At 59.6% G+C, this 57,671-nt stretch carries 52 protein-coding genes and 1 riboswitch (1 of these 53 cut by a window edge); of the genes, 14 read left to right on the top strand and 38 right to left on the bottom strand.

Translation table 11 applies throughout. The annotated features are described in order from the left end of the window. On the bottom strand, window positions 1–1,091 hold the 5' portion of the coding sequence (gene polA, locus N4A58_RS11370) for a DNA polymerase I (protein WP_293709699.1). The gene continues 1,717 nt to the left of window position 1, outside the view; the window shows 1,091 of its 2,808 coding nt (coding positions 1–1,091); its start codon is at window positions 1,089–1,091; its stop codon lies beyond the left edge, outside the window. 236 nt (window positions 1,092–1,327) lie between these two features. Next, window positions 1,328–1,927 (bottom strand): 2-hydroxychromene-2-carboxylate isomerase, encoded by a 600-nt coding sequence (locus N4A58_RS11375; protein WP_293709701.1) that lies wholly within the window; start codon window positions 1,925–1,927, stop codon window positions 1,328–1,330. 102 nt (window positions 1,928–2,029) lie between these two features. On the opposite strand from N4A58_RS11375, the gene N4A58_RS11380 reads away from it, so the two are divergent. Beyond that, complete coding sequence (locus N4A58_RS11380; RefSeq protein WP_293709703.1) at window positions 2,030–3,052, top strand: ribose-phosphate pyrophosphokinase; 1,023 nt, start codon at window positions 2,030–2,032, stop codon at window positions 3,050–3,052. On the opposite strand, the gene N4A58_RS11385 is transcribed toward N4A58_RS11380, so the two are convergent. From N4A58_RS11385 to N4A58_RS11415, 7 genes are all read right to left on the bottom strand, one after another. Next, the gene (locus N4A58_RS11385; RefSeq protein WP_293709705.1) at window positions 3,049–3,399 is read right to left on the bottom strand and encodes an H-type lectin domain-containing protein; all 351 of its coding nucleotides are present in this window, start codon (window positions 3,397–3,399) and stop codon (window positions 3,049–3,051) included. The genes N4A58_RS11380 and N4A58_RS11385 overlap by 4 nt on opposite strands. Before the next feature lie 115 nt (window positions 3,400–3,514). Further along, complete coding sequence (atpC, locus tag N4A58_RS11390) at window positions 3,515–3,913, bottom strand: ATP synthase F1 subunit epsilon (RefSeq protein ID WP_072704830.1); 399 nt, start codon at window positions 3,911–3,913, stop codon at window positions 3,515–3,517. Between the two features lie 22 nt (window positions 3,914–3,935). Continuing rightward, the gene (gene atpD / locus N4A58_RS11395) at window positions 3,936–5,357 is read right to left on the bottom strand and encodes a F0F1 ATP synthase subunit beta (RefSeq protein ID WP_072704827.1); all 1,422 of its coding nucleotides are present in this window, start codon (window positions 5,355–5,357) and stop codon (window positions 3,936–3,938) included. Between the two features lie 21 nt (window positions 5,358–5,378). After that, window positions 5,379–6,251, bottom strand: coding sequence for a F0F1 ATP synthase subunit gamma (locus N4A58_RS11400; RefSeq protein ID WP_092464800.1), 873 nt, complete (start codon window positions 6,249–6,251; stop codon window positions 5,379–5,381). A gap of 18 nt (window positions 6,252–6,269) precedes the next feature. Beyond that, the gene (gene atpA, locus N4A58_RS11405; protein WP_293709712.1) at window positions 6,270–7,808 is read right to left on the bottom strand and encodes a F0F1 ATP synthase subunit alpha; all 1,539 of its coding nucleotides are present in this window, start codon (window positions 7,806–7,808) and stop codon (window positions 6,270–6,272) included. Further along, the gene (locus N4A58_RS11410; RefSeq protein WP_177218625.1) at window positions 7,809–8,369 is read right to left on the bottom strand and encodes a F0F1 ATP synthase subunit delta; all 561 of its coding nucleotides are present in this window, start codon (window positions 8,367–8,369) and stop codon (window positions 7,809–7,811) included. Between the two features lie 256 nt (window positions 8,370–8,625). Next, complete coding sequence (locus N4A58_RS11415; RefSeq protein ID WP_293709715.1) at window positions 8,626–9,369, bottom strand: methyltransferase domain-containing protein; 744 nt, start codon at window positions 9,367–9,369, stop codon at window positions 8,626–8,628. Window positions 9,370–9,432: 63 nt separating this feature from the next. Here N4A58_RS11415 and gloB point away from each other — a divergent pair, with 63 nt between their 5' ends. The 3 genes from gloB (at window position 9,433) to N4A58_RS11430 (ending at window position 13,652) form a co-directional block, all read left to right on the top strand. Further along, window positions 9,433–10,203: a hydroxyacylglutathione hydrolase gene (gloB, locus tag N4A58_RS11420; protein WP_293709717.1), complete on the top strand. Its 771-nt coding sequence runs from the start codon at window positions 9,433–9,435 to the stop codon at window positions 10,201–10,203. 155 nt (window positions 10,204–10,358) lie between these two features. Continuing rightward, on the top strand, window positions 10,359–12,695 hold the full coding sequence (gene clpA / locus N4A58_RS11425) for an ATP-dependent Clp protease ATP-binding subunit ClpA (protein WP_293709719.1): 2,337 nt from the start codon (window positions 10,359–10,361) through the stop codon (window positions 12,693–12,695). Further along, complete coding sequence (locus N4A58_RS11430; protein WP_293709721.1) at window positions 12,696–13,652, top strand: M23 family metallopeptidase; 957 nt, start codon at window positions 12,696–12,698, stop codon at window positions 13,650–13,652. Between the two features lie 30 nt (window positions 13,653–13,682). Here N4A58_RS11430 and N4A58_RS11435 read toward each other — a convergent pair whose 3' ends face one another. The 3 genes from N4A58_RS11435 to N4A58_RS11445 all read right to left on the bottom strand — a co-directional run bounded on the left by N4A58_RS11435 (window position 13,683) and on the right by N4A58_RS11445 (window position 17,458). Beyond that, window positions 13,683–15,638 (bottom strand): peptidoglycan -binding protein, encoded by a 1,956-nt coding sequence (locus N4A58_RS11435; RefSeq protein WP_293709722.1) that lies wholly within the window; start codon window positions 15,636–15,638, stop codon window positions 13,683–13,685. A 3-nt stretch (window positions 15,639–15,641) separates the two neighbouring features. Next, entirely contained in the window at window positions 15,642–16,856 is a 1,215-nt protein-coding gene (locus N4A58_RS11440; protein WP_293709723.1) for a biopolymer transporter ExbB, read from the bottom strand. A 71-nt stretch (window positions 16,857–16,927) separates the two neighbouring features. Continuing rightward, on the bottom strand, window positions 16,928–17,458 hold the full coding sequence (locus tag N4A58_RS11445; protein ID WP_293709724.1) for a gamma-glutamylcyclotransferase: 531 nt from the start codon (window positions 17,456–17,458) through the stop codon (window positions 16,928–16,930). Between the two features lie 62 nt (window positions 17,459–17,520). Here N4A58_RS11445 and N4A58_RS11450 point away from each other — a divergent pair, with 62 nt between their 5' ends. Further along, entirely contained in the window at window positions 17,521–18,507 is a 987-nt protein-coding gene (locus tag N4A58_RS11450; RefSeq protein WP_293709726.1) for a DUF2125 domain-containing protein, read from the top strand. Between the two features lie 3 nt (window positions 18,508–18,510). On the opposite strand, the gene N4A58_RS11455 is transcribed toward N4A58_RS11450, so the two are convergent. From N4A58_RS11455 to thiC, 14 genes are all read right to left on the bottom strand, one after another. Beyond that, on the bottom strand, window positions 18,511–19,425 hold the full coding sequence (locus tag N4A58_RS11455) for an extensin family protein (protein WP_293709728.1): 915 nt from the start codon (window positions 19,423–19,425) through the stop codon (window positions 18,511–18,513). Continuing rightward, entirely contained in the window at window positions 19,422–20,342 is a 921-nt protein-coding gene (locus N4A58_RS11460) for a prephenate/arogenate dehydrogenase family protein (protein ID WP_293709730.1), read from the bottom strand. Before N4A58_RS11460 ends, N4A58_RS11455 begins: the two co-directional genes overlap by 4 nt. Beyond that, window positions 20,339–21,424: a histidinol-phosphate transaminase gene (hisC, locus tag N4A58_RS11465; RefSeq protein WP_293709732.1), complete on the bottom strand. Its 1,086-nt coding sequence runs from the start codon at window positions 21,422–21,424 to the stop codon at window positions 20,339–20,341. The genes N4A58_RS11460 and hisC overlap by 4 nt, the downstream gene beginning before the upstream one ends. Window positions 21,425–21,584: 160 nt before the next feature. Continuing rightward, on the bottom strand, window positions 21,585–22,205 hold the full coding sequence (rpsD, locus tag N4A58_RS11470; protein WP_293709734.1) for a 30S ribosomal protein S4: 621 nt from the start codon (window positions 22,203–22,205) through the stop codon (window positions 21,585–21,587). Between the two features lie 144 nt (window positions 22,206–22,349). Continuing rightward, entirely contained in the window at window positions 22,350–23,405 is a 1,056-nt protein-coding gene (locus N4A58_RS11475; RefSeq protein WP_293709736.1) for a Hint domain-containing protein, read from the bottom strand. A 74-nt stretch (window positions 23,406–23,479) separates the two neighbouring features. Beyond that, window positions 23,480–24,397: a lipid A-modifier LpxR family protein gene (locus tag N4A58_RS11480; RefSeq protein ID WP_293709738.1), complete on the bottom strand. Its 918-nt coding sequence runs from the start codon at window positions 24,395–24,397 to the stop codon at window positions 23,480–23,482. A 185-nt stretch (window positions 24,398–24,582) separates the two neighbouring features. Next, window positions 24,583–27,633, bottom strand: coding sequence for an efflux RND transporter permease subunit (locus N4A58_RS11485; RefSeq protein WP_293709740.1), 3,051 nt, complete (start codon window positions 27,631–27,633; stop codon window positions 24,583–24,585). Window positions 27,634–27,636: 3 nt separating this feature from the next. Continuing rightward, window positions 27,637–28,674, bottom strand: coding sequence for an efflux RND transporter periplasmic adaptor subunit (locus N4A58_RS11490; RefSeq protein WP_293709742.1), 1,038 nt, complete (start codon window positions 28,672–28,674; stop codon window positions 27,637–27,639). 193 nt (window positions 28,675–28,867) lie between these two features. Further along, window positions 28,868–29,587 (bottom strand): hydroxymethylpyrimidine/phosphomethylpyrimidine kinase, encoded by a 720-nt coding sequence (locus N4A58_RS11495; RefSeq protein ID WP_293709744.1) that lies wholly within the window; start codon window positions 29,585–29,587, stop codon window positions 28,868–28,870. Between the two features lie 3 nt (window positions 29,588–29,590). Continuing rightward, complete coding sequence (locus tag N4A58_RS11500) at window positions 29,591–30,187, bottom strand: thiamine phosphate synthase (RefSeq protein ID WP_293709806.1); 597 nt, start codon at window positions 30,185–30,187, stop codon at window positions 29,591–29,593. Further along, window positions 30,187–30,945: a thiazole synthase gene (locus tag N4A58_RS11505; RefSeq protein WP_293709746.1), complete on the bottom strand. Its 759-nt coding sequence runs from the start codon at window positions 30,943–30,945 to the stop codon at window positions 30,187–30,189. The genes N4A58_RS11500 and N4A58_RS11505 overlap by 1 nt, the downstream gene beginning before the upstream one ends. A gap of 3 nt (window positions 30,946–30,948) precedes the next feature. Beyond that, window positions 30,949–31,146 carry a sulfur carrier protein ThiS gene (gene thiS / locus N4A58_RS11510; protein ID WP_293709748.1) on the bottom strand — a complete coding sequence of 66 codons (198 nt, stop codon included), beginning with the start codon at window positions 31,144–31,146 and terminating at the stop codon, window positions 30,949–30,951. Further along, window positions 31,136–32,062, bottom strand: a complete 927-nt coding sequence (locus tag N4A58_RS11515) for an FAD-dependent oxidoreductase (RefSeq protein WP_293709750.1) — start codon at window positions 32,060–32,062, stop codon at window positions 31,136–31,138. Before N4A58_RS11515 ends, thiS begins: the two co-directional genes overlap by 11 nt. Beyond that, the gene (gene thiC / locus N4A58_RS11520; RefSeq protein ID WP_293709751.1) at window positions 32,062–33,861 is read right to left on the bottom strand and encodes a phosphomethylpyrimidine synthase ThiC; all 1,800 of its coding nucleotides are present in this window, start codon (window positions 33,859–33,861) and stop codon (window positions 32,062–32,064) included. The genes N4A58_RS11515 and thiC overlap by 1 nt, the downstream gene beginning before the upstream one ends. A 141-nt stretch (window positions 33,862–34,002) precedes the next feature. Continuing rightward, a riboswitch (TPP riboswitch) is annotated at window positions 34,003–34,127 on the bottom strand. 150 nt (window positions 34,128–34,277) lie between these two features. Here thiC and pqqA point away from each other — a divergent pair. From pqqA to pqqE, 5 genes are read left to right on the top strand one after another with little or no spacing between them, the layout of a single operon-like run. Further along, window positions 34,278–34,376, top strand: coding sequence for a pyrroloquinoline quinone precursor peptide PqqA (gene pqqA, locus N4A58_RS11525; protein ID WP_176854878.1), 99 nt, complete (start codon window positions 34,278–34,280; stop codon window positions 34,374–34,376). Between the two features lie 24 nt (window positions 34,377–34,400). After that, window positions 34,401–35,297 (top strand): pyrroloquinoline quinone biosynthesis protein PqqB, encoded by an 897-nt coding sequence (gene pqqB / locus N4A58_RS11530; RefSeq protein WP_293709752.1) that lies wholly within the window; start codon window positions 34,401–34,403, stop codon window positions 35,295–35,297. Continuing rightward, complete coding sequence (gene pqqC, locus N4A58_RS11535) at window positions 35,294–36,046, top strand: pyrroloquinoline-quinone synthase PqqC (protein ID WP_293709754.1); 753 nt, start codon at window positions 35,294–35,296, stop codon at window positions 36,044–36,046. The genes pqqB and pqqC overlap by 4 nt, the downstream gene beginning before the upstream one ends. Next, on the top strand, window positions 36,043–36,321 hold the full coding sequence (gene pqqD, locus N4A58_RS11540; RefSeq protein ID WP_293709756.1) for a pyrroloquinoline quinone biosynthesis peptide chaperone PqqD: 279 nt from the start codon (window positions 36,043–36,045) through the stop codon (window positions 36,319–36,321). The genes pqqC and pqqD overlap by 4 nt, the downstream gene beginning before the upstream one ends. Further along, complete coding sequence (gene pqqE / locus N4A58_RS11545) at window positions 36,318–37,403, top strand: pyrroloquinoline quinone biosynthesis protein PqqE (RefSeq protein WP_293709758.1); 1,086 nt, start codon at window positions 36,318–36,320, stop codon at window positions 37,401–37,403. The genes pqqD and pqqE overlap by 4 nt, the downstream gene beginning before the upstream one ends. A gap of 35 nt (window positions 37,404–37,438) precedes the next feature. On the opposite strand, the gene N4A58_RS11550 is transcribed toward pqqE, so the two are convergent. The 10 genes from N4A58_RS11550 to N4A58_RS11595 all read right to left on the bottom strand — a co-directional run bounded on the left by N4A58_RS11550 (window position 37,439) and on the right by N4A58_RS11595 (window position 50,343). Beyond that, window positions 37,439–38,731 (bottom strand): hypothetical protein, encoded by a 1,293-nt coding sequence (locus N4A58_RS11550; RefSeq protein WP_293709760.1) that lies wholly within the window; start codon window positions 38,729–38,731, stop codon window positions 37,439–37,441. Between the two features lie 20 nt (window positions 38,732–38,751). Continuing rightward, window positions 38,752–41,124 carry a substrate-binding domain-containing protein gene (locus tag N4A58_RS11555; RefSeq protein ID WP_293709762.1) on the bottom strand — a complete coding sequence of 791 codons (2,373 nt, stop codon included), beginning with the start codon at window positions 41,122–41,124 and terminating at the stop codon, window positions 38,752–38,754. Between the two features lie 460 nt (window positions 41,125–41,584). Next, window positions 41,585–42,826, bottom strand: coding sequence for a methyl-accepting chemotaxis protein (locus tag N4A58_RS11560; RefSeq protein ID WP_293709764.1), 1,242 nt, complete (start codon window positions 42,824–42,826; stop codon window positions 41,585–41,587). Then, the gene (locus N4A58_RS11565) at window positions 42,823–43,134 is read right to left on the bottom strand and encodes a hypothetical protein (RefSeq protein ID WP_293709766.1); all 312 of its coding nucleotides are present in this window, start codon (window positions 43,132–43,134) and stop codon (window positions 42,823–42,825) included. The genes N4A58_RS11560 and N4A58_RS11565 overlap by 4 nt, the downstream gene beginning before the upstream one ends. Before the next feature lie 192 nt (window positions 43,135–43,326). Then, a complete protein-coding gene (locus N4A58_RS11570; protein ID WP_293709768.1) occupies window positions 43,327–45,213 on the bottom strand; it encodes a sugar phosphate isomerase/epimerase and 4-hydroxyphenylpyruvate domain-containing protein in 1,887 nt (628 codons plus the stop codon). Continuing rightward, a complete protein-coding gene (locus N4A58_RS11575; protein ID WP_293709770.1) occupies window positions 45,213–46,064 on the bottom strand; it encodes a shikimate dehydrogenase in 852 nt (283 codons plus the stop codon). The genes N4A58_RS11570 and N4A58_RS11575 overlap by 1 nt, the downstream gene beginning before the upstream one ends. After that, window positions 46,064–47,581, bottom strand: coding sequence for a tripartite tricarboxylate transporter permease (locus N4A58_RS11580; RefSeq protein ID WP_293709772.1), 1,518 nt, complete (start codon window positions 47,579–47,581; stop codon window positions 46,064–46,066). Before N4A58_RS11580 ends, N4A58_RS11575 begins: the two co-directional genes overlap by 1 nt. Further along, a complete protein-coding gene (locus tag N4A58_RS11585; protein WP_293709774.1) occupies window positions 47,578–48,156 on the bottom strand; it encodes a tripartite tricarboxylate transporter TctB family protein in 579 nt (192 codons plus the stop codon). Before N4A58_RS11585 ends, N4A58_RS11580 begins: the two co-directional genes overlap by 4 nt. Before the next feature lie 126 nt (window positions 48,157–48,282). Continuing rightward, window positions 48,283–49,287 carry a tripartite tricarboxylate transporter substrate binding protein gene (locus tag N4A58_RS11590; protein ID WP_293709776.1) on the bottom strand — a complete coding sequence of 335 codons (1,005 nt, stop codon included), beginning with the start codon at window positions 49,285–49,287 and terminating at the stop codon, window positions 48,283–48,285. Between the two features lie 147 nt (window positions 49,288–49,434). Further along, complete coding sequence (locus tag N4A58_RS11595; protein ID WP_293709778.1) at window positions 49,435–50,343, bottom strand: LysR family transcriptional regulator; 909 nt, start codon at window positions 50,341–50,343, stop codon at window positions 49,435–49,437. Window positions 50,344–50,462: 119 nt separating this feature from the next. Here N4A58_RS11595 and N4A58_RS11600 point away from each other — a divergent pair, with 119 nt between their 5' ends. The 3 genes from N4A58_RS11600 (at window position 50,463) to pobA (ending at window position 54,241) form a co-directional block, all read left to right on the top strand. Beyond that, window positions 50,463–52,157, top strand: coding sequence for an FAD-dependent oxidoreductase (locus tag N4A58_RS11600; RefSeq protein ID WP_293709780.1), 1,695 nt, complete (start codon window positions 50,463–50,465; stop codon window positions 52,155–52,157). Further along, window positions 52,154–52,966 (top strand): sugar phosphate isomerase/epimerase, encoded by an 813-nt coding sequence (locus N4A58_RS11605; protein ID WP_293709782.1) that lies wholly within the window; start codon window positions 52,154–52,156, stop codon window positions 52,964–52,966. The genes N4A58_RS11600 and N4A58_RS11605 overlap by 4 nt, the downstream gene beginning before the upstream one ends. A gap of 105 nt (window positions 52,967–53,071) precedes the next feature. Continuing rightward, the gene (pobA, locus tag N4A58_RS11610; RefSeq protein WP_293709784.1) at window positions 53,072–54,241 is read left to right on the top strand and encodes a 4-hydroxybenzoate 3-monooxygenase; all 1,170 of its coding nucleotides are present in this window, start codon (window positions 53,072–53,074) and stop codon (window positions 54,239–54,241) included. Here pobA and N4A58_RS11615 read toward each other — a convergent pair. Then, window positions 54,235–55,494 (bottom strand): AGE family epimerase/isomerase, encoded by a 1,260-nt coding sequence (locus tag N4A58_RS11615; protein WP_293709786.1) that lies wholly within the window; start codon window positions 55,492–55,494, stop codon window positions 54,235–54,237. The genes pobA and N4A58_RS11615 overlap by 7 nt on opposite strands. A 284-nt stretch (window positions 55,495–55,778) precedes the next feature. Between N4A58_RS11615 and N4A58_RS11620 the strand changes: the two genes are divergently transcribed. Beyond that, window positions 55,779–56,732, top strand: coding sequence for an asparaginase (locus tag N4A58_RS11620; protein ID WP_293709788.1), 954 nt, complete (start codon window positions 55,779–55,781; stop codon window positions 56,730–56,732). Here the strand turns inward: N4A58_RS11620 and N4A58_RS11625 are convergent. Next, the gene (locus N4A58_RS11625) at window positions 56,729–57,541 is read right to left on the bottom strand and encodes a helix-turn-helix transcriptional regulator (RefSeq protein ID WP_293709790.1); all 813 of its coding nucleotides are present in this window, start codon (window positions 57,539–57,541) and stop codon (window positions 56,729–56,731) included. The genes N4A58_RS11620 and N4A58_RS11625 overlap by 4 nt on opposite strands. Window positions 57,542–57,671 lie beyond the last annotated feature (130 nt).

A 57,671-nucleotide genomic window follows, 5' to 3' on the forward strand; every position in this document is an offset into this window, starting at 1 on the left:
ACCATTTCGTCCAGAGCCGTCGTTTCCGTATCAATCGCCACATAGCCCTGCTGGCGGATGGCGGCGATCCACTCTTCCAACTGCGCGGGATCGGTCAGGCAGGTGTAATTCTCGGGCTCGAAAGGAAAATCCTCGACCGGAGCGGAGTCCGCTGCGGCAGGAGCGGTCGGCGCTTTGTCCTCGATCACTGGTGCTTCAGCGTCCAGCGCGTCGGCGATGCGCTTGGTCAGGGTGCGGAATTCCATCTTGGCAAGGAAGCCGAGCAGTACCTCTGGATCGGGGTCGCGGATTTCCAGATCATCCAGCGTGAATTCCAGAGGGGTTTTGCAGTCCAGCTCTACAAGCTTCTTGGACAGCTCGATCTGCTCACGCTTTTCAATCAGAGTCTGGCGGCGTTTGGGCTGCTTGATCTCTTCGGCACGGTCGAGCAAGTCCTCGAGGCTTCCATATTCGTTGATCAAGAGCGCTGCGGTCTTGATCCCGATCCCCGGCGCGCCGGGCACGTTGTCCACGCTGTCACCGGCCAGAGCCTGTACGTCCACGACGCGTTCTGGTCCCACACCGAATTTCTCTTCGACGCCTTCGCGGTCGATCAGCTTGTTCTTCATGGCGTCAAACATCACGACGCCATCGCCCACCAGCTGCATCAAATCCTTGTCCGAGGATACGATGGTCACACGTCCGCCTGCATCCCGCGCCTGATGGCAGAGAGTCGCGATAATGTCGTCGGCCTCGTAGCCCTCCATCTCCTCGCAGGCGATGTTGAACGCACGGGTCGCCTCGCGGGTCAGCGGGATCTGCGGACGCAGGTCCTCGGGCATCGCCTCGCGGTTAGCTTTGTACTGATCGTACATGTCATTACGGAATGTGTGGCTGCCCTTGTCGAAAATCACGGCGATGTGGGTGGGTGCGTCTGCCCCGGCCGTGCCCTCAACGTAGCGCTGGAGCATGTTGCAGAAGCCGCTTACCGCACCGATCGGCAGCCCGTCCGACTTGCGGGTCAGCGGTGGCAGCGCATGATAGGCTCGAAAGATGAAAGCGGACCCGTCAATGAGGTGCAGATGGCAGCCTTTGCCGAATGTCGTGCTCATGAATGCGCTCCTTCCTGCTGTTGGGTCCGGTAATGCCACGTCCGGAACGCCTCTTCCAGCGCCGATCAACAGGTGGCGCCACGCGAGCGGCTGATCAGCGTGCTGCGCGCAGCGAAACGAGCGGGCCTGTGCTCACAACACAGTATTTCTCTATTTCCTGAAATTTCAAATTACTGCGCTTCGCGCACTACATTTGGTGGATATAGACCCTCAGATTATAGCATCTAGATCGGAGATTAGAGGTTCCCTGACATGAAGGCGTCAAGATCGTCAAGTCGGTCCTGTCCCCAAAACTTCTCGGTTCCGTCGACAATATAGAACGGAGAACCAAAAACCCCGAGTGACACGGCCTCTTCTAGATTGGCCGCATAGGTCTCTGCCCCGACGAGGAGGCCGCTGTCGGCCAGCTTGGGATCAAAACCGCAAGCCTGCAGTGCGTCGCGAACCACATCGTCTTGGGCGATATCCTTTTCCTCAGCCCATGTGGCGCGCAGAATGGTATGGACCAAGGCGCCCACATCCCCGTCACCTGCTTTTTGCGCAGCGATGATCGCATAGCTCGAAGGCGCGGCGTTTGTCGGCCAAAACATCGGCTTCAGATTAAAGGGCAGTCCGGATTTCTTGGCTTGTCGCGGCAATTCTTGGGCGCGGTAGTCCAGACGCGCGGGGTGCCGATCCTTGGGCGCGGCGCCGCCGGTGCGTGGGAACAGCGACATAATATCAAGCGGTTTATAGGTGACCCCTGCCCCATGTTTGGACGCAATCTCTTCTAGACGTTGTTCGGCGAGGTAGGCGTAGGGCGACAGGGTTGAAAAGTAGTAGTCGATATGCGGCATTGGAGCCCTCCCATGCTTCCGTTGCTTGGCGTGAAGGTTACCGCGTGTTAAGCGAAGCCAACGTCACGAATCCGTCATAACTCCCCTTCTAGGACGCAGCTCATGCCCTCTCTCACCGAACCTAAGCTGATTTCTGGCAATGCCAACATGACCCTCGCAAAATCGATCTCGCGTCGTATGTCGATGCACCGCGGGATGAATGTGGGTCTGGTCGATGCCCGTGTAGAACGCTTTAACGATGCCGAAATCTTTGTCGAGGTTTTCGAGAACGTTCGTGGCGAAGATATGTTCATCATTCAGTCGACGTCGAAGCCGGCAAACGACCACTTGATGGAACTTCTAATCATGGCTGACGCCCTGCGCCGTTCGTCGGCTGGCCGCATCACCGCCGTGATCCCCTACTTCGGCTATGCCCGTCAGGATCGCCGCACCAAGGCCCGTACCCCTATCAGCGCCAAGCTGGTTGCCAACATGCTGACCCGCGCGGGGATCGAGCGTATCCTGACTATGGACCTGCACGCTGCTCAGATTCAGGGCTTCTTCGACATTCCCGTAGACAACCTGTACGCGGCGCCGATTTTCGCGCTGGATATCCAGCACCACTTCGGCAGCATGGAAGACGTTATGGTGATCTCGCCCGACGTTGGCGGCGTGGCCCGTGCACGTGAACTGGCCAAGCGGATCAATGCCCCGCTGGCGATCGTGGACAAACGCCGCGAGAAGCCCGGTGAAGTCGCAGAAATGACCGTGATCGGTGATGTAACGGGCAAGAAATGTATCATCGTCGACGACCTTTGCGACACTGCTGGCACGCTCTGCAAGGCCGCTGAGGTCCTGATGGACGCAGGCGCGACCGAGGTACACAGCTACATCACCCACGGCGTTATGTCCGGCCCTGCGGTCGAGCGCGTCAGCAAGTCGGTCATGAAGAGCCTCGTGATCACCGACACCATCGAGCCGACCCAAGCAATCCTCGATTGCCCGAATATCCGGATCGTTCCCACCGCGCCCGTGTTTGCGCAGGGTATCCTGAACATCTGGAATGGTACTTCGGTCTCGTCGCTGTTCGAAACCGATACGCTGGTTCCGATCTACGAAGGCCTCTACAACGGCAACGGCGCTTAATAGAGCTGCCAGTCATCCTCGTGTGGCAGGCTGCCAATGGCCTGCCACGACGCCCGAGCGCGGGCAATACGGGTGTCCCCCCAAGTGCGGAACACCAGATCAAATCCCCGAACAGTGATATTCTCTGCCGTGATCTCGACACGCACGTTGGTGTCCGAGTCCAGATCCCACAGGGATAGACCGACCGTCACCGAGGGTGGGTCCTGATATTGCGCAGAAAATTTGATCTTTTTCACGCGGTCACGCGGGCCAGAGCCACGCCACATCTCTCCGCCCTCTTCGAAATCCGAAAAGAGCACAATATCGCCGCTGTCGATTCCGACCTGAAAGGTATTGAGACGCTTCATGCCACTTCAGATACCGCGTAACTTATTTAAATAAAACTAACCTTAACCGGAAAAATTAAAAGGCCCGCCTTCTGAATGCAAGGCGGGCCTTTCGTATAGTTTGTGTCGGTGGACGTTAGTCCATCTGGTCGATCAAGTGCACCAGATCGGCAACAAAGCGTTCCAGACCGTGACGCTCTTCGTCCTCAGCCGCCTGCTCCATCCGTTCACGCGCCTCAGAGAGGATCGCTTCCAGATCGGGGCGGGCAACGTCGGCCGCTGCAAAAGCGCGCTCAGCAATCACCGAAACCGATTCAGCCGAGACTTCGACGAACCCGTGGGTCACAACGAAGTCTTTCGCTCCGCCTTCCAGCTCCGCCCGGAGGAAACCGGGACGGAGAGTGGTAAGCATCGGCTCGTGGCCGGGGCCCGCGGTCAGTTCGCCCTCGGCGCCGGGGATCAGTACTTCGCTGGCTTTGCCCGATGCGAGGCTACGCTCGGGGCAGACCAGATCGAATTGAACCATATCAGCCATTCAGGGCCTCCTTCCGCAGGGTTTAGGCAGCAGCTGCCAGCTTCTCGGCTTTCGCGATCACTTCGTCGATGTCGCCAACCATGTAGAAGGCTGCTTCGGGCAGGTGATCGTATTCGCCAGCAACAACCGCTTTGAACGACGCGATGGTTTTTTCCAGCGGAACCTGAACACCGTCCGAACCGGTGAAGACTTTCGCAACGTCGAAGGGCTGCGACAGGAAGCGCTGGATCTTACGCGCACGCTGAACGGTCAGCTTATCTTCTTCGCTCAGTTCGTCCATGCCAAGGATGGCGATGATGTCCTGCAGCGACTTGTACTTCTGCAGAATACCCTGAACGTCACGAGCAACCTGGTAGTGCTCTTCACCAACAATACCCGGATCCAGGATACGCGACGACGAGTCCAGCGGGTCAACCGCGGGGTAGATGCCGAGTTCCGAAATCGCACGCGACAGAACGGTTGTTGCGTCGAGGTGTGCGAAGGTGGTCGCGGGTGCGGGGTCGGTAAGGTCGTCCGCGGGAACGTAAACGGCCTGGATCGAAGTGATCGAACCCTGCTTGGTCGAGGTGATGCGTTCCTGCATCGCACCCATGTCGGTCGCGAGGGTCGGCTGATAGCCCACCGCCGAAGGAATACGACCCAGCAGAGCCGAAACTTCCGAACCCGCCTGAGTGAAGCGGAAGATGTTGTCGACGAAGAACAGAACGTCGGTACCGGACTGGTCACGGAACTGTTCTGCCAGGGTCAGACCTGTCAGAGCAACACGTGCACGCGCTCCCGGAGGTTCGTTCATCTGGCCGTAAACCAGAGCAACCTGCGATTCCGACAGGTTGTCGGGCTTAATAACGTTCGATTCGATCATCTCGTGGTACAGGTCGTTACCTTCACGAGTACGCTCGCCAACACCCGCGAACACCGAGAAGCCCGAGTGCACTTTTGCGATGTTGTTGATCAGTTCCATGATCAGAACGGTTTTGCCCACGCCGGCGCCGCCGAACAGACCAATCTTACCACCCTTCGAGTAGGGCGCCAGAAGGTCGATCACCTTGATGCCCGTCACAAGAATTTCCGAAGCAGTCGACTGCTCGATGAATTCGGGTGCGGGCTGGTGGATCGCACGGGTTTCGGTCGCGGCCAGTTCACCTTTTTCGTCGATGGGCTCGCCCACGACGTTGATGATGCGGCCCAGAGTTGCGTTGCCTACGGGCACTGAGATGGGCTGTCCCAGGTCAGTCACTGCCTGACCACGAACCAGACCTTCGCTGCCGTCCATCGCGATAGTACGTACGGTGTTTTCACCGAGGTGCTGCGCAACTTCCAGGATCAGACGCTTACCATTGTTGTCAGTCTCGAGCGCGTTCAGAATTGCCGGAAGGGCATCCTCGAACTGCACGTCAACGACAGCGCCGATGACCTGCGTAATTTTGCCGACTGCGTTTGCCATGTCGTTGTTTCTCCGATTTCCTTAGAGCGCCTCAGCGCCCGAGATAATTTCGATCAGCTCGTTCGTAATGACGGCCTGACGCGAGCGGTTATATTCGATGGTCAGTTGGTCAATCATGTCGCCCGCGTTGCGGGTCGCATTGTCCATTGCCGACATACGAGCGCCCTGCTCCGATGCACCATTTTCCAGCAGAGCCGCAAAGATCTGGGTCGCGACGCCGCGCGGCAGCAGGTCAGCCAGAATGGCCTCTTCGCTGGGCTCGTAGTCATAGAGCGGACCGTTTTCCTCGCCAGCGTCGTCGAACTGGGCCGGAATGATCTGTTGTGCGGTCGGCAATTGCGCAATCACCGACTGGAATTGGGCGTAGAAGATGGTCGCCACATCGAATTCACCAGCGTCGAAACGCGCCAGTACATCCTTTGCGATGGCCTGTGCATTGTCGTAACCGACACGCTTCACCTCGGAGAGGTCCACGTGGCCGATCATGAGATCACCCAGATCACGCTTGAGCTGTTCGCGGCCTTTTTTGCCAACGGTCAGAATTTTAACCGTTTTGCCAGCTGCTTTCAGTTCCGCTGCCTTTTGACGGGCCAGTTTCACGATCGAGCTGTTGAAGCCGCCGCAAAGACCACGTTCCGCGGTCATCACGATAAGAAGTTGTACTTGGTCCGACCCGGTCCCCGCCAGAAGGCGGGGGGCCGTGTCAGAACCGCCAACCGATGCTGCAAGGCTTGCCATGACAGCATTGAAACGCTCCGAATAGGGGCGCGCTGCCTCGGCTGCATCCTGTGCCCGCCGCAGTTTTGCGGCGGCCACCATCTGCATGGCCTTGGTGATCTTGCGCGTGGATTTCACGCTCTCGATCCGGTTTTTGAGGTCCTTAAGGCTTGGCATAATCCAGTCCTTTCGGGCTTATGCGAAGGTCTTGGCGTATTCGTCGAGAACCGCTTTGATCTTGTCCGCTGCATCACCTTTGATCTTGGGATCTTCGTTGGTGATCCAGTCCAGAAGGTCTTTCTTCTGGGTGCGCAGGAACTTCAGCAGGCCAGCTTCGTAGCGGCCAACGTCTTTTACTGCGACGGTGTCCAGGTAACCCTGAGTACCGGCAAAGATCACGCAAACGATTTCAGCGTTGGTCAGCGGTGCGTACTGGGGCTGTTTCATCAGCTCGGTCAGACGCGCACCACGGTTCAGCAGCTTCTGGGTTGCGGCGTCGAGGTCCGAGCCGAACTGAGCAAATGCAGCCATTTCGCGGTACTGAGCCAGTTCCAGCTTAACCGGACCTGCAACAGTTTTCATTGCGTTGGTCTGAGCCGACGAACCCACACGCGAAACCGACAGACCGGTATTCACCGCAGGACGAATGCCCTGATAGAACAGGTCGGTTTCGAGGAAGATCTGACCATCGGTGATCGAGATCACGTTGGTCGGAATAAACGCAGAAACGTCGCCGCCCTGAGTTTCAATGATCGGCAGCGCGGTCAGCGAGCCTGCGCCGTGATCGTCGCCCATCTTCGCCGAACGCTCGAGCAGACGCGAGTGGAGGTAGAAAACGTCGCCGGGGTACGCTTCACGTCCCGGGGGACGACGCAGCAGCAGCGACATCTGACGGTACGACACAGCCTGCTTGGAGAGGTCATCGTAGATGATCAGGGCGTGCTTGCCGTTGTCACGGAAGTACTCAGCCATTGCGGTCGCGGCGTAGGGCGCCAGGAACTGCATGGGTGCGGGGTCCGAAGCGGTTGCCGCAACGACGATCGAGTATTCAATCGCGCCGGTTTCTTCCAGCTTCTTCACCAGCTGAGCAACGGTCGAACGCTTCTGGCCGACCGCAACGTAGATGCAGTACAGCTTTTTGCTTTCGTCGCCGCCGGCAGCGTCGTTGTACGACTTCTGGTTCAGGATCGCGTCCAGAGCAACGGCAGTCTTACCGGTCTGACGGTCGCCAATGATCAGCTCGCGCTGGCCACGGCCGATCGGGATCATCGCGTCAACGGCTTTGAGGCCGGTCGCCATGGGCTCGTGAACCGATTTACGGGGGATAATGCCAGGCGCTTTGGAGTCAGCAACGCGGCGCTCGGTGAATTCTACCGGGCCTTTGCCGTCCAAGGGGTTACCCAGACCGTCGACAACGCGACCCAGCAGGCCTTCGCCAGCGGGAACGTCCACGATCGAGTTGGTGCGCTTAACGGTGTCACCTTCTTTAATGTCACGGTCCGAACCAAAGATAACGACACCGACGTTGTCGGTTTCAAGGTTCAGCGCCATGCCCTGGATGCCACCGGGGAATTCGACCATTTCACCAGCCTGAACGTTGTCCAGACCGTGAACGCGCGCAATACCGTCACCGACGGAAAGAACGCGGCCAACCTCGGCCACTTCGGCGTCTTGGCCAAAGTTTTTAATCTGCTCCTTTAGGATCGCAGAAATTTCGGCTGCTTGGATACCCATTTATCCGACCTCTTTCATTGCATTCTGTAGGGCGTTGAGCTTGGAGCGGATCGAGGTATCGACCATCTTCGAGCCCACCTTAACAACGAGACCACCGATGAGAGCTTCATCAACGGCGGCTTCAATCTTCACGTCCTTGCCGACGCTCTCTTTCAGAGCGGCTGCAAGTTTGTCCTTTTGCGCGTCGGACAGAGCCGTGGCGCTGACAACCTCAGCGGTGACTTCACCTTTGTAGGCTGCAATCTTCTCGCGCATAGCTGCGATCAGCTGCGGCATGGCGAACAGACGACGCTTGGAAGCCATCAGCTCAAGCGTGTTTTTCACGATGCTGCTCACGCCCATTTGAGTTGCAACTGCGGCAATCGCAGCGCCTTGCTCTTCGCGCGTGTAAACGGGGTTGTTGATCAGTTCACGAAGATCATCGCTACCTGCCAATGCGGCAGCCAGCGCGTCTACGTCCTTCTCAACGGAGTCGAGCGATTTGGTCTCGAGGGCGAGATCAAATACGGCAGAGGCATAGCGTTGCGCGATGCCGAAGGAGATCGAAGCTGGTTCGGACACGTCCACCCTTCCGATGTCTTGGCCCCGACCCGTCGAAATGTCGTATCGGGGGCGTTTTTGCCCGTAGGTATTATCCCTAAGGGCATCGAAATCGCGCAGGACTTAGCAGAGGGTGACGCACCTAGCAACATTGGATCACACTTTTAAAGTCGTAGATGGCGCTAGCATTTGTTGAGACGGGCAAATTAATCGCACGGAATGCTGCAAAGTGCCGCATGAGCCCACATTTTTAGATTCGAATCCGATTCCCTCGGGGTCAGGCGGGCTTCGCTTCGGGCGAAGCGAGCCCGGCCAGAACCTTGAGCGGGCGTGTCGACACGGCGGTCCCGCCGCCCGACGGTTCTTGGGTCAGTTTCTGCGCCTCCAGAAGGATGACACCGCCAGGCAGGCCGGCTCCTGCAGTGCGAGCCACCTTCTCGATCAATTGACCAGAGCGCAGCCAGAACCGGCGGTGCGACGGTGGCTGGTGCAAGAGGGAACTGGTCCGCTTTGGCTGGAAACCACTGCGCTGAAGCTGCACCTCGAGCTGGCGGGCGCTAAAGGGACGGCCATACCCAAACGGCGTGATGTCACGACGTGACCAGACCCCTGCCCTGTTCGGTACAATAAAGATGGCGCTGCCACCCGGCCCCAGAACACGCGAGGCCTCCTCCAGCACCAGATCCGGCTGCTCTGAGGTTTCGAGCCCGTGCATGACAATCAACTTGTCGATGTGGCCCGTGTCGATAGGCCAGTTCGCTTCTTGGCACAGGACAGAGACGTTGGGCATCCCCGCAGGCCAAGACATAACGCCCTGAGGGCCAGGCATCAGCGCCGTGACTCTCCGCGCTGATTGGAGATAAGGCCGCAAGAGCGGAACAGCGAAACCGTAGCCCAAGACCGACTGGCCCCGCGCTTCGGGCCAGAACCGCACCACTTCATCGCGGATCACGCGCTGCGCGGCCCGCCCCAAAGCGCTGCGATAGTAGAAATTTCGCAGATCTTGCACGTCCAGATGCATTGCGCCTTGGTGCCCCTTCGGTCAGTCTCTTGGGGAACAATAGCAATAGCGACAGGAAACGCCATGCCCCTCGAGATCATTACAGTTCCCTGCCTAGCGGACAATTACGCATATTTGGCGCATGACCCTGAAACGGGCGAAACCGCAGTCATCGACATTCCCGAAGCCGGTCCCATCCTAAACGCTCTGGATGCCAGAGGCTGGTCGGCCGATGTCATTCTCCTGACCCACCATCACCACGATCACGTCCAAGGCGTGCCGGATATGCTAGAGCGCTTCCCCCAAGCGCGTGTCGTCGGAGCCGAGGCGGATCAGAACAGGATGCCCCCACTTGACCTGAAGGTCAAAGAAGACAGCGTTGTGCAAGTCGGTGCAGAAACCGGCCGCATTATAGATGTATCGGGTCATACCGTCGGGCACATTGCCTTCTACTTCCCGGGCAGCGCAGCGCTCTTTTCTGCTGACAGCCTGATGGCGTTGGGATGTGGCCGCCTGTTCGAAGGCACCCCCGAGATGATGTGGGAGAGCCTGTCCAAGATGGCTGCCCTGCCTCCCGAAACAATGGTGTACTCGGGCCACGAATACACGGCATCCAACGCAAAATTCGCCCTGACGGTCGAGCCAGAGAACCCCGACCTGCAGAAACGCGCCGAAGAAATCGCCGCAAAACGCGCCAAGGATGAGCCCACGGTGCCCGTTTCACTCGAAACTGAGCTTAAAACGAATCCGTTTTTGCGGGCGAGTAACAGCGATGTGAAAGAGGCGCTTGGCATGGTTCATGCAGCAGATTCCTCAGTATTTGCTCGTATCCGCGCGATGAAAGATGCCTTTTAACCCATCACAAAGATCATCCGCGTACTCCTATTTGGTCGGATAATTCCAAGTTTTCTCTTGAAGAGCCGCGCGGAACGACCAAACTTTAACTTATGCAGGCCACGGTTGGTTGGGGCCTCGGGCCCCTCTGACCCCGATCAAGAGGAGCACCCCCAGTGCCTTCATTCTCGAATACTCTCGAACAGGCAATCCATTCGGCATTGGCGCTCGCCAACGCACGCTCGCACGAGTTTGCGACGTTGGAGCACCTGTTGCTGGCCCTCATTGATGAACCCGATGCGGCTCAGGTCATGCGCGCGTGCAATGTGGACCTGAGCGAACTCAAGAGCACGCTCGTCGAATATATTGATGATGACCTCTCCAACCTTGTTACCGAGGTCGACGGCTCCGAAGCGGTGCCGACGGCAGCGTTCCAGCGTGTGATCCAACGCGCCGCCATCCACGTTCAGTCTTCGGGGCGCACCGAAGTCACTGGCGCAAACGTGCTGGTTGCCATTTTTGCCGAACGCGAATCGAATGCCGCGTTCTTCCTGCAAGAGCAGGACATGACCCGTTACGACGCGGTGAACTTTATCGCCCACGGCGTCGCCAAAAACCCCTCCTTCGGCGAGAGCCGCCCTGTCACCGGCGCGACCGAGCAAGAAGAGACCCAAAACGTCGAACGCGAAGGTCCCAACCCGAGCGAGAACAAAGAATCCGCGCTGGCCAAGTACTGTGTGGACCTGAACAAGAAAGCCACCAAAGGCGACGTTGATCCGCTGATCGGGCGCGGCGAAGAAGTCGAGCGCTGCATTCAAGTGCTCTGCCGCCGCCGCAAAAACAACCCGCTGCTGGTGGGAGATCCCGGTGTCGGCAAAACTGCCATCGCAGAAGGTCTGGCACGCAAGATCATCAAGGGCCAAACCCCCGATGTTCTCAAGAACACCATCATCTACTCGCTGGATATGGGCGCACTGCTGGCGGGCACCCGCTACCGCGGTGACTTCGAAGAGCGTCTGAAGGCCGTTGTGACCGAGCTTGAGGATCACCCCGACGCGGTTCTGTTCATCGACGAAATCCACACCGTGATCGGTGCGGGCGCGACCTCTGGTGGCGCGATGGACGCATCGAACTTGCTGAAGCCCGCGCTTCAGGGCGGCAAGCTGCGCACCATGGGCAGCACCACTTACAAAGAGTTCCGTCAGCACTTCGAAAAAGACCGCGCGCTGAGCCGCCGCTTCCAGAAGATCGACGTGTCGGAACCCAGTGTCGAAGATACCATCAAGATCCTGCAGGGCCTGAAGCCCTACTTCGAAGAGCACCACGACATCCGTTACACTGCGGACGCGATCAAGTCGGCTGTGGAACTGTCGTCGCGCTACATCAACGACCGCAAGCTGCCTGACAAAGCGATCGACGTGATCGACGAAGCAGGCGCCGCGCAGCACCTGCTGCCAGACTCGAAGCGTCGCAAAACCATCGGCGTCAAAGAGATCGAGGGCGTGGTCGCCAAGATCGCTCGCATCCCCCCAAAGAATGTCAGCAAAGACGATGCCGAGGTTCTGAAGGATCTGGAAAACAGCCTGAAGCGCGTTGTTTTCGGTCAGGACGATGCGATCGTCGCCCTGTCGAGCGCGATCAAACTGTCGCGTGCCGGTCTGCGTGAACCCGAAAAGCCCATCGGCAACTATCTGTTCGCAGGTCCAACCGGTGTGGGTAAAACCGAGGTCGCCAAACAGCTGGCCGATCAGCTGGGTGTGGAACTGCTCCGCTTTGACATGTCCGAGTACATGGAGAAGCACGCGGTCAGCCGTCTGATCGGTGCCCCTCCGGGCTATGTCGGCTTTGATCAGGGTGGTCTCTTGACCGATGGCGTGGACCAGCATCCGCACTGTGTGCTGCTGCTCGACGAGATCGAAAAGGCGCACCCCGATGTCTACAACATCCTGCTTCAGGTGATGGACAACGGTCGTCTGACCGACCACAATGGTCGCACCGTGGACTTCCGCAACGTGGTTCTGATCATGACCTCGAACGCTGGTGCTGCGGACATGGCCAAGGCCGCTGTTGGCTTCGGTCGCGATCGCCGCGAGGGCGAAGACACCGCCGCAGTCGAGCGCACCTTTACTCCGGAATTCCGCAACCGTCTGGATGCGGTGATCAGCTTTGGTCCGCTGCCCAAAGAGGTCATCCTGCAGGTCGTGGAGAAGTTCGTTCTGCAACTGGAAGCTCAACTCATGGACCGCAACGTCCATATCGAGCTCACCCAGCCTGCCGCCGAATGGCTCGCCGACAAAGGCTACGACGACAAGATGGGTGCACGCCCGCTGGGTCGTGTCATTCAGGAGAACCTCAAGAAGCCGCTGGCCGAGGAGCTGTTGTTCGGTCAGTTGACCAAAGGCGGCATCGTCAAGGTCAGTGTCGAGAATGGCGAGCTGAAGCTCGAAGTCTCGGGGCCGGATAGCAAACGGATAACCTCTGGCAAAAAGCCCCCATTACTTACGGCAAACTAAATGAAACATTTGATTGCCCTCGCCATAACGGCGGGGGCTTCTCCTCTTTTGGCGCAGGATATTTCCCTGCAACTTCCCATTGACTGCACTTTAGGCAAAACCTGTTTTATCCAGCAATTTACAGACCGTGACCCCGGCCCAGAGGCCAAGGATTTCACCTGCGGCACACTCAGCTACGACGGTCACAAGGGCACAGACTTCGCGCTCGCCACACACGAGGATCGTTTGAACGGTGTTGACGTTCTGGCCGCTGCGGACGGACGCATTCGCGGCGTGCGCGATGGCATGCCCGATCTGGGCCTCGACAACACCCCCAGCGACGAGATCGAAGGGCGGGATTGCGGCAATGGCGTGGTCATTGATCACGGCAATGGCTGGGAAACCCAGTACTGCCACATGGCCCAAGGGTCCGTGATGGTTCAGGATGGTGACACTGTCACCGCGGGTACACCGCTCGGACAGGTCGGCTTTAGTGGCCGCACCCAATTCCCGCATCTGCACCTGTCGGTCCGCCACAACGGCGCTGTAGTCGATCCCTTTGCGCCGAATACCGATAGCTGCGCCGACAGCGAGTTATCCCTTTGGGCCAAAGATATCGCTTACCAACCATCAGCGATTCTGGATCTGGGGCTGTCCGACGCCGTGCCTGAATACGACGCGATCAAGCAGGGGCTGCCTGAGGCCGATATCGCCCGTAACGAACCGCTGGTTCTGTGGGGCTATGCCTACGGTGCGCAGCCCGGCGATGTGATGTCATTTCTGATCACGGGCCCCCATGGCGAGATTTTCCGCCATGACGTGACTGTAGATCGCCAGCAAGCGCAGTACTTCCGCGCAGGTGGCCTCAAGGCCCCAAAGGGAGGCTGGCCAACAGGGCGCTACACGGGCCTTGTCTCGGTCTCTCGGGACGGGCGGCTCGTTGATCGGCGTGTCACGCAAGCCGAAATCCACGGCTAGGCAAAAGGGTGCCCGCGTGGCGCCCTTTTGTTATCTCTCCGTAAACTTCAGTTCGATCCGGCGGTTCTGCGCACGGGCCTCGGCGGTATTTTCTGGGTTGATTGGCTGGAACTCCCCAAAGCCGTTGGCCGACAGGCGATTTGGCGGAATGCCCAGTTGATTCACCATGTAACGCACCACTGACAGCGCACGGGCTTGGCTGAGTTCCCAGTTATCTGCGAACTGACCGGAACCAGACAGCGGCACGTTGTCGGTGTGCCCATCCACACGCAAAATCCAGTCTATGCCCGCAGGAATATCGTCCGCCACGGTTTGCAGGATTTGAGCGACATTGCCGATTTGCTGACGCCCTTCGCCAGACAATGTGGCATCCCCCTGATCAAACAGAACCTCAGAAGAGAAGACAAAGCGATCCCCCTTGATCTGAACGCCCTCTTGGCTGCCAAGCAAATCACGCAGGCGGCCAAAGAAATCGGACCGATAGCGCGACAATTCTTCGGCTTCGGCGGCGAGACGCGCGGCCTCTTCGGCGAGACGGGCATTTTCGGCTTCTTCCAACTCGCGGCGACGGCGCTCTTCGGCAGCCGCGCGGGCCAGAGCCGCGTTCAGGTCCGACCCCAAGGATTGCAGCTGCACTTGCGCGGCGGCATCGCGCTCTTGGGCGTCGTCCAACAGGGACTGCAATTCTCCCAATTGGTTGCGCAGGGCCGAGAGCTGCTGGTTCAGCAGAGCGACTTTCCGTTCTGCCTCGACGGTTTGCGCCTCTTGGCCGGTCAGGGCATCCTGTGCGGCGGCCAAAATCGCATTACGCTGTTCGGCGGCACTGAGTTGGGTTTCAGCCTCTTCTTGGGCAGCGAGCGCGGCAGCCAACTGGGCCTGAAGATCGGCCGAGGCTTGCTCGGCCTCGGCAGCGCGGCTTTCTGCGGTTTCTGCGTCTGCTTGAGCCTCTGCTTGCAGCGCCAGTGCAGCCGCAAGCTGATCGTCCAAGGTAATGCCCTGTTGGCGCAGGCGTTCAAGCTCTGCTTCGGTGTCCTGACGCGCGGCCAAAGCAGCGGCCAGCTGATCCTCTAGGGACATCACGCGCTCTGCAGCCTCTTCCCCACCAGCTTGTGCGGCGAGTGCCGCCTGCAGACGTGCCTCAAGTTCCGCGCGGGCGGCGTCGCTATCTGCAGTTTCCACCGACAGCGCATCTAGCTCGTCTTTCAGCGCATCTCGCGCCAGAATGACTGTCGCCAACCGCTGATTTAGCTCGTCCTGCACAGCATTTGCGGCTGCGAGTTTGGTTAGCGTATCCTCTGCCTCTCGGCGCTGCTGCTCGAGCGCAAGGGTCATAGCCGTGAGTTCGGTATCAGCCTCTTCCAACCGCTTGCGCAGGGCGTCGGCAGCTTCGGCCTCGGTCAGGCGGGCAGCTTCGGCATCCGACAGCGCCTCCGCCTGCTCGGCGGCTTGTGCCTCAAGATCTTGCACCATCGCTTCGAGTGCGGCACGGCGCGCGGCGTCCAATTGCGCCGCCTCTGCCTGAGCATCCAGTTCTTCGCGTGCAGTCAACAAGGACGCATTCAGGCTGTCGCGCTCTGCCTCCAGATCAGACTGCTGCGACAGCAAAGAGGCCACCCGCGCCTCAAAGGCTGTGATCTGTTCTTGGGCGGCGTTCAGCTCGGCGGTACGCGCGTCAACCTGATCCTGCGTGGCGGACAGGGTTGCGGTCAGTTCGCCAACCTGCGTCTCAAGACCCGCTGCCTTGGTTTCGGCAAGCCCAAGCGCTTGGGAGAGGGCGGCAATCTCTGCGCCCAAGGCGCCGAGCTGCACCTCTTGATCCTGAATCTGGGTTTCCTGCCCCGTGATCTGTTCGCGCAGCACCGATTGGACGACCATAAAAATGGTCAGAACAAACATCAGCACCAGCAGCAAGCCGGTCATCGCATCGACGAAACCCGGCCAGATTGATCCCTGAAACCGTTGACCCGTTCTGCGAGACAGAGCCATGGCTTAGCCCTCGTCTCGGTTACGGCGGCCCATTGCACCTTCGGACGCGCCCAAACGCTGCACCGCGCGTGTCAGCGCGGCGATATCGGTCCGCAATTCGGACAGAGTCTCTTGGCGGCCGGAGTTCATATCCTCGAGCAGTTGCAGCATTTGCAGATCGATCGAGCGTAGACGCATACGCGCTTCGTCATCGGGCACGCCAGGCGCGCTGTTTTGCTGTTGGCCCTGTGCAATTGCCATATGCAATGCGTCCACCACCTGCTGCTGCCCGTTGGCAATCTGCTGCAAGCCATGGGACAAATCAGAGTTGTCGATCAGCGCCAGCTTTTCGCCCATGCGGTCAACGGCGCGCGTCAGGTGAGCCAAGTGTTCGTCCAAGGTGTTGCGCTGGTTGTCTGAACTGAGCAACGCACCCTGCATCTGCTCCATCTGGTCGGCCATCTGTTCGAGCACTTGCACCATCGCGCCTTGCTCTGGACTCGCGCCTTCGGTGTCGCCCACATACCCAAGCCGGGTGATCGAGGTCAGCCACTCTTCGAGTTCGCGGTAAAAGCGGTTCTGACCGTGGCCCGCAAAGAGTTCCAGCAATCCGACCACGAGAGAGCCCGCAAGACCCAAGAGCGAGCTGGAGAACGCAACGCCCATCCCGCCAAGCTGACTCTCAAGCCCTGTCATAAGGCGCGAGAACATCTCTGAACCGCTATCGCCTTCAGACGGCGCAAGACTACGGATCGTGTCCACAACCGCCGGCACTGTGGTCGCCAGACCGTAGAATGTCCCAAGCAGACCTAGGAAAATCAGCAGGTTCACGACATAGCGCGTGATCTCTCTCGCTTCGTCGATCCGTGTGGCCAAACTGTCCAAAATGGATTGCGCGGCGGTTGAGCTGATCTTCATCAGACGCCCGCGCGAGGACAGCAGTGCAGCCAAAGGTTTCAGCAGACGCGGAGGGCGAACGGATTGGTCAACTTGGTCAGCCGCAAAGGATTCGATCCATCGGACCGAGGCAATCAGCTGCCCTACCTGCACAAAGCAAGCCAGAACGCCAAATACAAAGACAAGTGCGATTGTGCCGTTCAGCCAAGGGTTCGCCACAAACAACGGGCGGACAACGCCATAAGCGAAAGAGGCCCCTGCTCCGGTCAGCCCCAAAGCCACAACCATTAAGAAAATCTGCCGGATCGGCTGCGAAAATTGCGGCTCGGACTCGCGGTTCATGCGTGATGCCCCCTGCCCCCAGAGTTAAAATTCGACATCACCATAGGGACTAAGTCACAAAGCGCAAAGGATTATCCGATGATCTCGCGCACGCGGTTTTCTAGCCAGTCCAGATCTGCATCGGAAATTCCCAACTCGCGCAATTGCAAAGCGGTATTGTAGAGATACTCCCAATTGGGGCCCATTTTGCCGCGCGCCCGCGCGATGATCTGCGCCTGTTCCTCTAGGGGGAGTCCTCCGCAGTATTGATCGTGATCTGGATCGATAATGTAAGTCACAGCTTCGACTGCACGGCCATCCTCTAGACGAACCGTTAGGTGACGCTCCAGATAGGCGGCGGTCACCAACTCTCTTTCGCGCAAATAGGACAGCGTTTCGTCTTCGGTTCCCGGCTCGACCCGCAGTGCCAGACCGTCACAGGTTGCGTCATTGTTAGCATCCAGCGCCAGTACCAGCCCCATCGCCTCGTGGCTGCCGCGGTGCGTCACCGACCGCATGCTAAAGGATCTATGGTACCCTTCGAGCGTCGCGAGCCGCTTTTCTGCAACTTGAAAACCCGGATTCCACAGAAGTGACCCATATCCGAATACCCACATGCTCATGAAGCTGGCCTCCCTTTTGCACCGTCTGTAAACAGACCATAGTAAATATGGAAGGGTGAGGCATGAAGCGCCTGATTGTGATGATCGTTCTTTTGGCCGGTGCGTGGTCAGGCTACTGGTTCTATGCCTCGGGTCAGAAGCGCGCAGCGATCGAAGATTGGTTCACCGAAAAACAGGAAGAGGGCTGGCAGGCGTCTTACGAGGATCTGTCGATTGCCGGTTTCCCTAACAGGGTTGATGCGACACTCGACAATCCAAGTGTCGAAAACCAAGATGGCTCGATCGCGTGGAATGCCCCTTTTTTGCAGCTGCTTTCGCTGGTCTATAATCCATCACATGTCATCGTGATCTGGCCCCAGACCCAGACCTTTGTCACACCCTATGGCACAGTTGCCCTGCGCAAAGAAGACCTCCGCGCCAGCGTTGTGTTCGACGGCGACGACGCGAGTTCGCTGAACCGATTTTCGCTGGTCGGTGAGGACATGGAAGCGCGGACCGAACGCGGCAGTTGGGAAGCGGCAGAGCTGCGATTGGCGGCGGAACGTCTGCCTGGCGCAGTGTCCGACTATCGCGTTGCCTTGGCGACAGCGGACATGACTGTGGATCTGCCCTTGATCGGCGCAGGCAGCCTGCCAAATCGGATCGAGAAACTAGACGTCGACACCCGCATCAGTTTTGAACACGCGTGGGACGCCAAGAGCCTGCTCTTTGATCGGCCGAAACCCACCTCGCTAGAGATTGTCGCTGCGGATATTGAGTGGGGCCCGGCGACGCTGACCGCAACGGGTCTGTTAGAGCTCGATGAGACTGGAACGCCCGAGGGCGAGATCGACTTTTCACTCAAAAATTGGGAAGAGATGATCGGTGACATTGCGAACTCTGGCGCGATGAGCCACCAGCAGGCCGAGTCGATGCGGATGATGATTGGCATGATGGCCAGCAGCAGCGGCGATCCGCGTGCGTTTGACGCCACGCTGACCTTCAGCGGCGGGATGATGCGCCTAGCGCAGCTACCGATCGGCCCTGCCCCGCGCTTCAGCCCGCACTAAGCCTTAGCGGCAGTACGAACCTGACCGGTAACGCGCTGTATCAAAATGAAAATGATCGCGATGGTACCGGTTCGCGTTCGGCCCCAAAGTCGTGCCAAAAGTGCCACAGGCTTTGGAATATGCAGCTTTTAGCACCTTGCCTTTTGACTTTTTGCTCCAGTCATTAAGCACGCTGATCTTTGTCCCGTCGCGCAGGGTAAAGCCGCCGATATCAACCGCGCGGCCACGACCATGCTCTGAGATCTTGGCACCCGGTTGGTTGTTGCGGGTCCGGCAGACGTAGTGGCCCATGACATCAATCTTGGCGACACCTCCGCCCATGGTCCCGACGGCAGGTGACAAACCGTTATCCACCCACTTTTTCAAAGCTTGGGCAGTGGTGCAGTCCATAGTCGACCGCTGGCTGAGCGCGACTCCGGAAATCGACTTAATCTTGACAGCGCCTTCGACGCCGCAACCAAACGTCGAGGCAAGGATCACACCAACGTCCTCGCCTTGAATTGCGGGATCACCACAGACCGACCCTTGCAAACGCTCCTGACGGCGCAAGATCGCTTTTTGCGTGATGGCGTGCGGGCGCGTGATAGGACGCAAAGCCTGAGGCAGCACAAAAGCCGCAGAGGCCACCCTGATCTCTTCTGCATCATGAGGATTGGGACTGGTCGCGGCAGGTTCCGACGCGGTTGGCACCGGCGGCCCTGCTTTGGACGCCTCGATCGCGGCCAGAACTTGGGCCGCGTGGCCCGAGGCAGGACGCGCTTTGGGGCGGAGCATGGGCGGTGTCAGAGCTTCGGTCGCGACAAGCACTGGTTTTGCCTCGTCCCCTGGGCGGGCCACAGGACGCAGGGACGTTTCCAGCGGGAACGCGGACACGGCGGTTGCACCCATCATCAAGGCGCAGACCAAACCGCGCATCATTTTGCAGCCTTTCCACGACCGAAATCGGGCGCATCAACATCTTGGCCAGCTTCTAGAATGCCACGGCGGATTGCGCGGGTTCGAGTGAAGTAAGCATGCAGCATATCGCCGTCTCCTGTGCGAATGGCTCGCTGAAGCGCGAAAAGCTCTTCGGTGAACCTGCCCAGAATTTCCAACGTCGCGTCCTTGTTCGTCAAGAAGACGTCGCGCCACATCGTCGGGTCACTGGCGGCAATCCGCGTAAAGTCGCGGAAACCCGCCGCCGAATACTTGATCACTTCGCTGTCGGTCACGCGGCGCAGGTCGTCCGCCACACCCACCATCGTGTAGGCAATCAGGTGCGGCGTGTGGCTGGTGACAGCCAGCACCAGATCGTGGTGCTCGGCATCCATTTCCTCGACGTTGGAGCCAATGCCTTCCCACAGCGCGCGCAGCTTCGCGACTGCTTCTGGGTCGGAATCCGCGACGGGCACGAGCAGGCACCAGCGGTTGTCAAACAGCTCAGCAAAGCCAGAGCGCGGGCCCGAATGCTCTGTCCCTGCCAACGGGTGGGCAGGCACAAAATGCACGGCCTCGGGCAGATGCGGGCCAACGGTGTCGATCACAGATTGCTTGACCGACCCAACATCACTGATCGTCGCACCCGGCTTCAGGTGCGGAGCAATTTCTGCGGCAACAGCGCCCATCGCACCCACAGGGACACAGAGCACTACCAGATCCGCGTCTTTGACAGCCTCGGCCGCGGTGTCACAAATGCGATCGCACAGGCCGATCTCGCGCGCGGTGTCACGGGTTTCCGCGGAACGAGCGTAGCCGGTGACTTCGCCCACCAGACCGCCACGTTTGATCGACCAGAACATCGAGGACGCGATCAGGCCAAGGCCGATCAGCGCCACACGGTCGTAGACTTGGGTCATGCACGGGCTCCTGCTTTGAACGCGCCAATGGCATGCGCCACGCGGCGGCAGGACGGCTCGTCGCCGACGGTGATCCGCAGGCAGTGCGGCAGGTTATAGCTGGCCACAGGTCGCACGATCAGACCTTGGGACTTCAGGTAGTCGTTGCAGGCTTCGGCCTCTTCCTGATCGTGGAAGCGGGCCAGAATAAAGTTGGTCATGGACGCGTCGGACTGCACACCAATGGCTGCCAGAGCCTCAGACAGCCAGACACGCAGGCGGGCGTTTTCGGCCAGCGACTTGTCGATATGCGCGGTGTCGGCCAACGCAGCTTTCGCTGCTTCCAAAGCGATTGTCGAGATGTTGAACGGCGCGCGCAGGCGGTTCAACACGTCGATCATGTCGCGCTGCGCATAGCCCCAGCCCACGCGCAAACCACCCAAGCCATACAGCTTGGAGAAGGTGCGGGTCATGATGACGTTGGGACGGGTGCGGGCCAGCTCGGCACCGCCATCATATTCTTCGACGAACTCCGCGTAGGCGCCATCCAGAACCAGAACGACGTGCGAGGGCAGCGAATCCGCCAAACGGGTGACCTCGGCTAGACCGATCATGGTGCTGGTCGGGTTGTTGGGGTTCGCGATAAAGACGATGCGGGTCGCATCCGTCACCGCCGCCAGAATGGCGTCAACGTCGGTCACGCGATCACACTCGGGCACCTCGACAGGCGTCGCGCCCGCGCCGAGAGCACAGATGCGGTACATGGCAAAGCCGTGCTGGGTGTAGATCACTTCGTCGCCCGGACCCGCGTATGCGTTGCAGATCATCTGCAGGATTTCGTCGGACCCGACACCTAGGATGATGTTGTCCGCCTCTAGCCCGTATTTGTCCGCCAGAGCAGCGCGCAGGGAATACCCGTCGATTTCGGGATAGCGATGCATCTGATGCGCCGCGACGCCTGCTGCCTTGACTGCTGCCTCGGACGGACCGAACGGGTTCTCGTTCGAGGACAGCTTGACCACATTGGAACCCGGCGCGCCGGACGCGCCGCCGACGTAGAGATCAATCTCCATAATGCCGGGCTGGGGGACGGGTTTGTTCATCTGGGCCTCCGTAACTCGGGCCCTGCATATAGCGCAGATGACGACTGGGGAAGAGCACTTTGATCCCATGGCCCCCGGAAAGTGGCCAGATGCCCACAAAAGCAAAGCGCCGCCCCATTGGGACGGCGCTTGTGGCCCAAAACCGGTCCTGAATCCAGGATTAGTTCTGTGCGTAGAATTCGATAACCAGGTTCGGTTCCATTACGACGGGGTAAGGAACGTCCGACAGGCCGGGCATACGAACGAAGGTTGCGGTCATCTTGCTGTGGTCGGCGTCGATGTAGTCAGGAACATCACGCTCTGCCAGCTGAACAGCTTCCAGCAGGACTACCAGTTGCTTCGACTTCTCACGAACCTCGATGACGTCGCCTTCTTTGACGCGGTACGAGGGGATGTTCACGCGCTTGCCGTTGACCAGAACGTGGCCGTGGTTCACGAACTGACGAGCCGCGAAGACGGTGGGAACGAACTTGGCGCGGTAAACAACTGCGTCCAGACGGCTTTCCAGCAGACCGATCAGGATCTCACCGGTGTCACCACGACGACGCTCTGCTTCACCGAAAATGCGGCGGAATTGCTTCTCGGTCATGTCGCCGTAGTAGCCTTTCAGCTTCTGCTTGGCGCGCAGCTGCAGACCGAAGTCCGACAGTTTGCCCTTGCGGCGCTGACCGTGCTGGCCGGGGCCATATTCACGACGGTTTACGGGCGACTTGGGGCGACCCCAAATGTTTTCGCCCATGCGGCGGTCAATTTTGTACTTGGCAGACGTGCGTTTGGTCACGGCTGATCTCCTTCGTTAAGTATGAAGGGCGTTGTCCTACTGGGTTTCCCCTGACAGGCATCCCCTTGCGGGGGCCACCAACACCAATGTGAGCCGCCCCTATATAGATCCGCACGGCAGAGTCAACAGCGCACCGCGCTTTTCTCAGGTCTCGTAGGCCAGAATTGCAGCTTCGGAGCGGGATAGCGGACGACGGGCAAATTCGCCATAGCGCATAGGGGCATCCCCGACCCAAGGCAGCAGCTGTTCCAGAGCCATCCGATCCCCCTGATCCAGTGCATCCATTGAGGCCGTGGCAGGATGGAAGCTCTCGCATTCAATCCCGTTGGCCCAGATCACCTCGTGGCGCCCTAGAAGGATGTGCACATAGGTGACCTCTTTCATATCGGGCGCGCAGATGATGGTTCGGTCGTTCACCAGATCACGGGCTTGCACCATCACCTCTGGTGTATTGAACAGAGCGCGGGCGGCATCCCCTTGCACTAGCAGGCGATGCTCGGGGGATACAATAAGGGTGTCGTCGGGACGGTCCTTGCCAAAGGCCGAGGCGTGGATGCGCACAGGTCGTAGATGAGGCATCGCAAACAAACGCGCCCCGCTCATCCGGCGGCTGCCAGTCCAGAGAACTTCTTGCGGGCCACTGTCGCGGGTCATGACAAAATCGCCGGGCTGCAAGGCCTCGACCAGACGTGGACCCATGGGGGTATCAATGCGCGTGCCTGCGCCAAAGCAGATGACCCCAGCCGGCCGCTCGTTCGAGGGACTGCTCAACGCCGAGCGGTCCGTCTCATCCAACGTCAGCTTGATCACCCAATAATCCTGATCGGGAAGCGGATGGTCACGATCAAAGCACAGCATCAGCTGGCCGGTGACTGTGCTGCGGATAATGCGCGCAGTGTGGCTGGATTTTCCGTCACTGACCGTAATGCTTTGATCCGCCATCAGCGGCGCACGTTCGGTGTGGGCTTGGCGCGCGCCCTCTCCGATCAGGCGCCCCGCCCGTCCAGCGGCACCACGGCGCAATTGGGCATCGCCCTCGGCTCCGGTGAGTTGCAGGACAGAGTGCGGGCCGTCGATCCGCGTTAGTTCACAGGTCCAGCGCCATACGACACCAACAGCCAAATCCGCCAAGGGGGCTGCGCGCACGCCCTCGATCAAGGTTTGCCCCCAATGCACTACATATGCGCCTGCAATCGCCATTTGCCTGCTTCCACTGCTAACTTGTTACCGCTCTGGCGGAGTGTCCGCCGAATGGGGCCCGTTCGGGCAGGCCCTCAGAATTTGTATTTCAGGTTGAAAGAGCCCAGCACTTGTCCGGTGTCTTGATTATCGAACTCTTTGCTCAGGTAGGTGACACCGAAGGTTGCCGAAGATTGGCGGCCTTCCCACTTGAGCCCGGCGCGGGCGCGGGCGCGCTCTTGGACCATGTCATAGGAGTCGCTGTCCGGAAGCATCGCGGAGTCGACCATGTAGCCAATGTCTGCGCCTGCAGTCAGGGTAAGTGCGCTCATCGTGCCGCGGATCGCGGTGTAGGTCTGACCCGTTGTATAATCGCGGATAATCAAATCGTCGGGGATCAGAGCGCCAAACTCGAAATCCGCCCCCACACGGGCAAAAGACTCGAGCCCTGCGTGGCCTTCGATGAACGGGATCACGCGCGACGCGTCACCTAATTCAAAGGTCCGCGCTGCCTCAATGTGGCCGTAACCAAAGACGTTGTCCTGAATCTGACCGGCGCGCACTTCGTCACTGGCATCGCTAGCGCCGATCCAGCGGTGGAAGTTGGCCTGAAACTCATCAAGCTTGGTCTGTGGTCCGATGACCTCAACACCGACGCCCATGTCAAAATCGGTGCGCGACAGCTGTTGATTGAAGTGCGAGTGCACCCCGAGACGCGCGACAGACGCATAAGGGCGATCCCCCTGCGCGGGCGCATCCAGATTGTCGGGCGCTGCGATTTCTGCACTGCCCCGCAGTTCAAGCGTGTCGAAATACTGCGACCCCAGCGAACCCTGCCAGTCGCGACCGAACATGACGCTGGCCTGCGTGGCACCCGTGCGCCAACGGTCACGGGCATCGCCGATAAAGTCGTTCGAAATCTGATAGCCAAAGCCCAAGAAACCGACATCTTGAGCATAGGAGGCGGGTGCCATCATAGTCAGGGCAATGGCTGCCCCAAAGATCGCGCGCATGGTGACCCTCGTTACTGTGCCCCCCCAGGCACTGCCGAAGCATAGCAAATCGAGAATTAATTTTTCCAGCACAGAACGCGATTTGGTTAGAAAATCAAACAAGACTAGCGGAAATGCCACACCCTATCGTTGTATCAAATAAAAAGGGCGCGATGAACGCGCCCCTTTGTTTCTTTGGGATTTTCTTAGGCTTCAGCCGCTTCGGCACGGCGTTCTCGGAAGAAGAACATGTAATACAGCACCGGAGCCGCCACGAGCGTCAGGATCGACGCAAAGCCCAGACCGCCCATGATCGTCACCGCCATTGAGGCAAAGAACGCGTCCGACAAAAGGGGAATCATCCCCAGAATCGTCGTGGCCGCCGCCAAGACCACAGGACGCAAACGCGAGGTCGAGGCATCCAGAACTGCTTGACGGAAAAGCACGCCCTCGGCGCGGACCAGATCGATTTCTTCGACCAGAACGATGCCGTTCTTGATGAGCATCCCCGACAAGCTGAGCAGACCCAAGAGTGCGGTAAAGCTAAAGGGCAGGCCCGTTCCCAACAGACCCAAAGCCACACCGTTCACCGCCATCGGCACCAAGAGCCAGATGATCAGCGGCTGGCGCAGACGTCCGAACAGCAAGATCGAGATCACGATCATGATTAGCAAGGACAGCGGCAACTGCTTGCCAAGGCTGCTTTGGGCTTCGGTCGAGTTCTCGTATTCCCCGCCCCATTCCAGCATGTAGCCGTCGGGCAGTTCCATCGCTTCGATATCCGCGCGGATGGCGTTGAACACCGCAGCAGCGTTGGCCCCATCGACCACACCGGCTTCGACCGTGATCGTAGGTAGACGGTCGCGACGCTGGATCAGAGTGTTCTGCGCCTCGTAATCGAAACCGTCGATCAACTGGAGCACAGGAATGTAAGCGTTTGCCGCACTGGAATAGACCAGCTGGTCGACCAGATCGGGTGCACCTTGGTCCGTCACCAGATCATTACGGACAACGATGGGAATCAGGCGATCATCCTCGCGGTATGTGCCCGCCTGAATGCCGTCGGTCGCCGTCAGGAAGGCCGAAGCTAGGTCTTCACGTGACACACCGACCGCTTGGGCGCGATCCTCGGCATAGATGGGTTTCAGAACCAATTCCCGTTCACGCCAGTCCGTGCGCAAGTCTTGCAACTGATCCGACGCCGCCAGCATCCGATCTGCCGCTTCGGCAGCCAATTCCCGCAGGATCACCGGATTGCTGCCGGAGAAGCGCGCGGCGATCGGCGCACCGCCACCAGGTCCAAAGGCCAGACGTTCTGTCCGAAATTCCCCCGCGACCAGCTGACTGCGGCCAAAGCTTTCTAGATCGGACCGCAGCTGGGGGATTTCGTCTAGGTTGTGGGTGCGGATGATCAGGTGACCGTAGGTCGGCAACGCCTCTTCTGGGGCGTAGGTCAACATGAAGCGGCTCGCGCCACCGCCAACGAACGTCGCTACCGAGACCACCTCTTCGCGGTCCTTCAGCCAATCCTCAAGGATGGTCATCTCATCGGCGGTTTGGTGAATACTTCCGCCCTGCGGCAACTTGTAATGCACGTAGAACAGCGGCGTGTTGGAGTCGGGGAAGAACTGCTGCTTTACCTGACCAAAGCCGATGTAACACATCACAGTCACAACCCCCAGCGCGGCCAGCACGGGCCAGCGCAACGTCAGCGCCAGATTCAGCGTGTTGCGATAGGCGCGGAAAATCGGGCCACTGTAGTTGCCATCTGCGTTCCCGTCGCCGACCTTGAAGAAGTAGTGCCCCAACAGCGGCGTTGCCGAAATGGCCAGCACCCACGACAGCAGCAGCGAAATACCGATGACCGCAAACAGCGAGAACAGGAATTCGCCCGTGGCATCTGGCGACAACCCGATCCCGGCAAAGGCCATGATCCCAATCACCGTCGCCCCAAGCAATGGGGTCTGGGTTTTGCTCGCCACATCTTCGGCCGCATCTCGGGCAGTCTTGCCCTGTGCCATGTCACCCTGCATCCCTTCGGCCACCACGATTGCGTTGTCCACCAGCATGCCCATCGCAATGATCAGAGCACCAAGCGAGATACGCTCCATCTCGATACCGAAGATCGCCATGAAGAAGACAGTGCCCACCACGGTCAACAGCAGGGTCGCCCCGACCACCACGGCAGCACGCCAGCCCATGAACAGCGCCAGAACGATCACCACAATCGCCACCGACATCGCAAGGTTCACGAGGAAGGCATTCGATGCTTCTTCAACAACAATGTGCTGCTGGTAAACGGGGTGAATCTCTACGCCCGCGGGCAAATCGCGCGTCAGAGTCCCAAGACGGTCATCAATGCGATGTCCAATATCCACGATGTTCTGGCCGGATTTGCCCGAGACACCCATGGTAAAGGCTTCTTGGCCGTTGAACCGGATGATCATGTCTGGATCGGACACGCGTTCACGTGTGACGGTCGCCAGATCGAGCAGATCGATAATTTCGCCCTGAACGCCGATGGTCAGGCGGGCAATCTCTTCGACGGTGTTAGAGCCTTGGGGGGCTTCGATGCGAATATCCTGCCCGTTCGAGGTCACGCTCCCCGCGCTCGCCACTGCGTTCGAATTCGCAATCGCCGTCGCAATCGCAGCGGGTGACACACCAAGGTTCCGAATGATTGCCATGTCTGGGGTCACATAGACCGCCTCTTCGGGCAGACCCTGCAGGTCCACATCCGCTACGCCATCAACGGTCAGCAATTCACGTCGCAAGAACTCTGCGATTTCGTGGGTTTCCGCGTCTGTGAAACCCGGTGTCTGGATCGCATAGAACACACCAAACACGTCGCCAAAACTGTCATTCACGTAGGGCGTGCCTGCGCCAGATGGCAAACTGCCCCGTGCGTCGTTCACACGTTTGCGCAGCTTATCCCAGATTTGGGGCAGCTCTGTGCCGTCGTAGATGCTTTCGATTTCGACATCGATGCGGCTGACACCTGGCTTATTGGACGAAGTGATGCTCTTCACCTCGGACATCTTCTGGATGGCGGATTCCAACGGTTCGGTCACCTCTCGGGCCACCTGATCCGCCGAAGCGCCGCTATACTGGGTGATCACCACCGCTTGCTTGATGGTAAAAGCGGGGTCTTCGAGGCGACCAATCGTAGCAAAGCCCCAAATCCCGCCAAGAAGGCAACCGATCATCAGGAGCCATGTAATCAGCGCCTTATCAATGGACGCGCGTGCAATAGACATGGATCACTCTCCGACGCGGGTAAAGCGGCGGACGGACTGCCCGTCCTGCAGTTGCGAGGCGCCGGTGCTAACGATTTCGGTGCCGTTTTCCAAACCATCCACCAGACGCACGCGCCCATCGAGGGCGATCTCGATCTCGATAGGCGTCGCGGTAACGGTGCCAGCTTCATCGAACACCATGACCATAGGATCGCCCGCAGCATCAAAGGTCAGCGCGGTTTCCGGCAGGAACACAGCCTCTTGAGCGGGCATTTCCGCGCGCGCCAAGACAGAAACAGACGCACCGGGATAGATTCCTGCGCCTGGGTTCTGCTCGAACGCCAGCGTCAAAGTATAGCTCTGGCCAAGCGCGCTGGTCTCTGCCTCGAACTCGCGTGAGACCAGCGGAAAGCGTTCGGATCCCCCCGGGAACTCCGCTTCGAAACTAACACTGCCATTTTGGCCTGCTTGCCGAAACAGCACTTCAGGGACGTCGATCTCGACACGCATTTCAGACACGTCATGCAGACGCACCACAGGCGTACCCGCCGACACCGTGGTAAAGTTCGCAATCTCGCGGCGGGCGACGAGCGCGTCAAACGGCGCGCGCAAGGTCGCGTGATCCAGATTGGCCTCTGCGTCTTGCAGGGCGATTTCCGCCAGTTGCACCTGCGTGCGTGCATCGCGGATGGACACTTCACTGACAGCAGCCCCACTCAGGGACTCCAGTCGGGACAAGTCCCGGCGCGCCTTGTCTAGGTTCACATCAGCCTGAGACCGCGCGCGCTCGTATGCGTCCAGATCAAGTTGGGCGATGACCTCGCCTTCGGGAATGACTTGACCTTCGGGAGCGGTCAGCACCTCGATCTGCCCGCCGACCTGAAACGCCAGATCAACGGTTTGCAGGGCAGTGACCTGTCCATAAAACCGGCGCTCGACCTGTTGCGGCTCGGACGTGACGGTCATCAATTTCACGGGTTTGGGCACCTCTTGGGCGACCAAAGGAGAGGCCAGAGGCGCGGTGAGCACCAGCGCGGCAAGGAGGGCATGTAGTCTGCGCATGGGGATCCTCTGCGGAATTGGGGTTCGGAGCCATTAAAACAGCCCAACGCGATTATGCCAGAAATTTTCTGAACTGATCGGTTTAGTTCTAACTTTACCCCCGAAAATGCAACAGTTCCGCACGACTATTTCGCATGCTGATTTGCACACACGACTCTTCGTGAATGCGTAGCACGTCAGCGGCGCGGGCGTTTCATGCGGTGGTCGGTCGCGCAAATAGCTCTGAAACCGTTTGCTTGCCCAACACACAGGCCTCGGGCAGAGATCGCCCCTCGGCCAACCCGCAAGCGATCGCGCTGGACAGCGTGCACCCGGTTCCCCGCCGCGCCCCACCAAAGCGCGGCCCGTCCAAAGTCTTCACCCCATGAGACATGACCAAATAATCTGTGGCAGACGGACCTTGTGCATGGCCCCCTTTGATCAACACAGCGCCTGCACCCCGGGCCATCAGCACCCGCGCTTGGATCTGCAGCTCAGGGCTGTGCTCGCCACACAACATGGCAAGACGAGCCAGTTCAGGCAGGTTCGGGGTCACCAGAGTGACCAGAGGCAGTAGTTTTGTAAGCAAGGTTTCAATGCCTTGGTCGTCCAGCAATGGGGCCCCAGATGACGCGGCCAGAACAGGATCAAGGACGATCGGCGCGCTGTGGCACCCCATTGCGTGGACGACCGTCTGAGCTCTCTGCGCATCACAAAGCATGCCGATCTTGACCGCGCTCGCCGGCACCATCTGTGCTTTTAGCGTCGCGCTTGACACCGGATGTACATCCATAACGCCCGCATCCGACTGGGCCGTGACGGCGGTCGCGGCGACTCTTGCCAGATGCCCCAGAGACTGGATGGTCTGAGCATCGCGCAGCACCCCTGCCCCGCAACTGGAATCTAGCCCGCCAATCGCCAAAACGACCGCCATGGGTTAAACGTCCCTCAGGGTGGTCAGCCATTCTTGGGTTCGTGCTTCGGGGCTATCGGCCAGCTGAATGTCTGTAACGACCGCCGCACTGTCCGCGCCCGCATGCAAAACGCCAACCGCCCGCTCTGGCGTGAGCCCACCAATCGCGACCAAAGGCGTCTGGCCAACGCGCGACTTCCACTCCCGCACACGATCAACGCCTTGGGGCGCCCATTTCATCTGCTTCAGAATGGTTGGGTAAACCGGACCGAGCGCGACGTAAGCGGGATCCAAAGCAAGCGCCCGCTCAAGTTCGTCATCGTCATGGGTCGACAGTCCATAGCGCACGCCTGCGCGGCGCAAGGCACCAAAGTCGGCGGCATCCATATCTTCTTGGCCCAGATGGACAAAGTCGAGGCCCAATTCCAAGGCCAACTCCCAATAATCATTCAAAATTAACTGTACCCCGTGCTTCGCGCAGCACTCACGCGCGTGGACGGTTTGGACTCGCAGATCGGCGGTGGCGGCATCCTTGACACGCAGTTGGACCAGTTTGACGCCCAAGGGAACCAGTCGCTCGAGCAGGTCTGCTGTGCCCGTGATCAGATAGAGCTTCTCCATCATGCCAACTCTGCCATCCCAAAGATCGGAGTCGAGGCCGCAGCCATATCTCGGGCTGGCATGAGCCCTGCATCATGGGCCAAGCGACCTGCCGAAACCGCCATGCCAAAGGCGCGAGCCATCGCAACGGGATCGACCGCCTTCGCCACAGCAGTGTTCAAAAGCACGGCGTCAAAACCCATCTCCATGGCCTGCGCGGCTTGGCTTGGCGCACCGATCCCCGCATCCACGACCAAGGGCACACCAGCGAAATGCGCACGCATCGTTTGCAGGGCGGCACTATTCCGAAGCCCTTGACCCGATCCGATCGGGGCGCCCCACGGCATCAACACCTGACACCCCGCGTCCAGAAGTTTTTCTCCGACGATCAGGTCCTCTGTTGTGTAAGGGAAGACCTCGAAACCGTCTGCACAGAGCACGCGCGCAGCCTCGACCAAGGCAAAGGGGTCTGGCTGCAGTGTGTCCGCGTGGCCGATGAGCTCGAGCTTGATCCAGTTGGTGCCAAAGACTTCGCGGGCCATGTGCGCTGTGGTGATGGCCTCTTTGGCGGTGTGGCATCCAGCCGTATTGGGCAGGATACGGCAGCCACTGCCTGCGATCAGATCGCGGAACGCAGCCCCCCCGCTGCCCTCGCGGCGCAAGCTGACGGTAATCACCTCTGTCCCACTGACCTCAATTGCTTTGGCCAGAACCGCCGGAGACGGGTATTGCGCAGTGCCCAACATCAGACGGCTGCCCAACTCTACGCCATAGAACATCGCTCAGCCCCCCTGCATTGGTGAGAGCACTTCGACGCGGATGCCCTCGGTCAGAGTCACCGTGTCGCGCGTGGCTTTTGGGACAAAGACGCCATCCACAGCAGTGGCCACGCAGGGGGCTTCAAAACCCTCAACCTCGACAAGCTCCGCTAGGGTGGAGGCGTTGGTTTCAGTCGGTTTGCCGTTCAGTTCAACTTGCATGCTTTATCTCATTGCTCAGCCTGTCCGCGAGGCTTTCGGCCAGATATGGCGACGTTAAGAATCCGTGTCGGTACATCCCGTTGACGTGGATGCGGCCACAGGTTTCGCGAATACAGGGAATGTTGTCAGGAAAACTCGGGCGCAGACCTGCGCCTGTCTCGATCACCTGCGCCTCGGCGAATGCTGGGTGCAGCGCATAAGCCGCAGACAGCATCTCTACCAAGGCACGGGCGGAGATGGGGCCCGCATCATCGCTTTCGATCATGGTTGCGCCAATCATATACAGGCCATCGCCGCGTGGGACGACGTAGCAAGGAAAGCGCGGGTGCAAGAGGCGAACGGTGCGGCTGAGGTGTACGTCAGGTGCACGCACCAAAAGCATCTCGCCCCGTACTGCGCGCAGGTCGGGCAGCTGGTCGCGGGCCGCAAGCCCTCGGCAATCGATGAGCTGACCCTTGGGCCTTTCCACCGTCACAACGCCCCGCTCTGCCAGCCGAGCGTGCAAACAGGACATGGCGGAGCGGGGGTCCATATGCGCCTCTTCGGGGAAGTAGAGCGCACGGGTGAACCTGCCCTGCAAATCTGCCTCGTACTCGGCGGGATCGACGGTGTGGTGCCCCCGCGTCGCACGGGAAAACCTGAGCAGCTCGGCTTGGTCGCGTGGCGGCGCAACGACCAAAGTCCCGCGCCACGCCACCCCTTCAAAACGGGCGCTCCACCAATCTGCAGCGTGTTTGCCCATGCGCGCGACTTCTGGCGGGGCGCTTTCGCCCTCGCACATGGGCGCGAGCATACCGCCCGCCCAGTGCGAAGCCGGAATTCCTCCGTCGTCGACCAGTTCCACAGGGAGCCCACGTTCGGACAGGGCTGTGGCCACGCACAGCCCCGTCACCCCTGCCCCAAGGACCGAATACATCACTCCGCATCCTCTTTGGCAGGCACATAGAGCTGCCCGCCCTCGCGGAATTTGGCGGCCATCGCCTCCATCCCTTCTGACTTTTGCGCCTCTGCGCGAATGTCATGGCTGATCCGCATAGAGCAGAACTTCGGCCCACACATGGAGCAGAAATGGGCGACCTTGTGCGCCTCTTTGGGCATGGTCTCGTCGTGGAAAGCGCGCGCGGTGTCCGGGTCCAGCGACAGGTTGAATTGATCCTCCCACCGGAATTCGAAACGCGCGCGACTGATCGCATCGTCGCGAAGCTGCGCGCCAGGGTGGCCTTTGGCCAAGTCCGCCGCGTGGGCCGCTAGTTTATAAGTGATCACGCCGGTTTTCACGTCATCTCGGTCTGGCAGACCAAGGTGCTCTTTGGGCGTCACGTAGCACAGCATCGCGGTCCCGAACCAGCCGATTATCGCCGCCCCGATGGCGCTCGTGATGTGGTCATAGCCCGGCGCGATGTCAGTGGTGAGCGGCCCAAGCGTGTAAAACGGAGCCTCGTCACAATGCTTTAGCTGCTTGTCCATGTTCGCTTTGATCTTGTGCATTGCCACATGGCCCGGGCCTTCGATCATGACCTGACAATCCTTGGCCCACGCGATCTTGGTCAACTCGCCCAAAGTCTCTAGCTCTGCAAACTGCGCCTGATCATTGGCATCAGCGACTGAGCCGGGACGCAAACCGTCGCCAAGGCTAAAGGACACGTCGTACTTGCGGCAGATATCGCAGATCTCTTCGAAATGCTCGTAGAGGAAGCTCTCGCGGTGATGGTGCAGACACCACTTGGCCATGATCGAGCCACCCCGACTGACGATCCCTGTCACGCGATCAACCGTCATCGGGATCATATGCAGGCGAACGCCTGCATGGATGGTAAAGTAATCGACACCCTGCTCGGCCTGCTCGATCAGCGTATCGCGATACACCTCCCATGTCAGGTCTTCGGCGATGCCATTCACCTTTTCCAGCGCCTGATACAGCGGGACGGTCCCAATCGGAACGGGGCTGTTGCGGATGATCCAGTCGCGGATGTTGTGGATATTCCGGCCCGTGGACAGGTCCATGACTGTGTCCGCGCCCCAGCGGATGGCCCAGACCATCTTTTCAACCTCTTCCTCCATGCTTGAGGTCACAGCCGAATTGCCGATGTTGGCGTTGATTTTCACAAGGAAGTTGCGTCCGATGATCATCGGTTCCAACTCGGGGTGGTTGATATTCGCGGGGATGATCGCACGGCCCGCAGCGATTTCCTGACGGACGAATTCGGGTGTCACCAGATCGGGGATCGAAGCGCCAAAATCCTCGCCATCACGCTCTTTGTCCCATGCCAGAGTCCGGCCCACATTTTCGCGGATCGCTACGTACTCCATCTCGGGGGTGACGATGCCCGCTTTGGCATAGGCCATCTGAGTGATGGCCCGGTCGCCGACCGCGCGCAGCGGGTCGCGCTGGTTGGGAAAGGCCGGGACCAGCCTGTTGCCTTCGGCATAGCCATTATCGGCGGCAGTCACGGCGCGGCCAGTATAGCTTTCGACGTCTCCGCAGGCCTGTTGCCATTCCCCACGCTGCACCGCGAGACCCTGTTGAATATCGGTTTGCACGGCAGGATCTGTGTACGGGCCAGAGCTGTCGTAAACCGCGACGGGCGGCTCGCCGCCGCCCACTTGGATGTGGCGCAGAGGCACGCGGATGTCATAGGTCTGGCCAGGAATGAACACCTTGGTGGCCGCGGGCATATTTCCCGTAGTGATGGTCGGTGTTGCGTTGTCTTTCATCTATGGTCTCCTCAAGACATTCTCGAAAAGACCCAAGCGAAACAGGTGGCAGAAAGGGGCCACGCAGGCCCCGCACGACACAGCGCGCGCAATAGGGCCGTCAGCGGCCCGAAAGGACCGCTCGCAAAGTTCAGCGAGAAACGGAGTGCCCTTCGGTCTTCCTACGCCAGTATCAACTGGGTCAGGTTCAAAGGGTCGCGTCACCGCAGGGTTTCCCCCGCTGTCAGCCTCTCAGTTCCCTAAGCGGAACTCCCCCGACGTGCGTGCACCATTGCGAACTCGCGCCTAGATGTCAATTCTTGTGATCCCAGTGGCGGCAACACCCTGCCAGCACCGACCATAGTCTTACTGACTCTGCGTATGCGGCTCGCCCATAGTGATCCGACCAGCGATTCAATCTTAGGGAGGAGAAAATCATGGCTTGGGCAAAACCCGTTTTGAAAGAGATCGAGTGCGGCATGGAAATCAACATGTACGGCCCCGACTCGGGCGACGACCACGGCGTTCTGTTCTAAGAACCCGAAGCGCGAGGCAGGCCTATGACACTTCGCGCACGAATCCTGGGGGCGGCAGCCGGTGGCGGTCTCCCCCAATGGAACTGCGGGTGCGAGAATTGCAATCTCGCACGGGCGGGGAAAATCCCCTCCCAGACACAGAGCTCGGTCGCGTTTAGCGGCAACGGCTCGGATTGGGCGATCCTGAACGCCTCTCCTGACATTCGTGACCAGATGGCGCGCACGCCGGAACTGCACCCGACGGCCCTGCGGGAATTGCCCCTGCGGTCGGTGATGGTGACCAACGGCGATATTGACCACGTGGCAGGGCTACTCATCCTGCGCGAACAGCAACCGTTCAAGCTGTTCGCCACGGCCGAAATCCACAGCGTGCTAGCCCAAAACCCCATCTTTGACGCCCTGCGCCACAACATCGTGCTGCGCGAGGAAATCGCCCTAAACCAACCGTTCGAACTGGCCCTTGACCTGACCGCGACCCTGTTCGCGGTTCCGGGCAAGGTGCCACTGTATATGGAAGGCGAGGTCGTACAGACCGACCTCGAGGGCGAACAAACCGTCGGCGTTCACCTGCAAGCGGGCGGCAAGGATGCCTATTACATCCCCGGCTGCGCGCTGGTGAAAGATGATCTAGCGGATCGTTTGCGCGGCGCGGATATGGTGATGTTCGACGGCACCCTCTGGCAGGACAACGAGATGATCGACATGGGCCTGTCGCAAAAGACAGGGCAGCGCATGGGCCATATCTCGATGTCAGGGCCTGATGGGTCGATGGCCGCGTTTGCCGATCTGGGTGTCCTTCGCAAAGTCTATGTCCACATGAACAACAGCAACCCAGTCCTGCGCCCCGAAAGCGCCGAGCGCGCCGAAGCCGAAGCAAACGGCTGGACCATCGGGCAGGACGGGATGGAGATCACCCTATGACCGCCAGCCGCGAGGAATTCGAAGCCCGCCTGCGCCAGATCGGTGCCGACCGCTATCACGACAAGCACCCCTTTCATCACATGCTGCACGGCGGGGAATGCACCCCTGCGCAGGTGCGCGCTTGGGTGATCAACCGCTTTTACTATCAGGCCAGCATCCCGATGAAGGACGCCGCCTTTATGTCCCGCGTCGAAGACCCCGCCCTGCGCCGCGAATGGCGCAGCCGGATCGAGGATCACGACGGCCATGGCGAGAACGAGGGCGGCATCGAACGCTGGCTGCGTCTAGCCGATGCCGTGGGTCTGGACCGCGACTATGTGGCCAGCAAGCAGGGCGTGCTGCCCGCCACCAAATTCGCTGTTGATGCTTATGTGCGCTTTGTCCGCGAAAAGCCGTTGCTTGAGGCTGTGGCAGCATCGCTAACCGAACTGTTTGCGCCGAAAATCCACGCAGACCGGATCAAGGGTCTGCTGGCGAACTATGACTTCGCCAACGATCGCAGCATGTCCTACTTCCAGCGCCGTTTGAACGAGGCCCCCAAGGACGTCGCGTTCGGCCTGAAATACGTGCTGGATAACGCGGACACGCAGGAAAAGCAGGACGCCGCCGCCGCTGCGCTCGAGTTCAAAACCGACGTGCTGTGGTCCCAGCTCGATGCGCTGTATTCGGCGTATGTCGCGCCCGGCCGCATCCCGCCCGGCGGCTGGCAGCCCGGGACCTATGAGTTGGCCCTGCGAGCCACGGCATGATCGCGCCCAATGCTGTTCCCTATTTGCCGCGCGGTGTGCGTCTGCACCGCGACCACGTGCGTGACCGTTGGGTGCTGCTGGCGCCCGAGCGGACGATCAGCCTTGATATGATCGGCCACGCGATCATCACCGAACTGGACGGCTCTAGCGGGCTTGCGCTGATCGTGGACCGGCTGGCCGCGAAATATGATGCCCCCGCCGACCAGATCGCAGGCGACGTGCAACAGTTCCTCGGCCAACTGGCCGAGCGCCGCTTTCTGGAGGTGCGCGCATGAAGGTTCCCGCCCCTCTGGCCATGCTGGCCGAGCTGACCCACCGCTGTCCCCTGTCCTGCCCCTATTGCTCGAACCCTGTCGAACTGGCGGCACGTTCGGGCGAATTGACGACCGAAGAATGGCTTTCGACGTTCAAGCAGGCCGCCGATATGGGTGTCCTGCAACTGCACTTGTCTGGCGGCGAACCGGCCACGCGGCGCGACCTGACAGAACTGGTCAAGGGCGCGCGGGATGCGGGGCTGTACACGAACCTGATCACCTCGGGCATCGGTCTGACCGAAAAGCGGATGCACGAGTTGGACGCGGCGGGGCTGGATCACATCCAGCTGTCGCTTCAGGGAACCGACGCCGAGATGGCCGACCGCATCGGCGGCTATCGGGGTGGGTATGACCGCAAAATGCAGGTGGCTGGCTGGATCAAGGACATTGGCTTCCCCCTGACCCTGAACGCCGTTCTGCACCGCCAGAACCTGCACCAACTTCCCCGTGCGCTGGAAATGGCCGTGGAAATGGGCGCCCGCCGGATCGAGGTCGCCATCGTTCAGTTCTACGGTTGGGCGATGCTGAATCGCAACGTGCTGATGCCCACCCGTGAACAAGCCAAAGAGGCCGAGCGCATCGTTGCGCAGGCGCGCGAGGATCTAAAGGGAACGCTGGTCATCGACTTTGTCCCCGCCGATTACCACAGCGACTACCCCAAGCGCTGCATGGGCGGCTGGGGTACCACGGGCCTGAACATCGCGCCGGACGGACAGGTTCTACCCTGCCACGCGGCGCAGACGATCAAGCACCTGAACTTCGAGAATGTGCGCGATAAACCCTTGGCCGACATCTGGTACCAGAGCGATGCTTTCAACAGCTATCGCGGCACCGATTTCCTGCCCGAACCCTGCCAGAGCTGCGATCGCAAGAAGATCGATTTTGGCGGCTGTCGGTGTCAGGCGCTGGCCGTGGCAGGAGATGCGAACGCGACCGATCCGGTCTGCATTAAGTCGCCCCACAACGATAAAATGCGCGCTTTGGCCGATGGTTTTTCAGCCGAAGAAACCACCGAAATCACTTACCGCACCGCGGCAGGCTAACGGAACAGGGCGGCCCGAGAGCCGCCCCTATTGTATCACCAGAAAGGTCGGATGTCATCGACGCGGCGGTAATATTCCCCGTGCGACAATTCTGACCCGCACTCCGATTTGGTAAAGGCGAAGTGCATCTCTTGCAGCGCTTCGGCACCACCGCTCATCACGTAGAAGTCTGGACCCGCCAGCGGACCGCTTCCGCAATGATCGCCAGTTGGCACCAGACCACGGCTGACGTCCGTAACGACGACCGTCCCGTAGCCTTGGGCGCCGCCATTCTGCAGGCTGTCATACACCTCGAACACAAGCCCTTGCGCACCTTCGGAGGTGTGAACCATGCGGCCCAACGCATCCTCAGCTGTCTGCGCCACGGCATGGGCTGCACCTTCGAAGGTGTTATAGCTCTGACCAGGCTCCAGAACGTAGAGGTCCAGATCAACCGGCTGTTCCCATGCGAGAACGACGCGAATGGTGCGGTTCGCCTCTGGCCAGGTGACCTCTTGCTCGGCGCCGTCAGCCATTTGAATCACAGCGGTCTCACTCAGCAAAGGCAGGTTGATCTGCGCCATGCCATCGGCGCCCGCGATCCCGTCAAAGGCATGGTCGCGGTAGGTCAAGGTCACCACTTCGCCTTCGTTGCAGCCGCTGAAGCCTGCGGTCAGAATGCCATCCACCACCGCACCGTCAAAGGCATTGCCACAGCCGCTCTGCGGGACAGCGGGGGCAGTAGGCGCAGCCTCTTCAACCGGCATCGCGGCTTCGATGACCTGCTCGCTGCAAGGCAATTCCCGCGGGACCAGACCGACAGAGACCGGCTGAAAACCAACCATCATCTTGACCGCCTTGAAGACACGCCCACAGGGCAGGTCCGCGCGCAATGTCCTGTCGATCACGTTGAACTCCGGCTTCAGAATAGCGCCATCGCGATCGGTCAGCGACAAACGCACCTGATCCGCACAGATCGGCGCGACCACCAAAGCCGTGCCTGTGTCAGTTTCTACCAGTTCGACCGTGCGCGGGTCGTCGCAGGCTGGCATGACCGGCGCAGGGTTTTCATCCGCCACAGGGATGGGCGCAGGCGTTGGCGCTTGGGCGACGGCTTTCTGATCCAGTTTGGGGGCATCAAACCCCTTGGGAAGGGCCAAACCGGCCCCTCCTTCGGTTTCGGGGGCTGCCGGGGCGACAGCCGCTTTAGGCAGCTCGGATGGCGCTTCGATCCGGACGGCTTGGCGCACCTCAGCGGCGGCCGCAGCCTCTGCCGTGGTCTCAGCAAGGACCGGCTGCATCGTCGCGCACAACACCGCGACGCCGAGTGTTTTAAACAGAATACGCATTACACTCCCCTTTTTATCAATCAACGCGACGCCCAAACTTCGACGCGGCGGTTGCGGTCGTAGCCAGTCTCGTCGTTGCATGCGACGGGTGCATCTTCGCCGACCGCCATGACCTTGATGTCGACATCGCGTCCGAGTTCGGCGCGCAGTTGGTCAGCCAAAGCCTGCGCCCGATTACGCGAAATTTCGAGGTTCAGCTCATACCCACCGGTGTTGTCGGCAAACCCTGCAAAGACCAGCTTGCGGTCTGCATTTTCGGGCTGGTTCATCCACTCAACCAGACGGCCCATGTCATCCACAGAGCGCGCATCCAAATCCGAAGAACCGGTGACGAAGTGGAACGTGGCGCTAAGGCGATCCATGTCACGGACAGTCAAAACGTAGTCACGGACAACCGGACCGTTCTGGTGTGGCATGAACTGGATGTTGGCCAGCGCATCGACCGCTTCCCAGCCGGAGCGCACGCCTAGGTTCAGGTCAACAAAGCCATGCTTTTCCAACTGCTCTTGGCCTTCGCCAACAACAAAGTCGGTGAACGCTTCGACATCCGCCGGATCGGCGCTGGCGTTCTTGTACATATAGAGACGGCGGCTCAGCGGGTACTCTTCGGTTTTTACCGAGAAGGCGGTGGGGCTGTGGATCGCATCGCACACCTTGAGCGGCAGCGCCTTGGCATTGCGCACATAGGACAGACCGGTGAAGCCAATCGCTCCGGGCTCTGCGCGGACCGCATCCGACAGGTTGGCGTTGGACTCGAATTCCTTGGCTGACGAGATCAGCGGCAAGTCGTTCATCACCAGCGAGTCAAAGGTGTCAAAAGTGCCCGACTTGTCATCTCGCGCATGCACCACGATGGGCATGTCGGGCCCGCCGATCTGGATCCAGTTGGTCACGATACCGGCAAAAATATCGCGGACCTGCTCGATGCTCAGCTCGCGGACAGGGTTGTCGGGGTGCACGATGATCGCCACGCCATCAAGGCCGACCACGATCTCGCCATTGGCGCCTTCGGCCAGCGGGTCGGAGTAGCCTGCGACCTGCAGGTCGTTGCGCTCTTCGTCCTTAATCCGGCGCGAGGCCATCGCGATGTCCGCCTCGCCTTGTAGCATGGCGCGGAAGCCGGTGGAGCTGCCGTGCGCGGCCAGAGTGATTTCACTCACACCGCCGGGGAGTTCGCCCTCGATTTCGACTGAACGCTCGTTCTCGTCACCCAGAACCCATGCGCCCATGGATGCGCCTTCTTGGGCGACCCACGCCTCAAGCAGCGCCGGAGCCAACTGCGCCCCGATGGTGTTCGAGCCGTGCAGACGCAGAGCGGTGGGCTGAATGCTGGCCACGACGTCGGCCTCGACCACTGCCTCGGCCACATCTTCTGCAACGACCTCGGCAACGTCTTGCGCCTCGGCCTCGGCGGCGGGTGCCTCGGCAACGACCAGATCTTCGGGGCAGCCATCGGCGGGGCAGATATCGGCGATAATGCTGCGGGGATACGTGATCGGCCCGTATTGGGTGTTCACGTCATAGCGGCCCGGTGCCACCTCTAGGACCATGCCTTTTTGGCGCGAACCATCATGCAGCTTAAGGGTCGCTTCGACCGCTGATTTCAGGCGATAGTCAGTGGCGCTTGCGGGCAGCAGATCCACATCAATCCGGTCCTTGAGCAGCTCTGCAAGCTCGCCGCTGTCGCGGGCCTCGGCCAACGCCGCGTTGAATGCCTCAATGGTCGCCGCTGCGTTCGGCATGTCAAAGGGCAACATCAGGTGAAGGGTGCGACGTGCCAGATCAAAAGAGCTTTCGCGGATCGACGAAACATCAAAATCGGCAAAGTTCAAAACAAAAGCCGCTTCGCTCTGATCCGAGAGAACCGCGAAGACGTCACCATTCGACAGCATCTGGAAGCAGCCGTTCATGTCATCTGCAGTCACGCGTGCAAAATCGCCCGCATCCACGCGCAGTTGGAGCGAGGTCGCCAGATTGTAACCCGCTGGATAGCACAGATCCTGACCGCTCAGGTCATCCAAAGAACTCAGTCGGTTGTCCCGCGCATACAGGCGCTCGCCCACGGCGAGCACCGCGTCGGTGTACAAGAACCCCAGCGATCGGCTCAGAGTATAGTAATAGGGGAAGGCGCCAGCGTAGGTGCCATCGCGTGCACCACCCTCTGCGTCAGACCAGGTCGGCGCGAAAGTGATGTCTGCGGCGATGCCTGCCTTGTCGAGGATGTGTTTGAAAGCCAGCGTCCCCACGCCGCCATCGGGCAGCTCACTTCCCGAAATCAGGCCGTACGGCTCGCTGGTCGCAAAAGTCATGCTGTCCTGTGCCACAGCGGCGGTCGACGTGAGCAACGCAAACACAACCGAGCACGAGACACCCGAAGCGAAGGTCTTAAACATCAAAAATCCCTTGATACCCTTACGCCAGAAGGCCCGCGCAAATGACAAAGCTCCGCAAGCACGATGCAATCAAAGATTGCAACGCGGCAGCCCATAGCCCTGTGATTTCGTCGGAACGCCCCCCAGCTAATCCCAATAATTCATTACAGTTATGTGACAGAAAATGATGAATTTCCGCAGCCAAAGCATGGCGACAGATTCTTTCTTTGCAACCTTAAAGTGCAACACATCTCAAATTTCGGTGAGTAGATGAGCGTTTTGAAAACCTGTAGTTGCGTGGACGTCGCCCTAAACGCCCACGCTCAAATAGAAATTTAAGAATATGGTTTTTGCGAGTTTCCTCGGGCAACTGATCCTTGCGACAATTATACAACTCAGCTTGCCAATGGCGCCGCCCCAGAAACGCAAAAGCGCCCGACCTTTCGGCGGGCGCTTTGCTATTCTTGGTGAATCAGGGGACTTAGGCCAGAGCCAAAACCGGCTTGGACGAGATAGTCTGTTTCACATCATCTTCCGAGATGTTGTCGATCTGCGAAATCGCGACGCTGACTTGGTTCAGACCCTCGGACTGCTGTTTGGCGTTTTCGGCGATACCGTTCATCAGATCGGCGAGTTCGGACACAGCGTTCAGGATCTGGTTCAAGGATTCACCGGTTTCAGACACCAGTTCCACACCTTCGGAAACCTGCTCCGAAGAGGTTGTCACCAAATTGCGGATCTGCTGGCTGGCATCGGCCGAGCGCTGCGCAAGCTTACGGACTTCCTGAGCGACCACAGCAAAGCCGCGGCCTGCTTCGCCTGCGCGAGCGGATTCGACCGCAGCGTTCAGCGCCAGAAGGTCGGTCTGACGGGCGATTTCGTCGATCACAGTGATGATGGTGTCGATCTGCGAGGACGATGTTTTGATTGCGTCCATAGCGTCCATAGCGCGGTGCACGACGGCGCCAGAACCTTCGGCATAAGAGCGTGTTTGTTCAACAACCACACGTGCGTTGCTGGCGGTCTCGGCAGCGGCACTGGCAGCGGCCGAAATCTCTTCGACGGCGACGGCAGCTTTCTGGCCTTCCTTACGGGTGCGGGCGGCGACTTCGAGTGCCTGCTCGCGGGTGGCTTCGGCTTCGACCTGCGCTTCTTCGGCGGCAGCAGCGGATTTGCTGAGTTCGGCGCGGCCAGAGATGATCTGCGCTTCGGCTTGCTGCGAACGGATCATCGACCACAGCAGGATCGCGGCCTCGAACAGGACGATCACAGCGTGGAAAACGACGCGGCCCAGAACATCGAACAGAGCGAGGCTGGGGAACACCAACGAGGGCGCCAGCAGACCAAAAGCAAGGTGGTGTACTGCGGTCACGGCCACACCAGCCAGCAATGCAGGAACGCTGCCCATGGTCGCAATGATCGCGAGCACGGCAAAGAACATCATGTGGCTGTCCAGCTGCCACGGATGGCCTGCAAATGCAGAGGTAAAGGCCACACACTGGCCGATCAGAACGACGGACAGAACGATGGCTTGGGACTTCTCGGCCACACGACTCGACGCGTACGCAACGGCGAGCAAGGCCAGGGCCGCGATCAGCTCAGCGACGAGGTTGCCACCGACGAGAAATGCAGAGAGGGGCGCGATAGGCGTCATGCCCATAGCGACCTTGCGGGTCAGTGCGATCGCGCTCGCCTTCGTGGAAGTGATGTCTTCAGTACTCATTGAGGTGTTTCCGTTGCGCAGAGGAATGGAACGTTTCGGGGATCGAGCAAAAACCAAGCGCCTGCATCTTTGAACGCATCCGGTGTCGCATCAGTGGCGACAACTGCAAGCGGGGCGTTGGCCGGACCAACGACTGAACCACCGGCAGCGGTGACAATCGCCTCTGGGCCGCCATGCCACGGAGGGGCAACCACAAGGATCAGGTCCGCGTCATCCGGCACTGACGCCACAGCAACGCTTGCCAGTTCCGCAACAAGGATGGCACTCATTCCAACAGCAATCAGGGGCGCAGGGTGAAGGTTTCGCATTTAGCCTGTTTACTGCACGCATCAAGGCGATCAATCGGGTCCAAACTTATGCGTCGCGGCTTCATCCAATCGGGTTAACGCCAACTGACCAAGTTGCTGTTTCCCTATCCCCATTCGGTCCTCACCCACTGATATTAAAAGAAAAACAGGCGCCAAATGGCACCTGATCTAACGTTTCAATTCTGTGAAGCCCTAGTTTCGGGGCATATCCTTGGCCCGCGCCAGCCGCTTTTGCGCCGCGATGCGCATGGGGGCATTGGGCGCACCGTAACCTGCGTAACCATTTCGGCGCTCCAACACTTCGACAAAGAGCCCGCCGGGAATCGCCTGACTGTAGACCTGGAAGAACTCCCCTTGGTCGTCGCGGTCGTACAGGATGTTCAGCTTCTTCATGGTGGCCAGCTGATCCGGGTCAATGTCAAAGCGCGCAGCGAGATCATCGTAGTAGTTCCCCGAAATCGGCAAAGTCGCAAATCCGCGATCCGCCAGCCTCTGCGCGGTTTCAAAGATGTCGTCAGTCGCCAGCGCGATGTGCTGAACCGGCGCGCCAAAGCTGTCCGCCAAAAATGCGCCTGCCAGCGTCCGGTGGGTTTCCGCGCCGTTCAGGGTGATACGAAACTTGCCCGACTTCGCCTCCATCGCGCGAGAGCGGACCAGACCGTCAGGGTCGGTCACGTCGAACATGGGCGACTGCTTCATGTCGAAGAGCGAGGTGTAGAACAGCGACCAAGACAGCATATCGTCATAGGTCATTGTCTGCGCCACATGGTCGACGTGCTTGAGGCCCACGCCGATGGTGTCAGCTTCGACAGGCGAGAATTCCTGCTGCCAAACAGGCGCCAGCTTGTCCGACTGATCAAGGAAATGCAGCAGGCTGCCCCCCAGACCCCGGATCACCGGAATGTCGATCTGCCCCTCGGACAGGGGCTGCGAGAACATGGTCGCCCCCAGCGCCTTGGCGCGGGTGACAGTGTCCGCCGCCGATCCGACATCCAGACCGAAATCGCATACACAGGTGCCGTGCATGTTGTAGGCCGATCCCGCGAAGTCATGCGGCTGTTCATTGATGATCACGCGGATATCACCCTGCTGCCAAAGCGCGACCTTCTTGTCTACGTGCTGGCCAGTCTTGGCAAATCCCAGAACTTCCAGTTGCTTGCGCAGTTTATCGGCGTCATCGCCGCGCGAGGCGAATTCGATAAAGGAAGTGCCGTTGACCTCGACCTTGGGCGGGAGGTTCGGCAAGGGCATTGCGACTTCGGGCTCTTGGCGGCGCACGTTGTCCATCAGGTTGATCAGCGAACGATAGCCATCGCGGGCCACAGTCTTTGCGTTGCCCTGCCGGAATTGGTCGTTGAAGATTTCCAGACTGACGGGGCCGTTGTAACCGGTCGCCACGACGGCGCGCATAAAGTCGGTGATGGCCAGATCGCCCTCGCCCGGCATGTTGCGGAAGTGGCGGGACCAGTACAGCAGGTCCATCTCGATCATCGGCGCATCTGCCAGCTGGACAAAGAAGATCTTGTCCCCGGGGATGCGCCGGATGGTATTCGGGTCGATCTTGCGGCCCAAAGTGTGGAAGCTGTCTACAATGAGGCCGATGTTCGGGTGATCTGCACGGCGCACGATTTCCCACGCATCGCGGTGATCGTTCACGTGGGTGCCCCACGCCAAAGCCTCGTAGCCGACGCGGATGCCGCGCTTGGCCGCGCGCTCCCCAAGTTCAGTGAAATCCTCGGCGGCGCGGTCGATGCCGCCCAACGCCTGCGGATGCACCGACGAGCAGAAAAGCACTAGATCGGTGCCCAGTTCCTGCATCAGATCGAATTTACGCTCGGCGCGATCAAAGGCCTTGGTGCGCAGGGCACCGGGCAGACCTTCGAAATCGCGGAAGGGTTGGAACAGCGCAATTTCCAGCCCGTGGTCGCGGACAATGCGCCCCACATCGCGCGGGGTGCCTTCGTCCGCGATAAAGTCCTGTTCGAAAATCTCGATCGCCGAGAAGCCTGCGGCGGCGATTGCTTCGAGCTTTTCGCGCAGGTTGCCAGAGACCGATACAGTGGCGATCGAGGTCTTCATTAGTAGGTCCTTTCGGTCATCAGTTCCGCGCGCAGCGCAGGTTCATCCAGAGGGGCGCCGCAGAAAAACTTCCACGCGTGAACCCCTTGGAAGAAGAACAGTTCCCACCCCGATATGATGTCGAGGCCGTTGGCCTTGGCGTCGGTTAAGAACTGAGTGTCCGGCGGGGTGTAGACCGCGTCAAACGCCCAAGCCGCACCAGCCATAGCCCATTCCGCCAGCGGAGTGCCGTCATAGCCGACCATGCCCACTGGGGTGCAGTTCACGATGCCCTGCGCGCCATCAGCCATAGCCTCGGCGTTTGAGCCGCAGATCACTGTCACCTCGGGCGCGGTTTTGCGGACATCGGCCGCCAGCGCCTCGGCCTTGGGCATATCGCGGTCGACCAGACGCAGTTCGGTGCAGCCCAGACCCACCAGACCAAAGGCAATCGCCCGCCCTACTCCGCCCGTGCCGATCATCAGGACCGCACCAGGGGCACGATCCCCCCGCACATTCCGATAGGCCGACATGAAGCCCGAGTAATCGGTGTTGTGGCCTTTGGGGGTGCCCTCGCCAAAGATCACGGTGTTGACCGCGCCGATGCCACGCACCAGCGGATCGTCCACTTGCAGGAACTTGGTCACGTATTCCTTGTAGGGATAGGTGACGTTGATCCCGCGGTAGCCGTTGTCTTTGGCGAACTGGAACACACCGTCAAAGTCCTGCTCCATCTCGCGGGGGACCAGACGCAGATAGCTGACGTCCATCCCGTTTTGCTCGCCCGCAATCTTGTGCAGCAGGGGCGAGCGCGAGGCGGCGATATTGTCACCGATCAGGCCTAGTTGAAGTGTGACGGGCAGGTCTTGCATTACGATGCACTCCGGTTGCTACGGCCAAAGATCAAAGCTTTGCCCTTGGTCCACAGCGGGGTTTGCGACACGAAAATCAGCACCACGGCGACGAACAGAACGGTCGAGAGCGGGCTGGAGAAAAGGCCACCAAAGAAGCGTCCCAGATCTTCGCGCTCGGAAATGATCGCACGGCGCCAGTTATCGTCCAAGAGGCGGCTGAGGATCACACCCAGAATGACCGGCCCCAAGGGGTAGCCGTAGTGGCGCATAAAGTAGCCGAACACACCAAAGCCAAGCATCCAGTAGACGTCGGTGATCGAGTTGTTCACCGCATAGGCGCCGACGATGGACAAGAGCATGATCAGGGGGATCAGAAACGCGCGAGGGATTTCCACGATCTTGGTGAACAGCTTGATGCCTGTCAGGCCGAACAGCAGGATAAAGAAGTTTGCGGTGATCAGCGCGCCCACGATGAACCAGAACATGTGCGGCTGGTCGATCATCAGCATCGGACCGGGGTTCAGACCGTGGATATAGAGCGCACCGATCATAATCGCAGTAACCGCATCACCGGGGATACCAAGGGTCATCATCGGAATGAATGCACCGCCCACCGCCGCGTTGTTGGCAGTTTCAGGGGCGACAAGACCTTCGATTGCACCGTCGCCGAATTCACGCTCGGGGTTCTTGGTCACACGCTTGGCGTGATCATAGGCCATCAGCGCAGCGATATCGCCGCCTGTCCCCGGCAAAGCGCCAATGATGACACCAATAGAAGACGTTTGAACCGATAGCGGCAGATGCTTCTTGATGGTGCTAAAGGACGGAACGATGCGGTCGATCTTTTGCCGCACAGCGGGCATGTCAATGTGATGCAGCTGAAGCAGCGCCTCTGACACACCGAACATACCGATCATCACGGCAATGAACGAAATGCCTTGGGTCAGCAGCGGGATGTCAAAGGTGAAACGCTCGGTAAAGGTTAGCGGGTCCATGCCCACCGCACCGATGCCAATTCCCAAAGCCCCTGCGAAAATTCCCTTGATCAGCGAGCCGGACGACAGTGACCCCACGAGCAGAATGCCCAGAACCGCCAGCAGCATGTAGTCCCGCGGCTGAAAGGTCAGCGCGAACTTCGAAACAAATGGCGCGGCCAGTGCCAACACACCGATCCCGATAAAGCCGCCAAAGAACGACATCACGGTGGTCACTCCGATGGCGGTCCCTGCCTCGCCCCGCTTGGCCATGGGATAGCCATCCATCGCGGTGGCAATCGCCGACGGCGCACCGGGAATATTGAGCAGGATCGCCGTCCGCGAGCCGCCATAGACGCCGCCCATGTAGATACCGATCATCAGAGAGATCGCAGGCAGAACATCCCAAGAAAAGGTGAACGAAATCAGGATCGACACCGCCATCGTCACCGAAAGACCGGGAATGGCACCGACATAAACGCCGGCAAAGGTGCCCAAACCCACCAGCAACAGCAGCTGCGGGTTTGTAAAGATCATCAGCATATCCATCAGGGCGCTCATGCGTCACCTCCTGCAGAAAATAGGTCGCGGAAGTACTGGATGAACTCTGCCTCGGGCACGATGCCTGCAGGCAAGAGCACTGTGAAGACGATGCGAAAGATCAGCCAGATGACCACGAGCGATCCAAGAGCGATGAGCAAGGTCACAGGCCAGCTGCGGCGGGCCATGAGTTTCATCGAGAGGATCAGGAAAATTGCGGCCGTGGGAATAAATCCCAGCGGTTTCAGAGCAATGCCAAATGCCACAAGCAAAACGAACATGACGATCACGAGCCAAGGCAAAATATCCTTGGACATGGTTTCGTTCGCCACGAGCTTCAGTCTGGCCGTCTTGACCAGAATAATAATCGACGAGATCAGCATAACGGCGGCTGTCGCCATCGGGATCGCACCGGGCGAGGACAGCGCCTCAAAGCCCGCGATACCGTAGGCGTTCCACAAGAGCGCACCGCTCCCAATCGTCAGAAAAATGGTGAAAACCAGTTCACCGGGGCGACGGCTGTCAGCGTAGCCACCCGGAGTGGCGTCGGACGTACCATCGTGGTGATCAGCGTCACCGCGAAAATCGGGTTCCATGGCTTCCTCCATCAGCCTAGTGCAAGGCGAGGCCCGCCCTGCGGAACGATAGACGCCGCCCATCTAGGGACGAGCGGCGCCAGTATAGCAGCTTTGCCCGCCAAGCGGGCGATCTGTCAGTTTGGTTTATTCGCCGGGACGCGCGATGCCGAACTCTTCGGGCGAGCTCTTGGTCAGGCCAGCGTCCTGCAGCAGCCAAGTGGTGTTCTGCTGCCAAGTCGACAGGAAGTCTTCGGCTTCGGCACCCGAGATGTTCATCATGGTGAAACCACGGTTGTCCATCAGCTGTACGAAGTCTTCGTTGGTGGCCGCTTCGGCATATGCCGCCGACAACTTCTCAACGACGTCGTCCGGAGTGCCTTTGGCAACGAACACACCAAAGAACGGACCCCAAGGCAGGAAGTCGTTGTAGGTCTCGTTGAAGTCGGTGACTGCAGGCGCGTCGGGCAGCTTTTCATTGGCCGCAACGTCGAACAGAGCCAGCGGCTTCATGTTGCCTGCGCGGATGCCTTCGATCGCTGCGCCCAGAACGGCGGGCATCACGTCGATGGCGCCACCCTGCAGAGCGGTCAGCGCGGGGCCGTCACCGTCGTAGGGCACCGAGATCACGTCCAGCTCGCCTTCAACAGTTTCGATCATCGCGGTGACAACCGAAGGCAGGCCGCCGGGACCAGTCGCGCCGAAGCGGACTTCGCCGGGGTTCTCTTTGATGTAGGCCATCATGCCTGCGTAATCGTCGAAGGGCGCGTCAGGGCTTGCCACCAGGATCGGGGTGCCGCGTGCCAGCAGGTTGATGGGGGTGAAGTCGGTGTAGTCTTTCTTGCCCAGACCCATGACTTTGTAGAGCAGCGGGTTTTCCGCCCCCATCAGCAGGGTGTAGCCGTCGGTCGACTGAGTCGCGACGTAGTTCAGCGCGATCGCGCCAACGCCGCCGGTCATGTTCTGCATGACAACAGTGCCACCCAGCGCGTCTTCGGCGTGGGGGGTGACCGAACGCATTACGGTATCGGTAGACCCACCGGCACCCCACTGGATGATGCCTTGGATTTCCTTGGCGGGATAGTCAGCCGCCAAAACACCGGTTGCAGAAAGAACAAGCGCCGAGACGGCGCCGAAAGCGAAACGTTTCATAGTATCTCCTCCCAATGAGATCATTTCGGGATAGCTATTGCTTGCAGAGCTACCCGTTAAGACCAGAGACTGACGAAGCCAAGGCATAACGTCAAATACCTAAAGTTATCTACTATTAACCTGAGGTTATTTTACTGCTGGCAGGATTTAGCGCCAATGTGTTGCTGCATTCGCTAATTCACGGGTCAGCAGTCGTATCGCATCTTCGGCAAAGGCTGAAAGGTTCCGGCCCCTCTTTTGTACCACATAGGACTGAACAACAACATTTTCTTTCAGGGGCTTACGCACCAAACCCGGCATGTAGACTTCGGCCACAGAAAACTCATCGATCAAGGCCACCCCAAGCCCATGCCGGACGAAGCTGACGAGGGTCTGCGCAAAGCGTCCACGGATGGAATGCTGCATCGTCAATCCGGCCTCAACAAAGGGTTTGGCAAGGATTTGCCCGTAGGGATCCGCAGGATCGATCCCGATCAGAGGCTCGTGTTCTAAATCGTAAATCGAGATTTCATCCTGCTCGGCCAGCCTATGGCCCTCTGGGACAATCACGACGATTCGCCCTTCGGCAATCTGTGTGTTTTCGATCCCGGCGTTCTGCACGGGCGAGCTCATGATTACGAACTCGCCACGCTCGAGCAGCAGATAGTCGACCGTTTCCTCAATTTTCAAAATATTCAGGTCAATATAGAGGTCAGGGTAGCGCCCCCGTAGATCGCGGATCGCACGTGTGGCGATGAATTGCGCCACCGACGGGGCTGAGGCAAAGGCCAATCTCACGTCCTCACCCTTTTGCAGGGAGTCGAGCGCGAGCTGCAGGTTTTCGACGCCCTTGTAGACCTCTCGGATCTGGTCAAAGACAGCGCTCGCCTCGACCGCAGGAATAAAGAGGCCAGCGCGGCGTTCGAACAATCGAATACCAAGGCTCTCTTCTGTATGTTTGATCAATCGGCTGATGCCGGGGGCGGACACCCCCAGATGGTCCGCTGCGCCACTGATCGTCCCGCGCAGCATCACGGCACGGATTACCTCGATCTGGCGAAGAGTAATTTCTTTCATGCCTGTCTCCTCCCACCACAGTGATTAACATGATGTTCCGTAATTCGACATACTTGTAATTGACGTTACGCAGCGGAATGCCTGAGATGGGCCCATTGAGGGGACGAGGGGGCAATACAGTGGCGGTTAATACACCTGAAAAAGTCAGCTTTGACGTTATCGTCCTAGGGTCCGGCGCGGCTGGGTTGTCCGCAGCCGTGACGGCAGCAGGCCATGGCGCACGGGTCGCACTGATCGAGAAAGAGCCTGTGATCGGCGGCACGACGGCGTGGTCTGGTGGCTGGATATGGAGCCCGAATAATGGCCCCGCAAAGCGCGCCGGGATTGACGAGGATATCGACGCCCCCCGCACCTACCTGAAGGGCGTTTTGGGCAACTACTTTGATGCCAAACGGGTGGATGCGTTTCTTGAGGCCGCGCCAGAGATGGTCAGCTTCTTTGAAAGCGGCACAGCGCTGCAATTCGACGGTGGCTTTCCCATCCCCGACACGTATGGCCACGTGGCAGGCGCAGGCACCGGCGGACGGTCGGTGATCGCCCGCCCCTACGATGCCCGAGATCTGGGGGCGGACATCGCACTATTGCGCGAGCCGGTGCGAGAGACCACCTTTCTGGGAATGACCATTCAGGCCGGTGCCGACCTGCGTGCTTTCATGACCATGACGCGGTCGGTAAAATCCTTTACCTATGTCACGAAGCGCACCCTGCGTCATTTCCGTGATCTGGCCTTGTATCGGCGTGGAATGGATTTGCGGAACGGGATCGCTCTGGTCGGTCGCTTGCTGAAATCCGCGCGCATGACAGGTGTCGATATCCGCACCGGCCAGACAGTCACACATCTAAACACCGATGGCAGCACCATTACCGGCGTCGTTCTATCCGATGGCACGAACCTCAGCGCACCAAGTGTCGTGCTGGCATGTGGCGGCTACCCTCAGGATGGCAAACGACGCGCCCAAACCTTTCCCCGCAACGAGGAGCACCGCACCCTCGCGGTCGAGAGCGCCAATGGCAGCGGCCTTGCCTTGGCCGAAGCAGTCGGCGCACATGTGCGTACCGATCTAGCACGGCCCGCTGCATTCTGTCCCGTCTCGACTGTACGCTGGCCCGATGGCCGCGTCGCTCAATTCCCCCACATCATTGATCGCGGGAAACCCGGTCTGATCGGCGTTCTCGCGAACGGCCAGCGCTTCTGTAACGAAGGTCTTGGCTATCATGATTATGTCGAGGCTCTGCTCCGCGTGACACCAGAGGGAACGCCCGCGCGCAGTTGGCTGATCTGCGATCACCGTTTCCTGCGGCGGTACGGCATCGGCGTGGTGCGTCCGCAGCCCCTGCCCTTCAAGCAATGGATCAAGCGCGGGTACTTGAAAACAGGACGCACCCCCGAAGAGCTGGCGCGCGCCTGCGGAATCGACGCCAATGGCCTGACGCAAACGCTGGCTGACTGGAATGCGGGCGCAGATCAGGGCGAGGATCCAGCCTTTGGTCGCGGCACGAGCCCTTACATGCGACTTCAGGGTGACCCAGAGCAAACGCCCAATCCAAACGTAGCCCCGATCCGCAAAGCGCCGTTCTACGCGGTCGAGGTTGTGCCTGGCAGCTTCGGGACATTTGCGGGGCTGGCAACGAATGAGAACGCCCAGGTGCTGCGCGCAGATGGCTCCGTGATTGGTGGGCTATATGCGGCGGGCACGGACGCGGCCTCTGTCTTTGGCGGGTTCTATCCGGCAGGCGGGATTAACCTTGGCCCCGCAATGACCTTTGGCTTTATTGCGGGCCGGCACGCGGCCCAGACCGGAGCGAATACATGACGCGCGATATTTCTATTGCCCACCTAAGCGCGATTGACCTCTCACCCCCTGCCCTGATCGAAGCCGCTGCAGAGGGCGGACTGGATGCAGTCGGTCTAAGGCTGATCAAAGTCACGGAAGATTCGCCCGGTTATCCCCTGTGGCAGGACCCCGCCATGATGCGCGCCACCAAGGACGCCCTGCGCAACAGCGGACTGCGTGTGAACGACATCGAATTCGTCAAAGTCACCGCCGAAACCACAGTAGAAAGCTTGCTGCCCTTCTTTGATTGTGGCGCGGAGCTTGAGGCGAACACCGCCATCCTCGCCCCGTATGACGAAGACCTGTCACGGCTGTCCCAAACAATCGGGGCGCTGTCAGAGGCCGCACAGGCGCGTGGCCTAGGGGTCGTACTAGAGTTCTTTCCGTGGACTTCGGTGCCTGATTTGGCGACCTGCTGGCAAGTGGTGCAAGCGGCGGGTGACGACGTGGGCCTGTTGGTCGACAGCCTGCACTTCGACCGCTCGGGCTCTTCGCTTGACCTGTTGGCTCAGATCCCGCAGGAGCGGATGCCCTTTTTGCACCTCTGCGATGCGCCTGTTCTGCCCGCCTACGCGGTCGAGGATCTGCTGCACACAGCACGCGCTGAACGGTTCGCGCCGGGCGACGGACAAATCGATCTGGCTGCCTTTCTACGGGCCGCGCCAGACGCGCCCATTGGGCTAGAAATTCCTCGTCCTATGACGATGTCGGCTAAGGGGTATGCCAGCGCTTTTGCCACCTACGTTCAGAAAACCCGCGCCTTGCTGGATACCCTTTCAACGACATAAGCTGAGGCCAAAATGCACGAAAAGTACCAGCACAGGCTGGAGCGCTCCATTTACCGTCTTCTCTGTTCAAGGGCAAACTGACTGCCACGAACAGGGAGGACGATCATGAAAACTCAGGTGGCGATTATTGGCGGCGGACCGTCGGGGCTGTTGCTGTCACAGTTGCTAAACCGCGCGGGTGTCGAGACCGTGGTGCTAGAGCGATCGACCCGAGAGCACGTCCTGTCACGCATCCGTGCGGGCATTCTGGAATGGGGCGCTGTGGATTTGCTGCGCGAGGCCGGTGTCGGCGACCGCATGGGCAAAGAGGGCATCCCCCACGACGGTTGTTACATGACCGACGAGGACCTGATGGTCCACATCGACTTCAAACACCTGACGGGCAAACAGGTCATGGTCTATGGCCAGACCGAAGTCACCACAGACCTCTATGCCGCCCAAGACACCATGGGCACGCGAATTCTGCACGGGGTAGAGGATGTTTCGATCCATGATCTGGACCAGACCCAATCCTATGTCACCTTCCGTCACGAGGGCGAAGAGAAGCGCCTAGATTGCCTGTTTGTTGCGGGTTGCGATGGCTTCCACGGGGTCAGCCGCAAGACGATCCCCGAAGAAAAGCGTAGCGAGTTCGAGCGTGTGTACCCCTTTGGCTGGCTCGGCATTCTGTCTCACACGCCCCCAGTGAACGACGAACTGATCTATTCAAACTCGCGCCACGGCTTTGCGCTGGCTTCCATGCGCAACGAAAATCTTGTGCGTTATTATGTTCAGGTGCCGCTGACCGATACCGTTGAAGACTGGTCCGACGACCGCTTTTGGGAGGAGTTCAGCCGCCGCATCCCGTCCGAAGCCGCGAGCCGCTTGGTCACTGGTCCGTCGATCGAAAAGTCCATTGCGCCCCTGCGATCCTTTGTGTCGGAGCCGCTGCGCTGGGGGAACCTATTCCTTGTGGGTGACGCCGCACACATCGTCCCGCCGACCGGCGCCAAGGGTTTGAACCTTGCTGCATCTGACGTGTTTTACCTGCACCAATCCCTGATCGACGCAGTGAAGAGCAATAGCCAGACAGGGATCGAAGAATATTCGGCCCGCGCCCTGCAACGCATTTGGAAAGCCATGCGCTTTAGCTGGCAAATGACCACCATGCTGCACCGCTTTGACGGGGAGGATAGTTTTGCCGAGCAGATGCGCAAATCGACGCTGCGCCATCTGGCGGACTCTGAAACTGCCCGCCGCGATCTAGCCGAGAATTATATCGGTCTGCCTTACTGACCTTGACCCACAGGCCACAAGGGCGCGTCCTCAAACGCTTTGGCGTAACGGGACACGCCCTGCGCCAACGGGAACATCGTCGCCTGTAACGCATGATAAACGTCGGGCTTGCCCGCGAATTGTGTCGCCATTGGACGCCCCTCTGCGTCGGTCTCGGGGTACCAGCCCCCATGAACATGGTCGATAAAGTGGTCATTTGCGAACTGCCAAAGGCGTCGATACCACTGCTCGTCATCTTTCGTCGGCGCGATCTTCAAGAGACTCGCGAGCACGCCAATCGCCTCGGTCACCGGCCACCAGTAGCGGTCGGCGATGTCCGGCGTACCATCAAAGTTCAGTGTGTAGACCAGCCCGCCGCGCTCTGTATCCCATGCATCCTCTAGCGCTCGGGTCACCACACAGCGCGCGATGTCTAGCGTGCCGTCTTTTGGACGCCCCACCAGATCCCAGTATTGCAAGAGCAGGCGCGACCACTCGACAGAGTGTCCCGGTGTCGTGCCTTTGGGCCGGAACATCGGATCACCGTCGTAGGCACGGTCTATTTGCCAATCAGCGGTATAATGTTCGGGAATACGCCAGCCTTCATCCCGCGCGACGTGGCGCATAAAGAAATCTAGAATACGTCCTGCCCGTGTCAGATAAACCTCGTGCCCTGTGGCCTCGTAGGCGGCGAGCAGCGCTTCGACCCCATGCATGTTGGCGTTCATCCCGCGATAGGTCGAAAATGGCGTCCAGTCTCGGTTCCACTCATCTGCGAACAGGCTCGGGCCATCCTCCCAGAAATGGGTGTCGAGAACGTGGCTCGCATCATCAATCAAGCGGTCCGCATCGGGGTGACCTGCGCACTTGGCCGACGCCCCAGCCAGCAAGACGAAAACATGCCCATAGGCCAGCTTGCGCCCGTCGGCGACCTGCTGCCCCTGCACACCCCATACATAGCCGCCGTACTCCCTGTCGCGATGCACGTTCCAAAGATACGCCATGCCTTGGTCAATCAGCGTCTCCGCGCCCTGATAGCCCGCCAAGTGCGCCAAGGCGTAGCTGTGGACCAAGCGCGTTGTGGAATGCAGTTCTTGGAGTTGGTGCGCCATCGGCGCCCCGTCATAATCCATAGATACAAAGCCACCGTCAGGCCGGATACTACGCGCAAAGAAATCAAGCTGTCGCTCGGCCTCCTGAGTCAGCCACGCACGATGCTCAGGCGAGGAGAGCCACGGGGTCGATCCCTCTGGTCCGGGCGCTGATTGGGGCATGGGAGTCTCCTGATCGAACAAGGGCAAAGTTACCCTTCTTGTAAGACTGTTTGCGATAACGGCTCAAGCGGAGACCGGCCATCTGACTCGCCCGAAACCGGAGCTTCGGCAACGAGCGTATTCCGGCGTAAGGGCGTTTTGACGCGATTTGACGCTCAGGTTAGGGCAGTTCACACCAAACGCAGAGCATGCGATATCTGGCAGCGCTTGCCTGCGTCGGGCACCAGACCCTATCGGCGCGCATGCGATCAAGGTTACAACCCAGCAAACGGCAAGGGGACAACATGGCTCTGTTAGTGATTCACACCGGTGGCACCATCGGCATGGTTCAAACCGATGCAGGGTTTGCCCCTCGCTCCGGCGTGTTGGAAACCGCTATCGAAGAGTTGCGGGCTGCGGGTCAGGTCTCGACCGAAGTGCACGTCCAGTGTTTTGATCCGTTGATTGATAGCGCGCAGGCCACCCCTGCCGATTGGGCCAAGATCGCCGCAACCATCCATGCGGAGTACGACCGCTTTGACGGGTTCATCGTGACCCACGGCACGGACACACTCGCCTACACTGCAGCCGCTCTGTGTCTGGGGCTTCGCGGCCTACGCAAGCCGGTGATCGTCACCGGCGCAATGTTGCCCCTGACGGTTGAAGGGACGGACGGTACACGAAACCTGAACGATGCCCTAACCGCCGCGAGCGAAGCCCCCGCAGGCGTCTGGGTGCAATTCGCGGGCAATCTGCTGCACGGCGGACGGGTCCGGAAATCCCATTCCCATGCCTTTGACGCGTTCGAAGCCGAGACGGTTACGACCCCGCCAGTGATCCTCGCGGAAACCTTGGACCTCGCACAAGTTCAGGACCACCGCGTCGGCGTGGTCTCGATCACGCCCGGCACCTGCACAGAGCTGATCCGTTTTGCCGCAGACACCTGCGCGGGCATCGTCCTGCGCTGCTATGGCTCGGGTACAGCTCCGGATACGCCAGCCTTGCGCGCAGCACTGCATCGTGCACAAGAGCGGAAGATCCCAGTCGTCGCCGTATCCCAATGCGCCGAAGGAGGCATCCGCCTTGGCACCTACGCTGCGGGCGGCGTCCTGCGCGAGACCGGTGTGATCGACGGACGCAACATGACACCAGAGATGGCTTATGCCAAAGTCCAATTTGCCCTGAGCCAATTCGAAAACATTGACGCGCAGCGCGAGTACCTGACCACCTGCCAGTGCGGGGAATACACCGCCGCTTAGGGCAGAGGCGCCTCGATCAGACCCGACCCCGCGCGCAGACCACCCGACAGCATGTGACGCACCTCTGCTGGGATCGATGTATCGTCCGGCTGATAGAGCCCGCTCAGTTTCAGGCTTTTGCGCAGATCAAGGCTTTGGCCCAGATACTGACAGACCATCCGCGTGGCCGCAGGCGGGCGCGGCGCACGGGCGGCCACCCCTGTCACGACGCCCGTCAAATAATTGATCCGGTTGTTATAGCTGGGATAAAAGATGATCTGCATGACCTCGTTGCGGGTCAGCATCTCCATCACGGTCATGAACAGGCGATCCCCTAACAAGAAGCAAGCGCCCTCGTATTTGCAGGTAAACTTGGCCTGACCAGGCAAACCGACATTCTCGATGCTTTTGACGTTGATCCCGTGGCGGGTGCGATAGATCTGCGTCAGGGCCCGCAAAATCATCCCCGGATGGGACATCGAATTATAGTAGGTGAAATAGTAGCCCACATAGCGGTCCAACCCACTGCGCGAACCCATCCTCAAGTCTTCGGCAATCGCAGCGATCTTGTTCGTTTCCGCCCGCACGCCGGATTCCTGCGGCTTCAGCCGGATCAATTCCATGAACTGGCCGTGGGGCATCAGGATCTCTGCTTCCTCGACGCCAAAGAAATCGCACATCCTCCGCATGATCCGCAGGGAGGGAAATGTCTCTCCGCTGAGGTAGCGATTGAACTGCGAGCGGTTCATCCCGAGCTGGCGGCACACTTCGGCGATGGACTTGTGATAACTGCACAGCGCCTTCAGGTTGGCGGGCAAATCTCGGGACATGCGGGCACATCTTTCACTAGTTGACGCTGGTTCGGATACAGTTCGCGTCGCCTGTGCGCAAGTTAGCGAAATGGTAACCACGTTTTCGCTCACTAGGGTGCCCCGAACTTTGAACCAAGACCGGATCCAC

It is taken from the genome of Donghicola sp. (assembly GCF_025210255.1).
GTDB classification, from domain to species: Bacteria; Pseudomonadota; Alphaproteobacteria; order Rhodobacterales; family Rhodobacteraceae; genus Donghicola; species Donghicola eburneus.

Coding starts and splice junctions, on each gene's coding strand:
- N4A58_RS11375 (WP_293709701.1), bottom strand. CDS start 1,927: ATGCCGCATATCGACTACTACTTTTCAACCCTGTCGCCCTACGCCTAC.
- N4A58_RS11380 (WP_293709703.1), top strand. CDS start 2,030: ATGCCCTCTCTCACCGAACCTAAGCTGATTTCTGGCAATGCCAACATG.
- N4A58_RS11385 (WP_293709705.1), bottom strand. CDS start 3,399: ATGAAGCGTCTCAATACCTTTCAGGTCGGAATCGACAGCGGCGATATT.
- atpC (WP_072704830.1), bottom strand. CDS start 3,913: ATGGCTGATATGGTTCAATTCGATCTGGTCTGCCCCGAGCGTAGCCTC.
- atpD (WP_072704827.1), bottom strand. CDS start 5,357: ATGGCAAACGCAGTCGGCAAAATTACGCAGGTCATCGGCGCTGTCGTT.
- N4A58_RS11400 (WP_092464800.1), bottom strand. CDS start 6,251: ATGCCAAGCCTTAAGGACCTCAAAAACCGGATCGAGAGCGTGAAATCC.
- atpA (WP_293709712.1), bottom strand. CDS start 7,808: ATGGGTATCCAAGCAGCCGAAATTTCTGCGATCCTAAAGGAGCAGATT.
- N4A58_RS11415 (WP_293709715.1), bottom strand. CDS start 9,369: ATGCATCTGGACGTGCAAGATCTGCGAAATTTCTACTATCGCAGCGCT.
- gloB (WP_293709717.1), top strand. CDS start 9,433: ATGCCCCTCGAGATCATTACAGTTCCCTGCCTAGCGGACAATTACGCA.
- N4A58_RS11430 (WP_293709721.1), top strand. CDS start 12,696: ATGAAACATTTGATTGCCCTCGCCATAACGGCGGGGGCTTCTCCTCTT.
- N4A58_RS11435 (WP_293709722.1), bottom strand. CDS start 15,638: ATGGCTCTGTCTCGCAGAACGGGTCAACGGTTTCAGGGATCAATCTGG.
- N4A58_RS11440 (WP_293709723.1), bottom strand. CDS start 16,856: ATGAACCGCGAGTCCGAGCCGCAATTTTCGCAGCCGATCCGGCAGATT.
- N4A58_RS11445 (WP_293709724.1), bottom strand. CDS start 17,458: ATGAGCATGTGGGTATTCGGATATGGGTCACTTCTGTGGAATCCGGGT.
- N4A58_RS11450 (WP_293709726.1), top strand. CDS start 17,521: ATGAAGCGCCTGATTGTGATGATCGTTCTTTTGGCCGGTGCGTGGTCA.
- N4A58_RS11455 (WP_293709728.1), bottom strand. CDS start 19,425: ATGATGCGCGGTTTGGTCTGCGCCTTGATGATGGGTGCAACCGCCGTG.
- N4A58_RS11460 (WP_293709730.1), bottom strand. CDS start 20,342: ATGACCCAAGTCTACGACCGTGTGGCGCTGATCGGCCTTGGCCTGATC.
- hisC (WP_293709732.1), bottom strand. CDS start 21,424: ATGAACAAACCCGTCCCCCAGCCCGGCATTATGGAGATTGATCTCTAC.
- N4A58_RS11475 (WP_293709736.1), bottom strand. CDS start 23,405: ATGGCGATTGCAGGCGCATATGTAGTGCATTGGGGGCAAACCTTGATC.
- N4A58_RS11480 (WP_293709738.1), bottom strand. CDS start 24,397: ATGCGCGCGATCTTTGGGGCAGCCATTGCCCTGACTATGATGGCACCC.
- N4A58_RS11485 (WP_293709740.1), bottom strand. CDS start 27,633: ATGTCTATTGCACGCGCGTCCATTGATAAGGCGCTGATTACATGGCTC.
- N4A58_RS11490 (WP_293709742.1), bottom strand. CDS start 28,674: ATGCGCAGACTACATGCCCTCCTTGCCGCGCTGGTGCTCACCGCGCCT.
- N4A58_RS11495 (WP_293709744.1), bottom strand. CDS start 29,587: ATGGCGGTCGTTTTGGCGATTGGCGGGCTAGATTCCAGTTGCGGGGCA.
- N4A58_RS11500 (WP_293709806.1), bottom strand. CDS start 30,187: ATGGAGAAGCTCTATCTGATCACGGGCACAGCAGACCTGCTCGAGCGA.
- N4A58_RS11505 (WP_293709746.1), bottom strand. CDS start 30,945: ATGTTCTATGGCGTAGAGTTGGGCAGCCGTCTGATGTTGGGCACTGCG.
- thiS (WP_293709748.1), bottom strand. CDS start 31,146: ATGCAAGTTGAACTGAACGGCAAACCGACTGAAACCAACGCCTCCACC.
- N4A58_RS11515 (WP_293709750.1), bottom strand. CDS start 32,062: ATGTATTCGGTCCTTGGGGCAGGGGTGACGGGGCTGTGCGTGGCCACA.
- thiC (WP_293709751.1), bottom strand. CDS start 33,861: ATGAAAGACAACGCAACACCGACCATCACTACGGGAAATATGCCCGCG.
- pqqA (WP_176854878.1), top strand. CDS start 34,278: ATGGCTTGGGCAAAACCCGTTTTGAAAGAGATCGAGTGCGGCATGGAA.
- pqqB (WP_293709752.1), top strand. CDS start 34,401: ATGACACTTCGCGCACGAATCCTGGGGGCGGCAGCCGGTGGCGGTCTC.
- pqqC (WP_293709754.1), top strand. CDS start 35,294: ATGACCGCCAGCCGCGAGGAATTCGAAGCCCGCCTGCGCCAGATCGGT.
- pqqD (WP_293709756.1), top strand. CDS start 36,043: ATGATCGCGCCCAATGCTGTTCCCTATTTGCCGCGCGGTGTGCGTCTG.
- pqqE (WP_293709758.1), top strand. CDS start 36,318: ATGAAGGTTCCCGCCCCTCTGGCCATGCTGGCCGAGCTGACCCACCGC.
- N4A58_RS11550 (WP_293709760.1), bottom strand. CDS start 38,731: ATGCGTATTCTGTTTAAAACACTCGGCGTCGCGGTGTTGTGCGCGACG.
- N4A58_RS11555 (WP_293709762.1), bottom strand. CDS start 41,124: ATGTTTAAGACCTTCGCTTCGGGTGTCTCGTGCTCGGTTGTGTTTGCG.
- N4A58_RS11560 (WP_293709764.1), bottom strand. CDS start 42,826: ATGAGTACTGAAGACATCACTTCCACGAAGGCGAGCGCGATCGCACTG.
- N4A58_RS11565 (WP_293709766.1), bottom strand. CDS start 43,134: ATGCGAAACCTTCACCCTGCGCCCCTGATTGCTGTTGGAATGAGTGCC.
- N4A58_RS11570 (WP_293709768.1), bottom strand. CDS start 45,213: ATGAAGACCTCGATCGCCACTGTATCGGTCTCTGGCAACCTGCGCGAA.
- N4A58_RS11575 (WP_293709770.1), bottom strand. CDS start 46,064: ATGCAAGACCTGCCCGTCACACTTCAACTAGGCCTGATCGGTGACAAT.
- N4A58_RS11580 (WP_293709772.1), bottom strand. CDS start 47,581: ATGAGCGCCCTGATGGATATGCTGATGATCTTTACAAACCCGCAGCTG.
- N4A58_RS11585 (WP_293709774.1), bottom strand. CDS start 48,156: ATGGAACCCGATTTTCGCGGTGACGCTGATCACCACGATGGTACGTCC.
- N4A58_RS11590 (WP_293709776.1), bottom strand. CDS start 49,287: ATGAAACGTTTCGCTTTCGGCGCCGTCTCGGCGCTTGTTCTTTCTGCA.
- N4A58_RS11595 (WP_293709778.1), bottom strand. CDS start 50,343: ATGAAAGAAATTACTCTTCGCCAGATCGAGGTAATCCGTGCCGTGATG.
- N4A58_RS11605 (WP_293709782.1), top strand. CDS start 52,154: ATGACGCGCGATATTTCTATTGCCCACCTAAGCGCGATTGACCTCTCA.
- pobA (WP_293709784.1), top strand. CDS start 53,072: ATGAAAACTCAGGTGGCGATTATTGGCGGCGGACCGTCGGGGCTGTTG.
- N4A58_RS11615 (WP_293709786.1), bottom strand. CDS start 55,494: ATGCCCCAATCAGCGCCCGGACCAGAGGGATCGACCCCGTGGCTCTCC.
- N4A58_RS11620 (WP_293709788.1), top strand. CDS start 55,779: ATGGCTCTGTTAGTGATTCACACCGGTGGCACCATCGGCATGGTTCAA.
- N4A58_RS11625 (WP_293709790.1), bottom strand. CDS start 57,541: ATGTCCCGAGATTTGCCCGCCAACCTGAAGGCGCTGTGCAGTTATCAC.